Origin of the sequence: Vibrio splendidus 12E03 (assembly GCF_000272105.2) — a bacterium.
Lineage (GTDB): Bacteria > Pseudomonadota > Gammaproteobacteria > Enterobacterales > Vibrionaceae > Vibrio > Vibrio splendidus_I.
Map to the genome: position 1 here is coordinate 1 of NZ_AJZD02000319.1, position 47009 is coordinate 47009.

Genomic DNA, 47009 nt, shown 5'->3' on the forward strand with positions numbered 1-47009 from the left:
TCGAAGAGTGTATTTTACCTGCCACGTCATTGACCTTATATGGTGAAGCTGCGATCACTCAACTGACTCATTATATTGATGAAATGTTGAGTGTGAATCAGATAAAATCACAACAGTGCTATATTGTGGTTGGCGTTGCTGGCGTAGGAAACTTAGATTTAAAAGCCAAATTGCAATCGGCGTTAACCCATTGCCCGCACCTGTATGTAACGACTGATGCAGAAGCGTCAGTATTTGGTGCTAATTCAGGACAAGGGGTTAACTGTATTGCGATTGGGACGGGATCTGTTGCGATTCAATTGGACGTACAACAAAAGACTCAACAAGTTGGTGGCTGGGGTTTCCCAATTGGTGACCAAGGTGGTGGCGCTTGGCTTGGGTTTCAAGCTGTTCAACAAACTCTCGTTGAATTAGATAACAAGCGTACTTCTTTAACGAGTCAGCTTGTAATGCGAAAGACAGGCAACGAACGCAGCCAAATTCTACAGTGGATTGGCGAAGCTAACGCGACCGATTACGCCAAATTTGCACGAGAGCTCGTTGATATGAAACAGCACTGCTCAACGGCAAGTACCATATTAAAACAAGGTATTGAAGAAATAGAAAAGCTCACACGAACATGCTCAGACTATAACTCATTACCGATTATGTTCTTAGGCAGTTTAGGACAGTTCTATCGCCCTAGGCTTTCCAAAGAACTCCAAGTTCGTACCTTAAACATTCAAGGTAATGCTCTGGATGGCGCAGATGTCATCGCTAGCCAAAAGCTCCAGCTGCTTAATTTAGGAAGTGAATAATGAAATCAGAGTTATATATCGGTGTGATGTCAGGGACGAGCATGGACGGCGTTGATACAGCCTTAGTGTCGATTGAAGATACGCGCATCACATTGCTTGCTCATGATGAGTTTCCAATGCCCGATGACCTCAAAGCAGGTCTGCTTGAAGTTTGTATTGGTCAGAAAACCGATTTGATTGCCATTGGAGAACTCGACCACCAGCTTGGCCATCTGTTTGCTGATGCGGTTCTGCAACTTCTCGAAAAGTCAGGTACACCTGCATCTTCTGTGACTGCGATTGGTAATCATGGTCAAACGGTATTCCACCAGCCAAGCGGCGAATCTCCATTTACCATGCAGTTGGGTGATGCCAACATCATTGCCGCTAAAACACAGATTCAAACGGTTGCCGATTTCAGACGTAAAGACATGGCATTAGGCGGACAAGGTGCGCCACTCGTACCCGCTTTTCACCATACGATTTTTCACCCGCAAGACAGCTCAGTTGTAGTGTTGAATATTGGTGGTATCTCGAATATTTCAGTGCTGCGCCCTAATCAGCCAACGCTTGGTTATGATACAGGTCCGGGCAATATGTTGATGGACGCTTGGGTTGATAAACACACGGGTGAGAAGTTTGACCGTGATGCGCAATTTGCGCTTAAAGGTCAACTCAATCAAGCTTTACTCGAACAGTTGTTAAATGAATCTTATCTATCTCAAATGCCACCGAAAAGTACCGGTAGAGAACTATTCAACCTACCTTGGCTAGAGCAACAATTAACAGAATTTAAAGATCTTGCAGTAGAAGATGTTCAGCGCACGCTTTGTGAATACACCGCATTGACGATAGCCAATGAAGTGGAGACTTATCGCTTGGGTAACCAGCCTGCACTGTATGTGTGTGGCGGTGGTACACAAAATCCATTGTTGATGAAGAGACTATCTGTACTGCTTCCAAGTTGGGATGTTGATTCAACCACCAGTAAAGGCGTGGATGCCGATTACATGGAAGCGATGGCTTTTGCGTGGCTTGCTCAACGTCATATTCATCAACTGCCAAGCAATTTACCAGAAGTGACTGGCGCAAGCAGAGCGGCCTCTCTAGGCGTTCTCTATCGTGCTGACTGAACAACTTTAGAACCATCATTTTAGAATCACCATTTAAGGATCATTATGAGTAACGACGCTCTCATATCAGCGCTCTCGCACCTCGTTTCGGAGGGGAGAAACCCTGATACTATGGATATTGATCTGCTCACCTCTCTCGAAGTGGTTGAAAAGATTAACCAACAAGACAAACAAGTCCCACTGGCGATTGAAGCGGAACTGCCACAGATCGCGAAAGCGGTCGATAAAATTGCTCATGCCTTTCAAAACGGTGGTCGACTGATTTATATGGGCGCAGGCACCAGTGGTCGATTAGGTGTGTTAGACGCATCAGAATGCCCACCGACTTTCGGCGTCTCAGACAAGATGGTTATCGGCCTAATTGCTGGCGGACCAGAGGCGATTTTAAAAGCCAAAGAAGGTGCAGAAGACTCGCTGACTCTCGGTATTGAAGATCTGAAAGCGATTCATTTTTCAGAAAATGATGTCGTGGTGGGCATTGCTGCGAGTGGTCGTACGCCTTACGTGATTGGTGCACTCAACTATGCCAATCAGCTTGGCGCAGTAACGGTTGCATTGTCTTGTAACCCTGATTCTCCAATTGCTGAAATCGCTCAAATCCCAATTAGCCCGGTGGTTGGCCCAGAAGCATTAACAGGTTCAACACGACTCAAATCAGGTACGGCGCAAAAGTTGGTGCTTAATATGCTGACCACAGCCAGCATGATTCGTATCGGTAAGAGCTACCAAAATCTGATGGTCGACGTAAAAGCGACCAATGAAAAGTTGGTTGCCCGCGCTGCTCGTATCGTTATCCAAGCAACGGAGTGCGACAAAGCTCTGGCAGTTTCGACACTTAAAACGACTGATTACGATGTGAAGTTATCTATTTTGATGATTCTAACAGGGCTAGATTTAGAGTTAGCCAAGGCACAACTTGATAAGCAAAATGGCTTCTTGAGAAAAGCAGTCGAGAATAATCAGTAATCTTAATTTGGCTTGTAGCTTCTCATTTAGACAGCTACTTCAACGACATACAAAAAGACCAGCACACACGCGGTACTGGTCTTTTTTTAGTTTTAATTTTTTATGGCTAGCTTGGACTTAATAGTCGTTTGAGAACTCGTCCCAGCCGCGTTGCCATTCCATACGGAAACGTTGAGCGTCTTCCGTACCAGAACACACGCCTTCATACACCTGACCAGACAAACCAATCTGATAAGCATGGTTCGGATTACAATATTCAGTCACACCTAGGTGATAACCTTCTGTGTAACTCGCTTGATCGACTGCGCCAAGCTCAGTCATCTCTGAATACGAACGCTGAGTGTGACCTTTAATACCATCACGATAGCCAATCTCTTGCCAATTGCCTTCAGCTGCTAAATCTTGAACATTGGCGCTGCATCCTGCAAGGCTAAATGCCACGGCGAATAGTGCGATTATTTTTTTCATTTCAGTCCTTTATATTTACCTAGCCATTTCCTGACGAAGCGTTGCCTTTGTGGTGATTCTCCGCTGAACACTGGCTGATGTCCACTTATGTCTGTTATCTGCCACTGATATCTATTGGTTACCACTTAAAGCAGATAAGTCACCACTTATCAGAAGCAAGACACTTCTCAACACGAATAACCAACCGCTCTACAAACGTAGCAAACCACTCAATCAGTTATAACACCACTTAATTGACTATTCGACCACTCACTCTCATAGAGGAAGTTTCTTCTCATACTCTTCTTTAATATACACCCTGACTTAATTAATACATTCAGGGATAACAAATTATGATGTGGTTTCTTACCTGTGTTGCAGCACTCATTGGTGGCTACTTTATTTACGGTGCCTTTATCGAGAAGATTTTCGGTATCAATGAAAAGCGTCAAACACCCGCTCACACTAAGCAAGATGGCGTGGACTACGTTCCAATGTCGACACCAAAGGTTTACCTAGTTCAACTGCTTAACATTGCAGGTGTAGGTCCAATCTTCGGACCTATCATGGGTGCCCTTTACGGCCCAGCAGCGATGCTTTGGATCGTGCTAGGTTGTATCTTCGCAGGTGCAGTACACGACTACTTCTCAGGTATGTTATCTATCCGTAATGGTGGTGCTTCGGTTCCAACCATCACTGGACGTTACCTAGGCAATGGCGCAAAACACTTTATGAACATCTTTGCCATTGTTCTACTGCTTCTTGTTGGTGTGGTATTTGTTTCTGCTCCTGCAGGCATGATCACTAACCTAGTGAACGACCAAACTGATTTCGCGATGTCTGCAACAACCATGGTTGTTATCATCTTTGCTTACTACATCATCGCAACGATTGTCCCTGTCGATAAAATCATTGGTCGTTTCTACCCACTGTTCGGTGCACTACTTATCTTCATGTCTGTTGGCCTAATCACTGCGATTGGTCTATCTGACGAGCACCAAATCATGGGAGGCTTCGAGATGAAAGACATGTTCACCAACATGAACCCGAATGACCTACCACTTTGGCCTGCTCTATTCATCACTATCGCTTGTGGTGCAATCTCTGGCTTCCACGCAACTCAGTCACCACTGATGGCGCGTTGTATGGAAAACGAGAAGAACGGTCGCTTCGTATTCTATGGTGCAATGATTGGTGAAGGCATCATCGCTCTAATCTGGTGTGCACTTGCTCTTTCATTCTTCGGTTCAGTTGAGTCTCTATCAGACGCAATTGCAAACGGTGGCCCAGGTAACGTGGTATACAGCGCTTCATTTGGCCTACTAGGTGTATTTGGCGGTATCCTTGCTTTCCTTGGCGTGGTTATCCTACCTATCACTTCTGGTGACACAGCGTTCCGTTCGAGCCGTCTTATCCTTGCTGAATACTTCAACATGGAACAGAAAACACTGCGTAACCGCCTACTGATGGCTTTACCGCTATTCGTTCTTGGTGGCATCCTGACTCAAGTAGATTTTGGTATCATCTGGCGCTACTTCGGCTTTGCTAACCAATCAACAGCAGTAATGATGCTGTGGACGGCTTCAGCTTACCTACTTCGCCACAACAAACTGCACTGGGTAACAACGGTTCCAGCTATCTTCATGACGTCTGTGTGTATCACATTCATTCTGAACAACAGCCAACTAGGTTTTGGTCTACCTATGCAAATCTCAACAATCGTAGGTGTGGTTTCATCTCTACTGATTACTGCTTACGTTATCAAGATTTCAAAAGGCAAAGGCGATATCGACCTGGCTGACGACGAGCAAGATCAAGAGCCAAAACCAGTGACTAAAACAGCCTAGTTCTTTTAGGCTCTTTGGAAAAAGAGACCAATCTTCATAGAAAGAGACAAAAGAACTGCCAAGCACAACTTCGCTTGCTCCCGTAATCACCCAGTGATTAGTGGAAATTAAGACTAAAGCCCGTCCACTGTGATGGGCTTTGTTATTTCTAAATATTAGTTTCTCGACCTTGGGAAACCAAAGTCATTCAATATAAGCCATGAAAAGACAAGCAAAGCTACCGTTACCAAGCAATGAGCTTTACACTTAACAAGCGTCTCAATAGGTGAAAATATGGAACTCATTCTCTCTCTGCTGCAACAAACCTGTGTCTACTTAGTGATTGCTTACATGCTAAGTAAAACCCCATTGATTCTCCCTTTGTTGAGCATCTCTTCACGCTTAAGTCATAAAATCAGCTGCTACGTTCTGTTTTCCTTGTTCTGTATTATGGGCACCTATTTTGGATTACAGATCAATGATGCCATTGCCAACACCCGAGCGATGGGAGCGGTCATGGGTGGCCTGTTTGGTGGTCCGGTTGTCGGCTTTGCGGTCGGTTTTACTGGCGGTATCCATCGTTACTCTTTGGGTGGATTCACCGATCTAGCTTGCGCGATTTCCACCACAGCAGAAGGCTTGATTGGAGGCTTGCTGCACGTTTACCTAGTCAGAAAGAACAAAGCCAGTCAGCTGTTTAATCCGCTGGTGGTGTTCTCTGTGACGCTGTTTGCAGAGATCATTCAGATGCTGATTCTGCTCGCAGTCGCTAAACCGTTTGAGCAGTCCTACGCTCTGGTTTCTGATATTGCCGCGCCAATGATCATCGCAAACTCTGTGGGTGCAGCACTGTTCATGAGCATCATCCAAGACCGTAAAACCATCTTCGAAAAATATTCTGCAACCTTCTCTCGCCGCGCATTAACCATCGCCGAACGTTCGGTAGGTATTCTGCATGGTGGGTTTAATTCCGATAACGCACAAAAAATCGTACGTATCGTTTACGAAGAGACTAATGTTGGTGCAGTGGCGATTACCGACCGAGAAAAAATCCTCGCGTTCGTTGGCATTGGCGATGAACACCACATACCTAACACTCCGATTTCATCGCAAAGCACGCTTACCTCGATGGAACAGAACGACATCATCTACCTCGATGGCAAAGAGAACCCGTACCAATGTTCTCTATCGCAAGATTGCAAATTGGGCTCTGCGCTGATTATTCCACTGCGCGCGGGTAATGAAGTGGTCGGTACCATCAAACTGTATGAGCCAAAGCTAAAGCTGTTCTCGACCATCAACATGTCGATGGGTGAAGGCATCGCTCAGCTATTGTCGAGTCAGATCCTATTCAGTAACTATCAGCAACAGCAAACGCTACTGACTCAAGCAGAAATCAAACTGCTGCACGCTCAAGTTAACCCTCACTTCTTGTTTAATGCACTCAACACCATCAGTGCCGTAACACGTCGTGACCCTGATAAAGCACGAGAGCTTATTCAGCATCTGTCTCACTTCTTTAGAAGTAACCTGAAACAGAACATCAATACTGTGAAACTCAAAGACGAGCTGGCACACGTCAATGCGTACCTAACTATTGAGAAGGCGCGTTTTACTGACCGATTAGAAGTGGAATGGGATATCGCCCCACAGCTGTATGAGTCGCAACTGCCGAGCTTTACCTTGCAGCCACTGGTTGAAAACGCCATCAAGCATGGTATTTCAAACATGTTAGAAGGCGGCAAAGTGAAGATCTATAGCGAGGCTTTCGAGGGTGGATTCAAGCTGGTCGTGGAAGACAATGCTGGTAATTATCAGAAGCCATCTCAAGATCACGTTGGATTAGGCATGGAAATTGTTGATAAACGACTCACTAATTTCTTTGGACAAGATTCAGCACTAAAAATAGAATCTCAACCACAGCAATTTACTCGAATGAGCTTTATCATACCTATACTCAAATAATGGTATTTTCGGAGATGAATCGCTCCGAGTTGAAACATTTAGAAGCAGATATTTAAAAGATAAGCGTGAATCAAGCAGGGATAGAACCAAGATGAAGATTGTAGGATGTTAAAGGCATTAGTTGTCGATGATGAGCTTTTTGCTCGCGAAGAGCTGATTGAGCTACTGACTGAAACCGGTGAAGTAGAAATCATTGGCCAAGCGAGTAACGCGATCGAAGGACTGAAACAGATCAACCTACTCAAGCCGGATGTAGTGTATTTGGATATCCAGATGCCGCAGGTTACCGGGATTGAACTGTTAAGCATGCTTGACCCAGACACCATGCCTTACGTAGTGTTCGTCACCGCCTACGACCAATATGCGATTCAAGCTTTTGAAGACAATGCCTTTGATTACCTACTCAAACCGGTTGAACCTTGTCGATTAAACAAGAGTGTTTGTCGTCTGAATAAAGTCATCAAGCAGAACCAAAAAGCGCCAGAACAAAACATCTCTGCGATTGCTCCCTGTCACTTAGAACAAATACCATGTATTGGTCATAACCGCATTGTGATCATGGCAAGCCAAACGGTCGAGTGCGCTTATTCAGATATCAGCGGTGTGCATGTTCGTAGCTCATCACAAACCGCCACTTCACAGTTAACCCTGAAGATCCTAGAAGAAAAGACCGATTTGATCCGCTGTCATCGCCAATATTTGATCAACATAAAATCGATCCAAGAGATCAAACTGTTAGAAAATGGATTAGCCGAGATCATTACACTGACTGGCTTTGAAGTGCCTGTCAGTCGTCGTTATCTCAAGACATTGAAAGAGCAACTCGGTCTTCAGTAAACACATTTAAGGCCAAGATATAGCGCGTTCAAAAAAGCCAACGTATCAACGTTGGCTTTTTACTGTTTACAAATCGATAGTGTTTAAGAATCGCTAGTATCACAAATCGATGGTGTCACCAATCAATAGAGATTAGTCGACTTGCTTAATCTGCAGCTCTTTTGGTACTTCGAAGAACATGTTCTCTTCACGGCCTTGAATCTCTTCGACTTCAGTTGCGCCCAACTCACGAATACGATCTAAGATTTGATTTACTAGCTCTTCAGGCGCTGAAGCACCCGCTGTCACACCAATTTTCTTCTTGCCTTCAACCCATTCTGTTTGAATGTCTTCAGGACAATCGGTTAGGTAACCTGGCGTGCCTAGCTTCTCAGCCAGCTCTTTCAAACGTGTTGAATTCGATGAGTTCTTAGAGCCGACAACAATCACGACATCAACATCACCGGCCATCTCACGAATTGCGTCCTGACGATTTTGAGTCGCGTAGCAGATATCGTCTTTACGTGGGCCTTGGATCTCAGGGAACACGCGACGTAACTCTTCAATCACATCTGCGGTTTCATCAACTGACAACGTGGTTTGGCTAACGTAATGCAGGTTACTTGGATCATTCACCACTAGGTTCTGTACATCCTCTGGCTTCTCAACCAAGTACATACCACCAGTTTGGCTAGCGTACTGACCCATAGTGCCTTCCACTTCAGGGTGACCCGCGTGACCAATCAGTACCACTTCCATATGTTTGCGGCTCGCACGAGCAACCTCCATATGAACTTTAGTCACCAAAGGACACGTTGCATCAAATACAGTCAGTTCGCGCTCTTTTGCTTCTTTACGAACGGCTTGAGATACACCGTGAGCAGAGAAAATTACGATGTTGTCGTCTGGCACTTCACTTAGCTCTTCGACAAAAATAGCACCACGCTGCTTTAGCCTCTCAACAACAAAGCGGTTGTGTACCACTTCATGGCGAACATAGATCGGTGGCTGATACATTTCGAGTGCACGCTCTACGATGCTGATCGCACGATCGACACCGGCACAAAAGCCACGAGGGTTAGCTAACATTATTTTCATTTCATTGCTCATCATTTACCGCGGTACTAAGGTTGTTTCTATAGAGTTCGCCGTCAGCGAGGTTCGCATTCTACAGTGAAGCGTCTAGACAGTGAAGCTCTGGGTGAGATCACAGCTGTAAGGCTATCTTATTCTAGCGTGAAGACAGCTATTCTACCGTTAAGATATTGACGTCAAAGGTAACATCTTGACCAGCGAGTGGGTGATTAAAATCAACCGTCACTGAATCACCTGCGATCTCAGTAATAATACCTGGAATTTCCATACCGTCAGGACCAGAGAATGCCATGATAGTGCCCACTTCAACTTCAGAATCGCCAACAAACTTAGCACGATCCATATAGTGAATATGATCAGGGTTTGGCATACCAAACGCGTCTTCCGCTTTCAGTTCGATAGACTTTTCAGTACCGGCTTCAAGTCCAAGTAAGCACGCTTCAAAGTTCTCACTTAGGCTGCCATCGCCCATGACGAACTTTGCTGGTTTGCCCATGTTTTCCGTACTATCGGCAACTGAACCATCCTTCATTTTAATCGTAAAATGTAGAGTTACTGCTGAATCATTTTTAATTGCTGCCACGTTACTTTCCTTAGATTTCTTTATTATTTGAGGATGCGCTGTGCTTTGCTTCCTTGTTGACTGAAGCATAAAAAAAAGCGCCGTCGGAATCAACCGACAGCGCTTAGGGCTATTCTATTCTGTGAGTCATAGACTGACTTTGAGGCAAGCTATTTGCTTTCGTCTTTCTTACGGAAACCATCTAAGATGATCATCGCAGCACCGATACAGATTCCCATATCCGCTAAGTTAAATGCAGGCCAGTGGTAAGTGCCCCAGTAGAAGTCTAAGTAATCGACAACAAAGCCGTGTACGACTCGGTCAAACACATTACCTACCGCGCCACCAATGATGATCGCATAAGCAATGTTATTCCACTTCTCTGTTGCTGGTAGTTTGCTCATCCAGTACGTCAGCATAACTGTTACCGCAAATGCGATACCCGTAAATAACCAACGCTGCCAACCACTTTGATCACTCAAGAAGCTAAACGCTGCACCGTAGTTATGCACGTACAGAAAGTTAAAGAATGGCAGCACCTCAATACGGTTTGCCCAACCATAACCCATGTTGTCCATGACAAAGAGTTTAATGCCGATATCAGCCAAGAAGACCAATAGAGCCAGCCATAACCAACGTACACCAGATTGTTTTAACGAAACTTCACTCATTTCTATTCCTAGTATTTACGAAGTTGGTATTCATTGTTAGTCACTTTAAGTGACCTTGATTACCAACTTGGTTAAACACATTTCCTATAACTAAAAATAACCCCAGTAGATACTGGGGCTATGATTTTTACAAAAAGTTCAGTCTTTCTCTGAGTCGTTATGCGAACTTGCGCACTTCGCCTTCACCGTCGATGTTCGACACACAACGACCACAAACTTTCTCGTGACCTTCGATAGTGCCTACATCTGGAGTGTGGTGCCAGCAACGGTCACACTTCTCAGCTTCAGTAGCCGCAACTTCAACGAATAGACCAGCAACGTCTGTCGCTTGCGCTGCATCAGACTTCTCGCTCAGTGGCTTAACAACAGCTGCAGAAGTGATAAGTACGAAACGTAGCTCATCTTCTAGCTTATTGATTTTAGCCGCTAGTGCATCGTCAGCGTATAGAGTAACTTCAGCTTGCAGTGCACCACCGATCGTTTTCTCTTTACGAGCATCTTCAAGAAGCTTGTTCACTGCACCACGAACAGACTGGATCTCAGTCCAGAATTCGTTGCTTAGCTCTTCGCCTTCGGCAAGACCAAATAGACCTTCGAACCACTCACCTGTGAATACGAACGTGTCGCGCTCACCCGGCATTTCATTCCAGATTTCATCTGCAGTGAACGACATGATAGGTGCCATCCAACGAACTAGAGCTTCTACGATGTAGTAAAGCGCCGTTTGACAGCTACGTTGAGCATGGCTGCCCTGCTTCGCTGTGTACTGACGGTCTTTAATTACGTCTAGGTAGAAAGAACCCATTTCGATAGAACAGAACTGCATTAGACGTTGAGTCACACCGTGAGTGTTGTACTCGCCGTATGCTTTAACAATCTCTTCTTGTGCAGCTTGAGCACGGCCAACAGCCCAGCGATCAAGTGCAACCATCTCTTCAGCAGGAACTAGGTCAGTTTCAGGGTTGAAACCGTTCAAGTTCGCTAGGAAGAAACGCGCTGTGTTACGAATACGACGGTAAGCATCCGCTGAACGCTTCAGGATTTCATCAGAAACCGCAACTTCACCCGTGTAGTCTGTAGAAGCAACCCATAGACGCAGAATATCTGCACCTAGCTTGTTAGTTACGTCTTTAGGAGCAACAACGTTACCGATAGATTTAGACATCTTACGGCCGTTACCATCAACCACGAAACCGTGTGTTAGTACTTGCTTGTACGGTGCTTCGTCTTTCATCGCGATAGATGAAATTAGAGAAGACTGGAACCAGCCACGGTGTTGGTCTGAACCTTCAAGGTAAAGATCAGCACTGTGAGTACGCTCTTCGTTCGGGAAGTTGTACTCTTCACGAGAATCAACAACAGAGAAGTGCGTAACACCTGAGTCGAACCATACGTCTAGCGTATCCATTACTTTTTCGTACTTATCAGCGTCTTCTGCGCCCATAAGTTCAGCAGCGTCTACATCCCACCAAGCTTGAATGCCTTTCTCTTCAACTAGCTTCGCTACTTTTTCAATAAGTGCAGGGCTTTCTGGGTGAAGTTCTGCTGTTTCTTTATGAACGAACAGAGCAATTGGCACACCCCAAGTACGTTGACGAGAAATACACCACTCAGGGCGACCTTCAACCATGCCTTCAATACGGCTTTGACCCCATTCAGGCAACCACTCAACACTCTTGATTGACTCTAGTGCTTTAGCACGTAGGCCAGCTTGATCCATAGAGATGAACCATTGTGGTGTTGCGCGGAAGATGATTGGAGTTTTGTGTCTCCAACAGTGTGGGTAGCTGTGCTCGTAAGCGTGGTGATGTAGAAGTGCACCTTTCTCTTTTAGAACTTCTAAAACAGAGTCGTTCGCTTTGAATACGTGCTGACCGGCAAATAGCTCAGTATCTGGCAGGTAAACGCCGTTTGAACCAACTGGGTTAGCTATTTCTAGGTTGTACTTTTTACCAACCACGAAATCCTCTTGACCGTGGCCAGGCGCAGTGTGAACCACACCAGTACCTGAATCCGTTGTAACGTGGTCACCAAGAACAGCAGGAACAGTAAAGTCGTAGAACGGGTGGTTGAACTGAGAAAGCTCAAGATCAGCACCTGTAGCAAAACCAAGGTTGTGGAAGTGCTCGATACCTGCACGATCCATTACGTCTTTTGCTAGTTCAGAAGCAACAACGATACGTTGAGCAGGCTGGTCGCCATTCGCTTCAACTTGGATAAGCACGTATTCAAGATCATCACGTAGACATACTGCGCGGTTAGCTGGCAGAGTCCATGGTGTTGTCGTCCAGATAACGATAGAAATTTCGCCTTGACCCGCATGACCTTCAGCTAGAGTGAATTTCTCTAGAAGCGCCGCTTCGTCAGCTGCTGTAAATTTCACATCGATAGATGGAGAAACTTTATCTTTGTATTCAACTTCAGCTTCAGCCAGAGCAGAACCACAGTCAGTACACCAGTGAACTGGCTTGAAACCTTTAAGAAGGTGACCTTTATCTGCGATTTTGCCAAGAGAACGAATGATGTTCGCTTCAGTGCCGAAATCCATAGTGCGGTAAGGTTTGTCCCACTCGCCCATAATGCCAAGACGTTTGAAGCTCTCTTTCTGACCTTCAACTTGACCCGCAGCGTACTTACGACACTCTTCGCGGAATTCAGCAGCCGAAATCTTCTGACCAGGCTTACCTTTCTTCTTCTCAACCATTAGCTCGATTGGAAGACCGTGACAGTCCCAACCAGGGATGTACGGTGCATCAAAACCAGAAAGGGTCTTAGATTTGATAATAATGTCTTTAAGAATCTTATTCAGCGCGTGGCCAATGTGAATGTCGCCGTTCGCGTATGGAGGGCCATCATGCAGTACGAAAGATTTTTTACCTTTCTTTGCCTTACGGATTTCGCCGTAAAGATCTTCTTTGTACCAACGCTTCAGCATTTCTGGCTCACGATTTGCCAGATTGCCGCGCATTGGGAACCCTGTTTCTGGTAAGTTCAGGGTATCTTTATAATCACTCATCGATTCTTAATTCCGTTATATTGGGCGAAGTTAGACATTATGTTAATCGGTGGAATCATCCGATTAATTCTTTAGCTGAAGCAGCCACACCCTTGCGGCTTCAGCATCCAATTCTATTTGATTCTTTAGTGCGTCGAACGATTCAAATTTTATCTCGTCGCGCAGTTTGTGCAAAAGTCGTACTTCTAACTGTTTACCATATAAATTGGCTTTAAAGTCAAAAAAATGCACTTCTAATTGCTGCCTTACCCCATTAACTGTTGGTCGTTGTCCAATATTAGCAACGCCACCGACAGGAACACCGTCGATATCCAAAGCTTCAACAACATACACTCCCGATACAGGAGAAACACAACGCTTTAATGGAATATTAGCGGTAGGGAAACCGATAGTTCTCCCTAGTTTTCGACCATGGGACACTCGACCACTAATACTGTAATCACGTCCTAACATGGTAGCACTTGCAGCCAAGTCATCGACCGCTAATGCATTTCGTATCTCAGTACTGCTTACTCGTAATTGGTTTAAGCAATAGCTTTGGGTGCTTACCACCTCAAAACCGTACTTCTCGCCCGCCTCTTTGAGCATAGCGAAATTGCCAGTGCGACCTTTACCAAAGCAAAAATCGTCACCAACTACCAAGAACTTCACACCAAGCTTATCAACCAAAAGATCCTTAATGAATGCTTCCGCGGATAAACTTGCAAAATACTGATTAAAATTAACGCACAATAAGCGACTGATATCTAGCTTGCTCAGTTGCACGTATTTATCTCGTAAGCGAGTTAAACGTGCTGGCGCTTTATCTCGGGCAAACAGCTCCATAGGCTGCGGCTCAAACGTCATAACAACAGAAGGTAGTCCTAATGCTGCAGCTTGTTTAGAAACCTGACTCAGAACCTCTTGATGTCCTAAATGAACACCATCGAAGTTACCTATGGTTAATACACAGCCATGATGCTGCGCTTTAATATTGTGTATACCTCGGATCAGTTCCATTATGATCAGCTAAAACCTGTTATTTGCATCATTTATTGTGTGAAACCGACGGATTATATACTAATCAGTATTAATCTGTCGCTGCTTTTAAATGTTTTACTCGGATACCTAAAATCAGTACCGAAACAATATAAACAAAGCCACCAAGTCCAATCAAGCCTGTTAATGTCAGCGCTCTCTGGCTGAAGCTCCATTCAAGCCAATGTTGCATATTATCCAGCTGCCATAAAATAGCCGCTACCATCACCACACCTGAGATAATCAATTTGGCACTAAACAACAAGGTTGTCTTAGTTAGTTGATACACACCCGCAAGGTGTAATCCACGATATAACAATGCCATATTCACAAAGGCAGACAGTGCCGTCGCAATCGCCAAACCCACATAACCATAGAAATAAGCAAAGATCGCGTTAAACACCATATTGGTCACCATAGCGATAATGCCGTACTTAACCGGTGTTTTGGTATCTTGGCGAGAGTAATAGCCCGGAGCTAAAACTTTAATCAGCATGAAATTAAGCAAGCCTGATGCGTAAGCTACCAATGACATCGATGCTTGCTGTACATCGTGTGGAGAGAACTCACCACGCATAAATAGCACCATCAACATGGGTTTAGCTAAAACGATAAGACCTAACATCGCAGGAATACCAAGCAGCAACACCATGCGCACGCCCCAATCCATGGTATGCGCGAACCCTTCCCCTTGAGCATCTACGTGTTTACGAGACAAAGCAGGAAGAATCACAGTCGCAATCGCGATACCGAATAAACCGAGAGGAAATTCAAGCAGTCGGTCTGAGTAGTACAACCAACTGATAGAGCCTGTTGCGAGGAAGCTGGCAATAAAGGTATCAAACAATAAGTTGATTTGGCTGACCGATACACCGAACAGAGCAGGGATCATTAATGTGCGGATCTTAACCACACCCGGGTCTCTCCATCCCCACTTCGGCTTAACCAACACACCCGCTTTGATCAAGAAAGGCATTTGGAAAAGGAATTGGACTAAGCCACCAAGAAACACACCAATAGCCAAACCAATTTCTGGTTGTTCTAAATTAGGTGAGATAAACCATGCAGCGCCTATGATCATCACGTTCAAGAACACTGGAGTAAAAGAAGAGACCGCAAACTTACCTAATGTATTAAGAATGGCACCAGATAACGCAACAAAGGTGATAAACCACAAATAAGGAAAGGTAATCTTGAGCATAAAACTCGCTAGCTCAAATTTTGGCGCAGCTGGACCGTCATTTAACCAATCGATAAACCAACCGGCACCAAACATCGCAGTGATTACACCTGAGCCTAACACCCCGATAACGGTAACGATAGAGACTAACACCCCGAGCGTGCCCGACACCTTAGCAATTAAATCTCGAGTCTTATCTTTATCACCTGCGGCGTGATATTCCGTTAATACAGGAACAAACGCTTGAGAAAACGCACCTTCTGCAAAAAGTCGACGTAAGAAATTAGGAATTTTATTAGCGAAGAAGAATACGTCGGCACTCGCTCCAGCCCCCATCAAATTTGCTACTACTACATCACGTACTAGCCCCAATACACGGGAAACAAAAGTCATTGCACTGACAATCAGGCCTGACTTTAATAGTCGTTTACTCACAGAAACCTCTGACACTGGTTGATTACTTTCAAGCGAGGATAAATACTATCCTATCCTAAGAAGCATATTTATTAGCATTGGTCTAAAAATGCTGTTAGAATCCCCGCCATCTTAACCGCGATGACCTTTCCATACCAAAGTTTGTTTGGCTACGATTGGTTTTTGCACAAATCATTTGACAATTAAGCGCTAATGAGGGATAGTCCTCGCCCTTAAATTGTCACCGAACTAAGTTTTTGGGAGTTAGACCCTTGGCAAACAGTAAATCTGCTAAGAAGCGCGCTATCCAAGCTGAGAAACGTCGCCAGCACAATGCTAGCCGTCGTTCTATGATGCGCACTTACATGAAAAAGACTATCGCAGCTATCGCAGCTGGTGATAAAGAAGCTGCAACTGCTGCTCTTGTAGAAGTTACACCACTTCTTGACCGTATGGCGACTAAAGGCCTTATTCATAAGAATAAAGCTGCACGTCATAAGTCTCGTTTCGCTGCTGCAATCAAAGCTCTTTAATAGAAATTTGATTACAACGCAAAACGAAAAAAACCGGCCTAGGCCGGTTTTTTTATATCTAAATTTTGAGTAACGCTTTTATTTTACGTGCTAACAGCCGTTTTGCTTACCGATAGACTGTTAAGCCGATAGATAAAACAAACAATCAGGAAAATAAATAGAGAAGCAAATTAGTACGTAGATAGGTAGATAGGTAGATAGGTAGATAGGTAGATAAACATTAACGTTCAATGTGAAATACTAACACTTCCTTGTGTCATTCTATCGCTGATAAGAAATCCCCCTCCCACCAGCAATAAGCTACTTGCAGTAAATACCATGCAGTAGGTTAATCATCGCTTTTACTTCTTCACTACTCAATGTGTAATACACAGTTTGAGCTTCTTTGCGAGTTTCGACCAAACCATCTCTTCTCAACCAAGCAAGATGTTGAGATAAAGCAGACTGACTCAGTTCCAACTTGCCACACAGCTCCCCAACCGACAGTTCAGTACCATGTAATAGGCACAGAATCTGTAAGCGACGCTCGTTAGCCATGGCTTTAAGTAGAATCACAGCTTGTGCTGAGTTCTTCTCCATCTCTTTTAAGTTCATAGTTTGAATCCCTACAACCTTTACGCCAACTACGGGCTATCAGTATTTCCGGCATATGGTGAAGCTATGATAATCGATATCAATTCATTAACAAACTAACTCATTCGAACAATTTGCTAAAATCTGCGTCACATACGTTTTTTACTGCTGGATGTTGGATCATCCTCTCAGCAAATATGACGTAGTACTCCTCTTTTAACTCTTCAATACCACCTAATAGTTGCAGTGATGTGTCGTCTTCCACTTCAGACATATAAAGCGTCGGTGCTAAAAATATTGCGTCATGATGATAGCGAGCAAAAGCCTTCATCAATGCGGCATCATCAAACTCACCTAAAATATCAGGCTTAAGTCCTTGTCTATCAAACCATTGCAGCACTTTACGCCCCATTGAGGTTCGGCTGCCAGGGATCAAAAGCTTTCTTTGCTCCAATACAGCAGGGAAATTAACACCTTCAACCTGACCTGAACTGAAAAAGCTCATTCCACTCTCACCCAGCTTTTTACTGAACAGGCCCGGGCTTTGACTAGAGTCCACCGGACAGTCAGACAAAATCATATCGAGCTTATGTTGAGAGAGTTGCTCAAGTAGCATTTCATGGGTCGATTCAAAACAGCGTAAATGAATGCTGTTATCTGGGGGAATGGTCGACATCAGTATCTTACTGACGAGTCTTTTAGAGAGCGCATCCGCGACGCCAACATCAAACAGAATATTGGAGTGCTGGCTGTAATTCACGATATCCAGCATCTCGTAACTCAGGCCAAACATACGATCGGCATATTTGAAGACCAGCTGCCCAAGTTCTGTAGGCTCAACACTGCGGCCATTACGCTTGGTCAACTTGCCATCCATGCGCTCTTCTAAGGCTTTTATCTGCCCCGTTACCGTTTGTGGTGTTAGGAATAGGGCTTCTGCAGCTTTAGTAACAGAGCCTTGCTTGCAAACCATCCAGAAGTAATACAGATGGTTGTAGTTGAGATGCGACATAGATGTGCCGTAATAAAAGAGTAGATACCCTTTTATATCAAATATGACACCGCCACTCAATAAACTCGGAAAAACCTAACCAAAAATGACTTTATCGCTTATTTTTTCGAAGTGTCTAATTTCATAATGTAATATTTCAGCGATTATTTTCAATTTTTTTCTAACTTTTAAGATCTATATCACCAAGTCAAAATCAACAAAAACACCAATCAAAACAAAAGGTTAAATTAACAACATTTACTGTCAAAATATTTAAACAGCAAATCATCACAAAAAACTCCAACCTAAACCAAAATGTAATATTACTGAAATATTTGTTCTCTAACATCACGCTCAGATTAAACAAACAGACCAAACACAGACTTAAACGGTCCAATGGAGAAAACATTATGAACCAAGCTACTACTGCAGCAGCGCCTATCTCGAGCACTACTCGTTGGCTACGCTGGGCTAACTTGGCATTCATGCTTTACCTACTATTACTTTCAGTTTCAATGGTTGGTACAGGCTTCAAATGGGCAACAGGCGAGCAAGCAAAAGTTCTTTTCGAATTTGCTTCACACCCAGTTGCAGGCTTAATGATTGGTTTAGTAGCAACAGCGCTTATTCAATCATCAAGTACAGTTACTTCAATTATCGTTGGCCTTGTGGCAGGTGGTTTACCTGTTGAGCTAGCAATTCCTATGATCATGGGTGCTAACATTGGTACTACGGTAACCAATACGCTAGTTAGCCTTGGTCACGTTCGTTGTAAAGAAGAGTTCAAACGTGCATTCGCAAGTGCGACAATCCACGACTTCTTTAACCTATTAGCCGTTGCTATCTTCCTACCACTAGAGATGGCGTTTGGTATTCTAGAAAAGATTTCTCACTGGTTGGTATCACCAATGCTAGCAACAGGTGATATGAGCATGGGTGGTCTTAACTTCATCAAGCCAATCACTAAGCCAGTAGTTAGTGCGATTAAAGAGCCTCTATCAACATTTGGCGACACTGTTGGTGGCATCATGCTTATCGTTCTAGGTATTGCGACTATCTTCGTAGCTATCACGGTAATGGGTAAGCTAATGAAGAGCCTGATGGTTGGCCGTGCTCGTGAGATTCTAAAGAATGCAATTGGTCGTGGTCCTATCCACGGTATCGCTTCTGGCTCTATCGTTACTATCCTTGTTCAGTCTTCTTCTACGACAACAAGCTTGATGGTTCCACTAGTAGGCTCAGGTGTTCTTAAAGTACGTGACGTTTACCCATTCACTCTTGGCGCAAACATCGGTACATGTATTACGGCTCTACTTGCAGCTACAGCAGTATCTGGTGAGTTCGCAGTATTCGCACTACAAATTGCTCTAGTACACTTGGTGTTCAACATCATGGCAACGGTATTCATCTTCGGTATTCCGTTCCTACGTGAGCTACCAGTTAAAGCGGCAGACATGATTTCAGACATGGCTGTGAAGAACAAATCAGTAGTCGCTGGTTACCTTGTTGCGGTATTCCTTGTACTGCCTGGTAGCGTGTTAGCTTTGACTGCTTAATAGCAAAACAAACATCGCTTATAGCAAAGCCCGCAACCTCCTAGGTTGCGGGCTTTTTCTTTTTAGGAACAGATGCAGGAAACAAAAAGAAGATACGGGATTCGTGTAAACGAGTAACGAAAAGCGACTCTCTCTAATTATCTGCGTTTTAATATTTCGTATCTAACTGACTCAAATCTAAACACGCTCTTCGCATTTCGAATCCCGTTTACTCGCATCTAAAAATCCGTCATTCCCTAAAGCGAGGAACGAGCGGGATAGGGAATCTACGCAGCGCACAACACCCAAAGATCCCCTACTCCTTCCTTCGTCAGTCTAGGGAATGATGAATCGAAAAAAGATTCGAGATGCGTGTAAGCGAGTATCGAAGAGAAAGAGCCAATGCGCGTTGAGAGTATACGAGTAACATAAAGCATATGATTTCTCTGCTCTTCGCATCTCGAATCTCGATTACTCGTCACTGTAACTTAGATACAAAAAAGGCTGCACAGAGGCAGCCTTTCAATCAAACAAAGCGAGTGAGATTAAACCGAGAACGGGTACTTAATCGCTTCGTGGCATTCGTAACCTTCAACCCGGAAGTCATCCATCGTTACCCACGTTTCCAAATCTTCTAGAGACTTAATCTCAGGATTGATATGGAATGTTGGGCCAGCTAACGGCTCACGCTTTAACTGGATATCACGCATAGGTGCAAGTTGATCTTCGTAGATATGAGCATTCACAAGCTTATGGTAAGCCACGCCAGCTTTCTTGCCCGTGATTTGCGCCATGATCGCTAGGAAGACGTACACTTGAACCATGTTGAAGTTCAGGCCTAGTGGTACATCGCAAGAGCGCTGAGTGCTGTTTAGGTACAGAGTATCACCAAGTAGAGAGAAGTGATGGCTGTACATACACGGACGCAAACAACCCATGTGGAACTCACCTGGGTTATAGAAGTTTAAGATCTCGCCACGGTCATCAATACCGTTCGTAAGATCATCAACAATCTTCTTAAGTTGGTCGATATGACCGCCATCAGGTTTTGCCCATGCACGTCCTTGAACGCCATAAACACGGCCCATGTCATCTTCACCCTTGCGGTAAGGATTATTCAGCCATGCTTCGTTCAGGTTCGAATTCGCATCCCAAGTTTTAGTCCCTAGCTTACGAAAATCTTCAGCATTGTCGTAACCACGGATATAGCCAAGCAATTCAGCAACTGCGGCTTTCCAAAAGCTTTTACGCGTTGTTACCAGTGGGAATTGGTTATTACCAACATCATATTCAAGGTCAGCATTGATCACGGTTAGGCAGCGCTTGCCCGTGCGTTCATTTTCAATCCAAGTACCGTCATCAACGATACGCTGACAGAGATCTAAATACTGTTTCACACCAATTCCTTACTTCGTTTGTTGTGGTAATTCGTCTTTGTAGTGACCACGCTTGTATGCCCACACCATCATCAGCACACCGATGATAACCATTGGCAGTGACAAAATTTGTCCCATAGAGATAAACCCACCGAACAAACCTAGGTGAGCATCAGGTTCACGTACGTATTCAACTAAGAAGCGGAATGTACCATATCCAGCTAGGAATAACCCTGATACAGAACCAAGAGGACGCGGCTTTTTGATAAACCAGTTCAAGATGAAGAACAGCACAATACCTTCAAGCGCCATCTCGTAAAGTTGAGATGGGTGACGAGGAAGTGGGCCACCGTTAGGGAAGACAATAGCCCATGGCACATCAGTCACACGGCCCCAAAGCTCGCTGTTCATGAAGTTACCTAAGCGTCCCATGCCTAAACCAAATGGCACTAATGGTGCAATCATGTCTGCCACACCAAAGAAGGTTCGACCGTTCTTTTTGGCATACCAAAACATGGCAGTAATAACACCAAGCAAACCACCGTGAAAAGACATACCACCAGTCCATACCTTAAATAGATAAAGAGGATCTGCTAGGAAAAGGTCAAAGTTGTAGAAAAGTACGTAGCCAATACGACCACCCAGCACCACACCTAGAAAGCCAGCAAACAGTAAGTCTGATACTTGCTCTCGAGTCCAACCGCTACCCGGTTGATCAGCTCGACGATTTGCTAACCAAAGAGCAAACATAAAACCGACAAGGTACATTAAGCCGTACCAACGAACTGAGATTGGTCCTAGTTCAATAAGAACAGGATCGATATTTGGGAATTCGATAAAACCCTGAGACATACTTGGCTCTCTATCTAAATTGATTAACGGTTAGCTCAATGGCTAACAGAAAAGACACTACAGCAGCATTGTGGCTGCTATAAACATTAAAAATACCGCAAAGAATTTCTTCAGCACAGAGGTTGGCAATTGAGTGGCCAGTTTCGCCCCCACTCGAGTGGTCAAAACTGAGGTACAAGATATCGCGATCAAAGCCGGCAGATAAACGTAACCTAAGCTATACGCAGGAAGATCATCAACAGAAGATCCATGCCAAATGAAACCGAGCATTCCCGAAATCGCGATAACACAACCGCATACCGAAGATGAGCCCACAGCTTTGCGCATTTCCACACCATGATGGTTAAGGAAAGGCACCGATAAAGACCCACCGCCAATGCCCGCCAAGCTTGATACCAAACCAATACCGCCACCACACAATACGGTTTTAGCTGAACCCGGCATCGACTTTTGGCTCTTAGAGCGAATCGACAACAGCATTTGCAACGCCAATACCAAAACAATCACACCAAAGACTTTTGGTAAGTATTGAGCTGGAATGACATCGGCCACGAAAGAACCGAGGAAGCCGCCTATAACGACACCCGGCATCAACCACTTAACGACAAATATCTCTACGTTACCTAATTTTAAATGGTTAATCGCAGACGATCCCGACGTAACAATGATGGTTGATAGCGAAGTAGCCAATGCCATTTGCATCGCAAACTCTTGGGGGATACCCGCTTTAGGAAGCAAAAACAGTAAGGCAGGAACCACCAGCAAACCACCACCAATGCCTAGCAAGCCTGCTAAAACACCAACAATAGCACCAAGGCTTGCTAACAAGCCTATTAGTTCATATGACACGTTAAATCCTATTTTTTACCTGCTCGAATGAAGCCTGTAAATTCACGCTCTTCGAAATAGTTCAGCATCATACTATAGATGTCACTACCATACGGTTTTGAAAGTGCCTTATTTGCCAAATCCTGTAATTCAGCCAAGTTCGATTGACGAATCAAATATTTGGTTCTTGCGACATTCGAGGTATTCATACTTAGCGTCTCATACCCCAATCCAATCAATAGCAGCGCGCCCATCGGGTCACCGGCTAACTCGCCACAAATACACACAGGTAATTGATATTGCTTACAAGTATCATGAATTTGTTTTAATGCCATGATCACCGCAGGGTGCATTGATTCATAGACATCGGATACTCGTGAATTGTTCCGATCAACCGCTAATAAATATTGGGTTAAGTCGTTGGTACCGACTGAAACGAAGTCGACCTTATCCGCAATCAGCGGCAGTATGTACAGCATGGATGGCACTTCAATCATGATACCAACGCGAGGCATACGCACTCGGTTATCAAGCTCATGCACTTCGTCATACGCTTGTTCAATCAGTTGTAGCGCGTCATCCAATTCCTGAGCACCAGAGATCATTGGCAGCAAAATGCTCAAGTTATGGCTTTCACAACTCGCACGTAGCATGGCACGCAGTTGAATAATGAAGATATCCGGATGATCGAGCGTAAAACGAATACCACGCCAACCAAGGAATGGATTGTCCTCTTCGATAGGAAAATAAGGTAAGGCCTTATCACCACCGATATCGAGTGTACGCATCACCACTTGTTTCTCAGGGTAACTTGCCAGCACAGAACGATACTGCTTGAATTGTTCATCCTCTGACGGGAATCTTTGCTGTAACAAGAAAGAGATTTCAGTTCGATACAGCCCTACTCCATCAACACCTTGGTTGATGGCGATGTTAGTGTCTGCACTCAAACCCGCATTAAGTAGAATCTCTACTTGCTTGTCGTCTTGCGTTTTTGCCGGTAGGTACAGCTCGCGATTGACCATAGAGGAGAGCTCACTCTCTTCTAGAATCAGCCCTCGATACTCTTTAAGCAGGTTTTTAGTCGGCTCAATAAAGATCTCACCGCTATACCCATCCACAATCGCTCGCTTGCCATTAGCTTGAGCTAGATTGAGATTTACCCCCATGACTGAAGGTATGCCAAGCGCTCGAGACAAAATCGCTGCATGCGAGTTCGCCGCCCCTTCCAAGGAAATAACAGCTAATAGCTTTTCTTTTGGAATAGACGCTAATACCGAAGCGGTTAACTCACGAACCACTAGAATAATCGGCTTATCTAATGTGCGGAGTTCATGTTCAGAGTTGTGGAGGAAATAGAGCAACCTTTGTCCGAGCTCTCGGATGTCTTGTGCTCTCTCACGAAGGTACACATCAGACATACGAGCAAAGCGGTTCGAATAGCTCTCAACCACTTGTCTTAATGCCCAATCGGCTTTATCGCCTTTCTGAATTTGACTCTTTAGATCCTTACGCAACATAGGATCGTTGAGTAAGTGAGTAAACAGGTCAAAGATCGCTAATGCGTCTTTATTGATTTCGCTATCTAAGCGCTTTCGCATGCGCTTAAAGTCATTGAGGGCATTTTCAACCGCTACCGCCAACAACTCATGCTCTCTCTCTACATTGAGCGTCGAAGCAGGATAAACATCGGTAAGTTCAGGCTGGGTGTTGTCCCACCATAAATCACCAATCGCCACGCCCGATGAAGCTGCAATACCTTTAGTCGCAGGTAGCTTCTGTTGCTCTAACAGCCAATGGCCTTGAGTTTGGGCGTGCGCCACAATAACGGCAAGTTGTGCTGAGAGCGTGACAAGGAAAGATTCTTCCATCTCACTGAATAAACGCGGAGTCTTCTGTTGAATGACCAATACACCGAGTACTTGCTTGCGGTGGATAATCGGAGTACCGAGAAAAGAGTGATAGACGTTTTCTCCAAGCTCTGGAAAAAACTTATAAGCAGGGTGAGCAGATGCTTGTGCAAGGTTGATAGGTTCAGCACTTCTTTTAACAAGGCCAACCAGACCTTCGTCAAAACCAATGTGAATGCTATTGCCTTTGAAGATCAGGCCTTGAGTTGCCATCAACTCAAGGCGCTGCATATCATTATTTGCCAAATACACGGTGCAACATTCCGTCTGCATCGCACTGCATGTCTCTTTCACCAAAATATCAAGAGCCGTCGACACATCTTCAACTCTTGATACGTGTTCAACTATTTCCCTTAGTTGACTGAGCATGCTTAACCTCTACGCAATTTGCGCTTTCCTTTTATTTTTCGCTCTTTAAACGGCATTGCTAAAGATGCGAACTCTTTCATCGCTCGACGGTAAACATCTCGCTTGAAAGAAACAACTTGTCGAACTGGGTACCAGTAACTCACCCAACGCCAACCATCAAACTCAGGTGTACTTCCACGCTGCATATTGATATGCGATTCATCGCAATCTAAGCGCAAAAGAAACCACTTCTGTTTTTGTCCAATACAGACAGGTTTAGAATCCCACCGAACCAGTCGTTTGGGTAGCTTATAGCGTAACCAATGACGACTTGTCGCGACGATCTTTACATCCTTTTTAGTAAGGCCAACCTCTTCATACAACTCGCGGTACATTGCCTGTTCCGGAGTCTCACCTTCATCTATTCCCCCTTGAGGAAATTGCCATGAATGTTGCCCGTATCGTTTAGCCCAGAAGACCTGACCATGGTTGTTACAGATTACAATACCAACATTTAATCGGTAACCATCGCCATCTATCACTGGCCAACCTCTATCTAAATTTTTAATTACTCTGATTTTTCCACATATCCCCAATCGGAGCAAACTTAGTGACGTGATAAGCGCTATATTTATGAATAATAACTAAAGGTATGGATAAGTTTTGCTCAAATTCTAGTTACCCACACAATAGTGAGACATAGACCACATTTATTCACCTTTTCTGTGAATAACTATGTGAAGAATTACCCGCAATCGTTTTTTTTAATCCATAGATTCATCAACACAAAAAACGACAAATCAATAAAACTTAATTTATCTTCATATAAATCAATCAATTAAAATAATATCTTAGTTTTAAAAAACATTGGAAATGTAAAAGATCTTTCAGAAATTCGAAATGGTTAAAGATCAACCACTCCGATGTTTATCCACACTACCAAGTGAAAGATTCATTTTGAACCCCATTTGGCAAGCATTTTATCCACCATAAACCCCTGTTTATTTATCCACTAAATTAATATTTCAATTAATTACCTTTATGTCCTGTGGATAACCCTGAGTTTGATCCCTTTTCTCGCAAGGAGATCATTTCTTAACCAGTCGTCATTTGGTGATAACTTCTGATAAAATCGTTTTTTTGATCATACCTTTTATTATGAAACCAGAACCACAAACACAACAAGAGCTGTTAGAGCGCGCGTATGCCATCGCCGGAATGACCTTTAAAGAACTCGCCGACGAAGCCGAGATGCGGATGCCAAACGACCTTAAGCGTGATAAAGGCTGGGTTGGGCAGTTATTGGAATGGCACTTGGGTGCACCTGCAGGCAGCAAGCCAGAACAAGATTTTGCCAAGCTAGGGATCGAGCTAAAAAGCATTCCGATTGGCTATTCTGGCAAGCCACTCGAAACCACCTTTGTGTGTGTCGCGCCTTTGATGGGTGTGCAAGGCATAACTTGGGAAACCAGCCACGTTCGAAACAAGCTGTCTAAGGTGTTGTGGATCCCTGTCGAGGGAGAAAGAGAGATCCCGCTAGCGGAGAGGCATGTAGGATCCCCTTTATTATGGACACCTAGCCAAGCTGAAAACGAACTCTTGAAAAGAGATTGGGAAGAACTAATGGAATTGATCGTGTTAGGCAATGTTGAGCAAATAACTGCAAGACACGGTGAAGCACTGCATTTACGTCCAAAAGCTGCCAACAGTCGAGTGTTAACCGAAGCTTACGGTGCAAGTGGAAAACCTATCAAAACTAAACCACGTGGTTTCTATCTACGAACTCAATTCACCCACAAATTGCTGACAACACATTACGCATAGATCGTTTAATCAAGCCTCTGTAGCGAAAACTATCAATGCGTTACAAAAGAGCCTGCAATTAGAATCAATCTCTAGAAACAAACGCTCTCTTAATGAGGTTTAAGCGCCAGTTCAATGTCACAGTAGCTTTGGCTTGGCTCATTACCAAACTCATCATACGCGTTATGTAGGCGAAGATACGCCTTTTCAAAGCCGAGCCGGAGTAACTCCTCTTTCACTTGATCCAAGGATCCAAAGTGAAGCGGCTCGCCGTCTTGCTTTACCGGTTCTAGCTTGTGTTTGTACTCCACCGCCAGTAGATATTCTGAGATATCAGAACAGCCTATAACGTACACTTTTGGAGTTTGATAAGAGTCTTTATGCTCTCCATGTAACCACATGTCTAATTGATGCTTCTGCATAGCCAGCCTCCCTTGCTCTATAAAGCTTAGTAGAACTCTTTTCCTTTACTAGAGAACAACTTAAAAAAGCATAGATAACGGCTTAAAAAAGCAAAAAAGAGAAGCAAGAGCTTCTCTTATTTGACCAGTTCTAGTTCAAAAGTTTGCACTTTCGACGCCATAACTATCACTGTTACTTATCTTAGGGGTTGAACGGTGCTATCAACCCCGCAGATTACGTCGGTATTCGCGCACTTAGGACACGACGAAGGTGACGTACTCGACGTTCAATAGTGACAACTTCTGGTTCAGAAAAACCAATAGGTCGACCGTCAGCCTCAAGACCAATATCTCTTAATAAGTGAGTATTGTTCCATGGTAGATCATATGAACTACGACGAACTTTTCGTTGCCATTCACGCTCTTCACGACGAAGATCGGCACGGATAAGGACTGTTGCTAATTTTAAATATACTGAGTGACGCATAATAACTCTCCAGTTGTTGAATAAACTGAGGAAAAATAGCGTGTTAGATAGTATGAGGGCTTCTCACTTAGCTGCTATTTTTCCGCAGCCAAATAAGGGTACGGATCTATTAGTTAGGTTTATCTTGGGTGTTTCGATCGGCCATGGCTGATGTGAGTGACATATCAGTCACCATGTCAGTACACGGATCAAACGACGCGCAAATATGCTGTATAAAATCGAAATGTTTCATTTGCGCCTCCAAACTAACTAAAAAATCCAAAAAAAATGGGGAAGTAAAAGCAGACAAGTCTTTGTTAAATCGTTGCTTTCACGGTTAAAGTCTAACCAAGTGAGTATATTATTCAACCGCTAATTGGTTAACATTTTTAAAACAATGCATTCGCCTGAAATATCAGTTGCATATTCATTTGTATATAACATATTCACTATGATTATATAAAATCACAGCATATCTCTCTTAGGGTCGAACCAGAAAACAACGGACTATCCTTCAGAAACAAAAAAGCCACATAGATACGTGGCCTTTAATTTACGGTGACTGAATAAAGTCATGTAGAAAAGAGTCTAAACAACCCCTTCAGAGATTAGGCTGTGTTTATTGAGCAAGCGGTACATCGTCGCTCGTGATACACCGAGCTCCTTAGCTGCCAACGAAACCTGACCACCGTAAGATTCCAAAACAATTAACAGTGCATCGCGCTCTGAGCGTTCTCGAATACTCTTCAAGCTTCGGCGTTCATCATTCTGTTTCGGTAAATCCAGTTGGTGCTCCTCAATGATCACAGCATCAGACATCAACACAACACGCTTAATCTGATTCATCAGCTCACGCACATTTCCAGGCCAATGGTAGCGATTCATCGAACGGATAGCATCGCCTGAGAAGCTCTTCGCTTGAGCATTAAACTCTTTCGAGTACTCACGCAGAAAATGATTCGCCAGTACTGAAATATCGCTCACACGTTCTTTTAAACTCGGAACATGAATACGCAGAACATTGATGTAGTGATAGAGCTCTTCATTAAAATCGCCCTCGATCAACGCCTTCTCGATATCAGAGGAGTTCGCGGCCAGAATACGCACATCAACGGATTTAGGTCCATTAGCGGTTTCAATCTTGCCTTCTTGTAAAAAGCGCAACAGATTCAGTTGTTGATTGCGTGGCATCGCTAAAACATCATTAAGCAAGATGGTTCCGCCATCGGCTTCTTCCAACATACAAGGCGCTGTCGCTGGCTGTGCTGAGATACCAAAGACCTCGGCCTCTATTCTCATTTCAGACAAGGCACGGCAGTTAACCGTTAAAAATGGCTTCTGTGCTCGCGACGAGTTTTGATGAATCGAGCGTGCAATCGTCTCTTTACCAGCCCCACTCTCGCCATAAATCAAGATACTGACATCAGTCGGCCCAATACGCTTCACTTGGTCTCTCAAGCGCTTCACAGCCACAGAGTCGCCCAGCAGGCCCATATTGTTGTTAATGCCGTAGTTTGGCCATACTTTCTGCTCAAGCTTAAGCATACCCAGTTGGTGACCAATGGTACTCAGCAACTGAGCATCTGGGATTGGCGCCGTGAAAAAGTCGATACAGAAGTTAACGATAAACTGGCAGATAGTATCAGAGCTTAATTGAGACTCACGGATAAAGGCGAGCCATCTTACCTGCTTGTTATTGCTCACAAGGTTAGCAATACCGTTGAGACTGAACTCATCATGACTAAGATCGACAATACCAATACATGGGCCAATATCAGCAATCAAGGCATCGGCTTTTCGTAAATCTGCACACTGGGTACACTGCCAACCCACTTGTTCTAACACTGATAACCAGGGTTCGTACGCACCACCAACGACGATAAGAGAACCTGGTAAGGAATCCATCTTAAATTGAGTTCCCATCCTTCTTCCTTATTCTATTTTTATTTAAATCAGGCTAATACGAGTCACTGCTTCATCGTTCGACAAAATGCCGCGAGATCGTATTCAGCGCAGAGACGTATAGTAGTGAGACTATCTTAGATTTTATGTCTCAATAGTAAGACTATGTCAGAAATAACGATTTTTCGAATCAAGAGTGCGGTACAGACTAGGTTTTGAAGCCCAAAAACAGAAAAAGCCACCCGAAGGTGGCTTTTTAATTACATAGGCTGTTACGCCCTATAAGCGAGAATTACGCTTGTGGACGCATTGCCGGGAACAAGATCACGTCACGGATTGTGTGCGTGTTTGTGAATAGCATTGCAAGACGGTCGATACCGATACCTTGACCTGCTGTTGGCGGTAGGCCGTGCTCTAGTGCAGTAATGTAGTCTGCATCGTAGTACATAGCTTCATCATCACCCGCGTCTTTCGCGTTAACTTGCGCTTTAAAACGCTCGTCTTGGTCTTGTGCATCGTTAAGCTCAGAGAAACCATTCGCTACTTCACGGCCACCGATGAAGAACTCAAAACGGTCTGTGAAGAATGGGTTGTCATCGCTACGGCGTGCTAGAGGAGAGATGTCCGCTGGGTAGCCAGTGATGAATGTTGGTTGAATTAGCTGAGGCTCAGCCGTTTCACCAAAGATCTCTTCTAGAAGCTGACCACATGTCCAGAACGTTTCTACGTCTACGTGTACAGATTTTGCGATAGCAACCATCTTCTCACGGTCTTGTAGGTCTGCTTCTGTTAGCGCTTGAATCTCAGCGTGCTCAGGGTTGTAGTGCTTGATTGCATCGAACATGCTCATGCGAGCGTAAGTGCCACCGAACTCAACCGTTTCGTCACCGTAAGGCATAGAAGTAGAACCAAGAACGTCCATTGCTGCCGTGCTTAGCATCTCTTCAGTCAGATCCATAAGGTCTTTGTAGTCAGAGTACGCTTGGTAGAATTCCATCATTGTGAATTCTGGGTTGTGACGTGGAGATAGACCTTCGTTACGGAAGTTACGGTTGATCTCGAATACACGATCAAAACCACCAACCACTAGACGCTTAAGGTAAAGCTCTGGTGCAACACGTAGGTACATGTCGATGTCTAGTGCATTGTGATGAGTGATGAATGGACGTGCAGTTGCGCCACCCGGGATCACGTGCATCATTGGCGTTTCAACTTCTAGGTAGCCTTTCGCGCTCATGAAGTTACGGATTGAAGATACAAGCTTAGAACGCACGATGAATGCATTGCGAGAATCTTCGTTCACGATTAGGTCAACATAACGCTGACGGTAACGCATCTCTTGGTCAGTTAGACCGTGGAACTTCTCTGGTAGAGGACGAAGTGCTTTAGTCAGCAATTCAAACTCTTCCATGTTCACGTAAAGGTCACCTTTACCTGATTTGTGAAGCGCACCTTTAACACCGATGATGTCACCGATATCTAGGCCTTGATACTTCTCTTTCAGTACTTTTTGTACGTCTTTCGCTGCGTATGCTTGGATACGACCAGAAGTTTCTTGAATCGCAAGGAATGGACCACGCTTCGCCATAACACGACCAGCGATCGCAACGATGTGGTTAAGCTCTTCTAGCTCTTCCTTAGTCTTCTCACCGAACTCCGCTTGAAGATCGCCAGCTAGGTGCTCACGACGGAAGTCATTTGGGTGACCGTTAGCTTTACAGTTTTGGCGGATGTGATCCAGCTTGCTGCGGCGCTCAGCGATTAGTTTGTTCTCTTCAGGTGAAGAAGCTTCTTGTGCGTTTTCGTTTTGAACAGCATCAGTCATTAGAGATGTACCCTGCTTTTAAAATTTGGACCGCTATATTTTTGCAAATATAGGCATTTTTACCAATATTATTGGTAAAGCTTAATAGTTGATAAAGCTTACAGACCTGATTTCAGGCTAGCTTCAATAAACTTGTCTAAGTCACCGTCAAGAACCGCTTGAGTATTACGGTTTTCGATGCCAGTGCGTAAATCTTTGATACGAGAATCATCCAATACGTAAGAGCGGATCTGACTGCCCCAACCGATGTCTGATTTCGTTTCTTCGCTCGCTTGTTTTTCAGCATTTTGTTTTTGAATCTCAAGTTCAAAAAGCTTAGCACGTAGCTGCTTCATCGCTTGATCTTTGTTCTTGTGCTGCGAACGGTCATTCTGACACTGAACCACGGTGTTAGTTGGAACGTGAGTAATACGTACCGCTGATTCCGTGGTGTTTACGTGCTGACCACCTGCGCCAGAGGCTCGGTATACGTCAATACGTAAGTCAGAAGGATTAATGTCGATCGTAATGTTGTCATCAATCTCAGGATAGATAAACGCAGATGCAAATGAAGTATGACGACGACCACTTGAATCAAATGGTGACTTACGAACTAGACGGTGAACACCAGTCTCTGTGCGTAACCAACCGTAAGCATACTCACCGGAAATACGTACCGTTGCGCCTTTAAGGCCAGCAACATCACCATCAGACACTTCGATAACTTCAGTCTTGAAGCCTTTCGAATCTGCCCAACGTAAGTACATACGCAACATCATTGAAGTCCAGTCTTGAGCTTCTGTACCGCCCGAACCAGACTGCAGATCGATGTAGCAATCTGATGCATCGTGATCACCAGAGAACATACGACGGAATTCCAGTTTCTCTAGCTTAGCTTCAAGCTCGGCTAGTTCTGGTTCAATTTCATCGAATGTTTCTTGATCTTCTTCTTCAACCGCAAGCTCTAGCAGGCCATCAACATCCTCAACACCTTGGTCAAGTTGGTCGATCGTTTCTACTACCGCTTCCAATGCAGAACGTTCTTTACCTAGCGCTTGTGCACGCTCAGGTTCGTTCCATACATCCGGTTGTTCTAATTCTGCGTTTACTTCTTCTAGACGCTCTTGCTTAGCGTCATAGTCAAAGATACCCCCTCAGGATATTTGTGCGCTCAGACACATCCTGCAGACGGTTTTTTATAGGATTGATTTCAAACATTTTAGCTCATCATTTATGAGTAGAATTTAACCGGAGAATTGTACTCAAAAGTGTGACGGAGATACAGAATTTTTTAGAGTGGCGAACCAAGATTCAACAACTTAATGGGATATAAAATTGACAGGCAGAAAAAACACGTAAAATTTGTAAGGGCAGGAAGGAAAACAAGCCCTGTTTTTGAACAGAGCTTGTTGAATCTGGCGCTATAGGATGAGCATTATTGAGCCCAAAATAACTATTTGGCTTCGATATGATCAATCATCAGCTGCAACGATTGGTTGCCGCGAAATTCGTTGATATCGAGCTTAAATGCAAGGTGAACGGTTTTCACCGAGGCATCTGGCCAGCGACGCAAATCCACGTTAAAGGCAATACCGTCAATCATCACATTGGTTGGATGACCTTTGTATAGCGGCTCAAGCATCAGCTTAAGGTGCTTTTCACCCACCAACTTTTGGTGCAGCACTTTAAATTCACCGTCGAAGATTGGCTCAGGGAAAGCTTGTCCCCACGGGCCACCTGAACGCAGCGTTTCAGCAGTGTGCATCGAGAACTCTTCTGGTAACAGCTCTCCGTCAGACAAGATAATGCCCTTCAGTGCTGTTTCTCCAAGTTCATTCTTCACCACATCATTGAACAGCTTGCTGAAGCGTTCAAAATCCTTTTCCATGATCGTTAAGCCAGCAGCCATTGCGTGGCCACCAAACTTAAGAATCAAGCCTGGGTTTTGAGTGTCGATACGGTCTAGCGCATCGCGCATGTGCAAACCCGGAATCGAGCGACAAGAGCCCTTAATGCTTCCTTCGCCACCATCTGCAAACGCAATCACTGGGCGGTGGTATTTATCTTTGATACGTGAAGCCAATATACCAATCACACCTTGGTGCCAATCACGTTGGAATAGGGCTAAGCCAGACGGTAGGTCATCTTTACCAAATTCAAGGCGCTCACAAAAAGCCATCGCTTCTTGTTTCATGCCCTCTTCGATCTCTTTACGGGTTTGGTTCAAGCCATCTAATTCACTGGCCATTCGACGCGCGGCGTGAATGTTATTGCTCATCAACAACTCAACACCAAACGACATATCATCCAATCGGCCTGCCGCATTGATACGTGGGCCAAGTGCAAAACCAAAATCAGAAGCGACCAAACGCTTAGCGTCTCGCTTAGCAATTTCAATCAAGGCCTGAATACCCGGGCGCGCTTTGCCTGCACGGATACGCTGCAAACCTTGATGAACCAAAATACGGTTATTTTCATCGAGTGGTACCACATCCGCAACAGTACCCAGCGCCACAAGGTCAATCAGTTCCATCAACTTAGGTTCTGTCATGCCGCGCTCTGCAAACCAACCCAACTTACGCATGTGAACACACAATGCCATCATCAGATAAAAAGCGACACCAACACCCGCTAGGGCTTTCGAAGGAAAAGCACAGCTCTCAAGGTTTGGGTTAACCATCGCATCGACCATTGGCAGTTCATTGCCCGGCAAGTGATGGTCGGTAACCAGAACCTCTAGTCCTTTCTCTTTAGCGAAACGAACACCTTCAATAGAAGAGACACCGTTATCAACCGTCATGATCACTTCGGCGCCAAGCTCGATTGCCTGTTCGACAACCTCAGGGCTCAAGCCATAACCATCTTCAAAACGGTTTGGTACCAGATAATCGACGTTAGAACTGCCCAACATACGTAGAGCAAGTACGGACAACGCTGAACTGGTTGCGCCATCGGCATCAAAGTCACCAACAATGATGATGCGTTTTTGCTGCTGAATGGCCTTGAACAACAGTTCAACCGCAGCATCAATGCCACCCAGTTTTTGATAAGAGTGCAAGCCTTTCGCTGCTGTCTCTAGTTGGTCAGCACTGTCGATTCCACGACTCACATAAATACGCTTTAATAAGTCAGGTAAGTGAGCAGGTAAGACTGAAATGTCGACCTCTGGACGGCGTTGGATCTCTATCATATAAAAATGGGCCCGATATCAATCAGGCCACTCCTTAAATCAAAAACATGGGGGATAAATGGCAATACAGAAAACGAGATTATTGCTCTAAACGTTGAAGAAGTTGTGCTGGCGGCAAGTAACCACTCACCAACTCACCACTTGCTAGTACGATAGCCGGTGTACCATTGATACCAAGCTCACGACCCAATTGGTATTGTTTAGCAATGATCGGCTTCTGCTCTGCTAGGTCTTTACCAGACGCTGGCATTTGACGATTTACTTTAGCGTCATGCATAGCTGTTTTTGGATCATCTGACGCCCAGATTGCCGCCATTTGATCAGCCACTTGTCCTGTCGCGCCTTGACGCGGGTAAGCCATGTAACGAACGGTAATACCCAGATCGTTGTAGCCCTGCATTTGGCTGTGCAGACGAACACAGTAGCCACAGGTAATATCCGTAAATACCGTCACAACGTACTTTTCGTTATCAGCTTTATATTCGATAACCGTATCCGACATTGCTGCTACTTTTTCAGCATTCAACGGAGCTTGACGCTCAGCCAAAACATCACTGAACTTGCCGTTGTCATCCAAAGAGTAAAGTGTACCGGCTAGAAAATGGTCGCCCTTAGGAGAAGAAAAGATAATGCCGCTGTTGGTTTGAACTTCTAAAAGACCATCGATATCCGAAGGAACAATCTTATCGACCTTAATGCCGATCTTTTCAAAACGCTTAGTTAACGCTGCAGTATCAATAGCTTGAGCAGGAGCAGCTTCTACGGCTGTTGACGTTGTTTCTACTTTCGCTTCTGATGCATTACATGCAGTAATCATAAGAGGAAGCGCTAGTAGAGGAAGACGGCGTAATACGCTCATTAAGTTCACCTTAAAAATAAATGGATTTAAGCACGTGGGTGATGCTGCGCGTGAATTTGCTTCAGCCTTTCAGTCGCCACGTGAGTATAAATTTGGGTTGTCGATAAGTCACTATGCCCAAGTAACATCTGTACGACCCTGAGATCTGCGCCATAGTTCAGTAAATGCGTCGCAAAAGCGTGTCTCAATACGTGGGGTGACAACAATTCTGTGTCGATACCGGCGACGAGCGAGTAGTGCTTGATACGATACCAGAACGTCTGACGGGTCATTTGCTTGGCGCGTTTACTCGGAAAAACCACATCAGAACTGTTTTCACCGAGTAGATGTGGACGACCTTGTTCAATAAAAGTCTCTATCCAATCCACCGCATTTTCGCCCATGGGTACCAAGCGTTCTTTGCCACCCTTACCAATAACACGCACCACGCCCTGTCTTAGGCTGATGTTTTCCATCGTCAAGCTAACCAGCTCTGTCACACGCAAACCGGTTGCATAGAGTAACTCAAGCATCGCCTTATCGCGAAGCTCAATCGGATCGTTCGGATCTGGCGCATCGAGCAAAGCGTCCACCTGCTCTTCGCTCAAATCTTTCGGCAAGCGTTGTGGCAGCTTCGGGCTGATCAACAAGGCACTTGGATCATCACCTCTGATTTTCTCGCGGTGTAAGTATTGGAACAAGCGACGAATCGCCGACAACATACGGGCACGAGAAGTCTGCTTAAAATCAGCGTCAACTAACCAGCCTTGATAATCCTGTAACCCTGAAAGGCTGATGAAGTCGAGGCGGTAATTGTTCTTTTCCATCCACGCTAATAACTTGGACAAATCGGTACGGTACGAAACCAGCGTATTCTCCGATAATCCTCGCTCCATCCACATAGCATCTAAAAACTGCTCAACGAGACCGTGGTCTGCGCTCTGCCCTTGAGGCGACTGCATAGTGTTACTCACAATATTGGAAACTATTTTGAGAGTATGTCAGAGCAAATATGAATGCCATAAAAATTACGACTTGAGCGGATAATCGCTGCAATCGAAGTCGATTTATGGTTAGAATTCGCCATCTGAAATTAAAATCGAACGTTTGCTATGAAAATTGGATTATTTTACGGCTCAACCACCTGCTACACAGAAATGGCAGCAGAGAAAATTCGCGGCATTATTGGTGAAGACCTAGTTGATATCCATAACGTGAAAGAAACCCCTCTTTCATTGATGGCGGACTACGACCTTTTATTGCTGGGCATCTCGACTTGGGACTTCGGTGAAATCCAAGAAGATTGGAATGAACTGTGGGAAGACATCGCAACAACGCCAATGAAAGGCAAGGTTGTGGCTCTGTTTGGTTTAGGTGACCAAGAAGGCTACGGCGAATGGTTCCTTGATGCGATGGGTCTGTTGCATGATGAACTGAAAACCGCTGGAGCAGAGTTTGTTGGCTTCTGGCCAAACGACGACAGCTACGAGTTCGAAGCGTCTAAAGCGTTAACGGAAGACCAATCTCAATTCGTTGGTTTGGCGCTTGATGAAGATTCACAATACGAGCTTAGCGATGACCGTATCGCAAGCTGGGTTGAGCAAGTACTGGTTGAGTACAGCGAAAAGCTATAACCAAACAGAAGTACACCTAACTAAGTAGCTAAGTAGCTGAATATAAAAAGACCACAGAATACAAAAAGGCCTCATTGCTGCGAAGTAATGAGGCCTTTTCTATTTCATCTCGAAGGACAATCTAATCTCAACGGAAGATTAAACAGTCTCCTCAGCCATCTCTTGCTCTGTTGATTTACCAACGAAGAACATACAGATGATTGCAGCAGTCGTTGGAAGCAACCAACCCATACCGATCTCAAACAGTGGCAGCATCTTAAGTGCAGACACGTCTACACCCGCTACTTTAGCGCCATCAATAAGAGCAAACAGCAGTGACACTAATACTACTACGCGGTAAGCCGCTTTTGGATTAGGGAAACGGCTACGCAAGAATGTCAGAGCAACCAACGCGATAGCGACTGGGTACAATGCAAATAGTACTGGAACAGACAGAGAAATCAGTTGAGAAAGACCAACGTTCGCAACAGTTGCACAAGCGACACCGTTGATGATTACCCAAGTCTTGTAAGACAGAGGCGTTAGCGAGCTGAAGTAATCAGAACATGCTGACACAAGGCCAATCGCCGTAGTTAGACACGCTAACAGTACGATCACAGAAAGCACTAGCTGACCAGAAGGACCAAACAACGATTGAACGTATAGGCTTAAGATCGCGCCGCCATTGTCGGCACCGGCTGCGACTGTTGCACTTGTTGCGCCTAGGAAGAATAGAGAGATGTAAACAAACGCTAGACCCGCTGCGGCAATACAACCCGCGCTAATTAGGTACTTAGTCGTCGCTGCACGGTCAGTAATGCCCTTGCTACGAATCGCATCAACAATCAGCATACCAAACATCAATGAAGCAAAAGTATCCATGGTGTTGTAGCCTTCAAGGAAACCTTTGGTCAGAGGTTGAGTGATGTACTCACCGTGAGCCGCAAGAATATCGCCTTGAGGGTTAACGAATACAGCAATCGCCAGTACAACCAAACCAACAAACAGTGCTGGTGTTAGTACCTTGCCAATGACGTCAATAAGCTTACCTTGCGACCATGAGAAGAACATCGCTACTACAAAAAATGCAATCGAAAAGAGAGTTAGGTGAGCTTGAGAGGCATCGATGAAGAACGGTTTCACCGCCATCTCATAGGCAACAAGGCCGGTACGTGGTGCAGCAAATGCAGGACCGATAATGATAAAGATCAGTACAGCCATGATGGTTGCTGCTTTCTTAGGAAGATCTTTAGTTAAGTGACCCCAAGAGCCACCAGCCACTGCGACCGCGACGATAGTGATTAACGGCAGACCAACGGCAGTCAGCAGAAAACCAGACATCGCTGGAAGGAAGTGATCACCAGCTAATTGGCCAGCTAGAGGTGGGAAGATGATGTTACCCGCACCCAAGAAAAACGCAAAAAGCATAAAGCCCAATGCCATTATATCTGTTAGTTTTAGACTCTGTTTCACAGATAATCCTTAATTATATTTATGAATTTATGTTGTGCTTACATGAATGTTACAGCTCAAAGCTGCCAATCAATCTATAAAATAGTCGCGCATAATGACGAAACAACTGGCTAGCTGCAAGCCACCACACAAAAACACCATATAAATTTGCATATGAGAACAAAAAGCAGTGGATTCCACTAGCTATAGAAAAATAGCCACAATTATAAACTAACCATAATTCACAACAATAGTTTCTCAAGCAGAACATTGATCCATACAAGCGATTAACATTAGAGCTAATCACTTAAAATATCTCGATACTCAGAACATTAATGAAAGACAAAACCGTGCAAACTAAAAGCTTCAATTTTAAGCAATTCTCAATTTACGGCGGGAAAAGCGGTATGCCAGTCAGTACCGATGGCGTATTACTTGGCGCGTGGGTAAGCCTGCCACAAAGATCATGTGTACTCGATATTGGAACAGGGACAGGTCTGCTGGCCTTGATGGCTGCGCAGCGTTTTGAAGATGCTTCAATCTCTGCGATAGATATTGATCAACACGCCATTGATGCTGCCACAGTCAATATTGAGCAATCGCCTTGGCCAGATCGTATCTCCCTTCATCACGGCAGCGTGTTAACAGCCGACTTTCCACAAAGGTTTGATGCTATCATCTGTAACCCGCCCTACTTCAACTCTGGAGAACAGGCGCAACAAAGCCAAAGAGCCACCGCCAGACACACCGACAGCTTGGCTCACCTAGCGCTTGCACAGCGTTGTTTTGAGCTAACCACTGAATTCGCGACTGCCAGTTTCATCCTACCGACGCCTGAGGGGGAAGGTTTTATCAAGCTTGCCAAGCAATGTGGTTGGTATCTAGCAAAACGCCTTGATGTGAGAACAACAGACAAGAAACCGGCTAGCCGAATTCTATTTGAGTTATCTAAAGATCCTGCCTGCGAGCAAGATTTGCAGCGCGAATCGCTTACAATTCACCACCAAGGTGGTTATAGCGAAGCATTTATTGCGCTCACTAAAGATTTTTATCTCAAGATGTAGCAAATACCATGTGATCCTAATCACTAATGCTTCTATAATGTCCGACTACTCTTTTTTATCGTCTGCTTTTTGAGGCAGAAACATTTATTGCTTGTGGAGAAACAACAGTGATCAGAACCTTTGCAGAACTCGATCTAAACCAAGAGCTGCTTAAAGCAATTGACGAAATGGGCTACGAACGTCCAACACAGATACAAGCTGAAGCAATCCCACAAGCGTTAGATGGAAGAGACGTTTTGGCTTCTGCGCCAACAGGTACTGGTAAAACAGCATCATTTGTATTGCCAGCACTGCAATACCTACTGGATTTCCCACGTAAGAAATCTGGCCCTGCTCGTATGCTTATCCTGACGCCAACGCGTGAGCTAGCAATGCAGATCACCGAACAAGCACGTGAGCTTGCTAAATACACTAGCCTAAATATCTTCACTATCACGGGCGGTGTGATGTACCAAGAGCACGCAGATATCTTAAGCACAACTCAAGATATCGTAGTAGCAACACCTGGCCGCTTGATGGAATACATCGAAGGCGAGCGTTTTGATTGTCGTGCAATTGAATGGCTGGTTCTAGATGAAGCCGACCGTATGCTAGACATGGGCTTTGGCCCTGTTGTTGACCGTCTGTCTGCAGAGTGTCGCTGGCGTAAACAAACTTTACTGTTCTCAGCAACGCTAGAAGGTAAAGGCATTGAAGGCTTCACTGAAGATCTACTTAAAAACCCAGCGGAGATCGATGCGAAATCATCACTTCGTGAGCGTAAGAAGATCACTCAGTGGTACCACCGTGCAGACACAGCAGAGCACAAGCTGAACATCCTAAAGCACGTCATCACAGAGCAAGCTGAGCGCAGCATCGTGTTCTTGAAGACGCGTGATCGTCTAGGTGATCTACGAGCTCAACTTGAAAGCGCGCAAATCCCATGTGCATGGATCCAAGGTGAAATGCCTCAAGATCGTCGTAATAACGCGATTGCTCGTTTCCGTGACGGCTCTGTAAACGTACTACTAGCGACTGACGTTGCGGCGCGTGGTATCGACCTTCCAGACGTAAGCCACGTAATCAACTACGACATGCCACGTACGGCTGACGTATACCTACACCGTATTGGCCGTACGGCTCGTGCTGGTAAAAAAGGTAACGCGGTTTCTATCATTGAAGCGCACGATCAACTAATGATTGAGCGTGTGGCTCGTTACACAGACGAACCAATCAAAGAACGCTTCATCGAAGGCATGCGCCCTACGCATAAGAAAGCGGCCGTGACTAAGAAGAAGAAGCCGAAGAAAGAAGATAAGAAAGCGGTAGAGAAACAAAAAATCGCGAAGAAGAAAAAAATCGCGAAGAAAAAGAAAGCAGCAAAGAAGAAGTAATCTACCAGCTTCAACGATTCAATAAAAAAGCCCCATGCAGTTCGCTGCATGGGGCTTTTCTCTATCTGGTCTGTTATCAGGCTAAAACCGAGAGCTACTCGTTAGCCAAGGACTACTAGTTTTGCTCTTCGCGCTTAAAGACAAGCTCTTTCGCGTTCGACTCTTCTTCAACGAAGTAGTAGCCCGCCGTATCAAACTGGGTCAGCGCCTCAGCCGAGTCGATCTTGTTCTCGATGATGTAGCGAGCCATCATGCCACGCGCTTTCTTCGCGTAGAAACTGATCACCTTGTACTGACCGTTCTTGCAGTCTTTGAAGACAGGGGTAATCACTTGGCCATCCAAGTTCTTCGGCTTCACGGCTTTAAAGTATTCGTTCGACGCTAGATTGATCAACACATTATCGCCTTGAGCATTCAATGCTTCATTCAGCTTGTCTGTGATGATGTTGCCCCAGAACTGGTACAAGTTAGTACCACGAGCATTGGCTAAGCGTGTCCCCATCTCTAGGCGGTATGGCTGCATCAAATCCAACGGCTTAAGCAAGCCATATAACCCAGAAAGCATGCGCAGGTGGTCTTGTGCGTAGTCAAAATCTTCATCCGATAGCGTTTCAGCGTCTAGGCCAGTGTATACATCGCCCTTAAAGGCTAGGATTGCTTGGCGTGCGTTGTCTTGGGTAAAGGTCTCGCTCCACTGCTCAAAGCGCGCTACGTTCAACCCTGCGATCTTATCGCTGACTTTCATCAGTGCAGAAATATCTACTGGCGTCAGTTTGCGGCACTCTTCAATCAGCTCAGCAGAGTGTTCAACAAACTCTGGCTGACTAAAGCGTTCCGTCGCTAATGGTGATTCGTAATCAAGTGTTTTGGCTGGAGAAACGACAACTAACATAACTTTACCCTAATCGGTTATCTAACTGGATGCTGCTAGAGTATAGAAAAAACATCAACTTGTCTTTATGACTCTTCCTATTACTTCGATAGGGAGAATGAGCTTCGATAGACAGAATGAGACAAATGACAGGCAAAGAAAAAGGCTAAGGTCGAAACCTTAGCCTTTCTAATCACTTTAGGATGAGCTGTTTATCGCTCCAACAAGATTACTTCTTGTTGTTGTCCCAAATACCGTCTTCCAGCTGAGACTTAAGCTCTGGGAAGTCATTCGAATCGAATGTTGGTACTTTACCCGCGTCTAGTTGGCGGTTGTAGTCTTTCGCTAGCTTAATCACGATACCTGATAGCAGGATAATCGCCACCAAGTTAACAATCGCCATTAGGCCCATCGATACGTCAGCCAGAGCCCATACCGTTGGTAGAGTTGCTAGAGAACCGAACATAACCATACCCAGAACAACGATACGGAATAGCACTAGGCCTTTCTTGTTGTTGTGCTCAAGGAAGATAAGGTTCGTTTCAGCGTACGAGTAGTTTGCAATGATTGAAGTGAAAGCGAAGAAGAAAATCGCTACCGCGACAAAGATGCCACCCCATTCGCCAACTTGTGCTGTTAGTGCACGTTGCGTTAATTCGATACCCGTTACTTCACCGTGTGGTACATACTCACCAGACATCAGGATGATAGCTACTGTTGCTGAACAGATAACAATGGTGTCCATGAACACGCCTAGCATTTGCACGTAACCTTGTGATGCTGGGTGCGGTGGGTAAGGCGTAGCAGAAGCTGCTGCGTTTGGCGCAGAACCCATACCCGCTTCGTTCGAGAACAAACCACGTTTGATACCGTTAATCATCGCTTGTGCGATTGCGTAACCCAAGCCACCCGCTGCTGCTTCTTGCAGACCGAATGCACTCTTGAAGATAAGAGCCAGTACTTCAGGCACTTTCTCGATGTTCGCGAACATCACGTACATAGCGATCGCTAGGTAAGCCAATGCCATGATTGGAACGATGATTTCTGCTGTGCGTGCAATCTTACGGATACCACCGAAGATAACGAATGCAGAGATGATTACGATACCCACACCAACGTAGCTACGCTCAAGGTCGAATGCAGTGTTCATTGCGCTTGCAATCGCGTTCGCTTGAACCGCGTTGAATACAAGACCAAATGCAATGATTAGGAAGATAGAGAATAGAACCCCCATCCAACGCATGCCTAGGCCTTTCTCCATGTAGTATGCAGGGCCGCCGCGGTAGTTACCGTCGTTATCACGCGTTTTGTATAGCTGTGCCAGTGTGCTTTCTGCAAACGATGTTGCCATACCTAGCATTGCGATTAGCCACATCCAGAAGATAGCACCAGGGCCACCAGCGGTTAGTGCTACAGCAACACCTGCCATGTTACCCGTACCTACACGAGCAGCGAGACTAGTACAAAGAGCTTGGAAAGAAGAGATACCAGCACTGTCTGCTTTACGGCTGTTTCTAAGAACAGAGAACATGTGGCCGAAATGGCGGAATTGAATGAAGCCTAGTCGTACAGTGAAGTAGATACCCACACCAACCAGTAAGTAAACTAAGATAGATCCCCAAAGGAGATCGTTCATCAAATTGATTAAGTCTGTCACGTGAACCTCGTAATTGAGTTTAAGCACCGATCATGCTTCCTAGCCTTCCTCTTAATCGCCTATGCCTCTGTCAATGTTGTGTCGGCACTCTTGTTATATTCTTGCGGCGATTGAGACTGTAAATGTCGCTTCATGCATCCATTTTACGTATCAGTGTATTTTTTGACGGGCGGATAATGCAGCGAGACGGCCTAAAAATCAATATGCAAATGCACTTATATTAAAATGACATTTCACTAATAACACACCTTTTGTTAACACAACTTTCAACAATGCAGCCCAATAAAAGTCACATTATCGGGACATAATATCAACAACAGCCACGGCACTACCCCAACAAGAACATCATCCTATAAAAATGACGTCAGCCTAGGTTTTACAAGGTATAGTGAAGATCTTCGTTTTTTTCTAGGCCAATGAGATCCCTATACCGCACGGCTCCATATACACCTCAATGCATTGTAGTCAAAACGCTATTCCATTCGCACAATGAATTAACATTCAATAACCCCCAATTTAATCGTTTACTTAGGTTTGTTTGCTTGTTTTTTATACATAATAATTCTCACAATGTGTGAGCATGCATAAGAAAATAGAACAAAAGCTTCATAGATTTGAAACAAATGAGAAACAAATCAAAGTTATTGTGAACCTAAATATGATATTTATTGGTTCGCAAGAACTAGTCCCACGGAAGGAGATATGGCTTATGGATAGCTTTCAATTCGATGAAGTATCAGAACTAGAAATGCCTCGTGTAACTCAAAAATCACGCTCGAAACCACTCAAGCGTAAGTGGCGTGAAATCGAAGCCATCAACGATCGTAGGCAGCTTGAGAAAGAGCTGAGAGAGATGAACCTAGGTCTTGATTTTAGCCTTGACGATATAAAGCTTTAATCAGCACGATAAGAAATCAGATAGCAAAAGGCACCTATTTAGGTGCCTTTTTTATTGTTTGAGGTAGTTAATCCGCTCAAAGCGCCATTTGGAAACCAAACCTCTAATATAGAGGACACCTAAAAATAGGTGCGTTTCAACATTAAAACAGGCTAAACGCACTCTTGTTCATTTTGTCGAACCCGAGCCGCGAGTTGGCGATATTGATCGGCGATGGTCTCTCCAAAAACAGGGTCATCTTCCGGTTGAAGCCATTGAGACTCCACTTCTTGCCAATCCTTCACCGTGAACGCCTCAACAATCATGGGTAGCACATGCTTCTCTTCATATTCCATGTGCTTTCGCTGAGCTTTAACAAACGCTTCAAGCTGCTCAATAAAGACTTGCTGAGGAACCACCGCATCTTGAAGGATCATATCGACCAAACCTAAAAAGTCCGCCGTTTTCTCAGAAAGCAATTGATGCTCTAACTCCAAGTCTTCAATCGCTTGCTCGCTGCCATATTGCTTAAGATAGTAGCGATAAATGACGTCTTCTTTAGGGTGATGCACTTTGTCTGAATGGTTCATAAGGTAATGAACCACCTCTGCGATCAGGCTATAGTTTATTTCTCGCTCCTGTTTCAGAAACTCTAACTTACTGTTGAGTATCGCGAGTAAGCGAGCCATATAGCCATGCTCTCGTCTTATCCTTTCAATCATCATAGTATTGCACTCCGTTACACCTACTATTCATAAGTGTATACGAATATGCTGATTTATGATTTGACCCTGCTCAGAAAACCACCAACCTACACTTCTGTTGGTAAACGCCAGTCAATAGGTTGTTGATCCATAGAAGAAAGCAGCTTGTTGGTTGTGGAGAAGTGCTGACAACCGAAGAAGCCACGGCGTGCCGATAATGGCGATGGGTGAGGTGAAACCAACACATGATGCTTGTCGTCATCAATCGCTTGGCCTTTCTTCTGGGCGTGTGTGCCCCACAACAAAAAGATGATCGGTTCAGAGCGCTGATTGAGCTCAGCAATAATGGCATCAGTAAAGGTTTCCCAGCCACACTTAGCATGTGAGTGTGCTTTTGCCTCTTCGACTGTAAGGACAGTGTTCAACATCAACACCCCTTGCGATGCCCAAGAATCGAGATAACCATGACTAGGAATCTCAAAGCCCTCTATATCTTGTGCAAGCTCTTTGTACATATTGCGTAGAGAAGGTGGGATTTTCACACCAGGAAGCACTGAGAATGCTAAGCCGTGAGCTTGGTTAGCACCGTGATAAGGATCTTGCCCTAAGATAACCACTCGCACGGACTCGAAAGGCGTCATATCAAAGGCACTGAACACCTGTTCTTGTGGCGGGTAGACGGTTTTGCCACTATTACGTTGCTGTTCAACAAACGCGAGCACACTCTGAAAGTACTCTTTATCACGTTCATCATTATTAATGGATTCCCAAGTCTTTGGTGCGCTCATCGTTTTACTTCCCAATCATCAAGGTTTCTAGCGGCTTTCGCCAGACAAAAAAATAGCTGTATCGGCTAACTGTCCTAAATAGGGCTCTAGTTATACCTCATACAGCTATCAATAAACATGATGTGTAGGGTTCACTTGTTGATGAATCATAATAATCAGTTCAAGTTGTGTTTATCTCGATTAACCACTTTTCTGCTGTGTACGATGGTGTCCGTGGTTATGCACGTGACGGTTTGGTGTAGGTAAACGGCGTGCGACAGCAATAGTTGAAGTTTGGGTGATTGAATACATAAAGGCACCTCCTCTAAGACATCGTGAACTACATATTCACTTTAATACTATGAAAGAAAGGTGCCAGTTATTAGAAATAGACGGAAATAAATTTTCCCCTCTATTATTACGCTTCTTCGCTCGCTAGCGTTGCTGAGCGATGAAATATTCTAAGTTGTTGAATTTCCTCTTTCCATATGGTCGAATCAATGGTTTCCAAGATAAGAGGGATACCATTAAAGCGAGAATCAGAGGCAATATACTCAAAACAATCCCAGCCAATTTCGCCTTTTCCCAAAGAATGGTGTCGATCGACTCGGCTCGCGAACTCAGCTTTTGAATCATTGATGTGCATTGCTCTTAGATAGTGCATACCCACGATGCGGTCGAACTCAGCAAAAGTATGCTCACACGCCTCTTTTGTACGTAAGTCATAACCAGCAGTAAACGTATGGCAGGTGTCTAAGCACACACCCACACGTGACTTATCTTCTACCTGCTCGATAATCTCGGCTAGATGTTCAAACTTCCAACCCAGATTAGTGCCCTGCCCAGACGTATTCTCGATCACTGCGATTACGTCAGGTACCGCTTGATGAGCTAGGTTGATCGATTCAGCGATCTTCGCCAAACATTCGCTTTCTGAGATTTTCTTCAAATGACTCCCAGGATGAAAATTTAAAAGCGTTAATCCTAGTTGATTACAACGCTCCATTTCATCAATAAAAGCCGCGCGTGATTTCTCTAGCTTCTCTTCTTCTGGTGCTCCTAGGTTAATCAGGTAGGAGTCATGAGGAAGAATGTGTTCAGCACCGAAGCCCAACATTTTGCAATTGGCTTTAAAGGCACTAATGGTTTTCGCTTCTAGCGGTTTTGCCGCCCACTGTCTCTGGTTCTTGGTAAACAGTGCAAACGCATTGGCTCCTATTTCTCGTGCACGCATAGGCGCCTGATCAACACCACCAGCAGCCGAGACATGAGCGCCAATAAACTTAATATTTGTTTCCGGTTTTGAGGATGAATTATTGTTTGTCATTAAATCACTTTACACTTTCAGAATGCTTAATAAATAAAGGGTCGTATCGGTTGCAGTTCAATAAAAACAC

General features: G+C 44.6%; 41 protein-coding genes. 13 read left to right on the forward strand and 28 right to left on the reverse strand.

The features are described 5' to 3' along the window. From A142_RS20215 to murQ, 3 genes are all read left to right on the forward strand, one after another. The coding region (locus A142_RS20215; protein WP_019820534.1) for a BadF/BadG/BcrA/BcrD ATPase family protein at nucleotides 1-797 on the forward strand (797 nt) is incomplete at its 5' end. Further along, nucleotides 794-1909 (forward strand): anhydro-N-acetylmuramic acid kinase, encoded by a 1116-nt coding sequence (locus A142_RS20220; RefSeq protein WP_139137197.1) that lies wholly within the window; start codon nucleotides 794-796, stop codon nucleotides 1907-1909. The genes A142_RS20215 and A142_RS20220, both read left to right, overlap by 4 nt. A gap of 45 nt (nucleotides 1910-1954) precedes the next feature. Then, complete coding sequence (gene murQ, locus A142_RS20225; protein WP_019820537.1) at nucleotides 1955-2875, forward strand: N-acetylmuramic acid 6-phosphate etherase; 921 nt, start codon at nucleotides 1955-1957, stop codon at nucleotides 2873-2875. 117 nt (nucleotides 2876-2992) lie between these two features. Here the strand turns inward: murQ and A142_RS20230 are convergent, their stop codons facing one another. Then, complete coding sequence (locus A142_RS20230; RefSeq protein WP_017098352.1) at nucleotides 2993-3343, reverse strand: DUF2799 domain-containing protein; 351 nt, start codon at nucleotides 3341-3343, stop codon at nucleotides 2993-2995. Nucleotides 3344-3675: 332 nt separating this feature from the next. Between A142_RS20230 and A142_RS20235 the strand changes: the two genes are divergently transcribed. From A142_RS20235 to btsR, 3 genes are all read left to right on the forward strand, one after another. Next, complete coding sequence (locus A142_RS20235) at nucleotides 3676-5169, forward strand: carbon starvation CstA family protein (protein ID WP_019820541.1); 1494 nt, start codon at nucleotides 3676-3678, stop codon at nucleotides 5167-5169. Between the two features lie 273 nt (nucleotides 5170-5442). After that, the gene (locus tag A142_RS20240) at nucleotides 5443-7113 is read left to right on the forward strand and encodes a sensor histidine kinase (RefSeq protein WP_019820542.1); all 1671 of its coding nucleotides are present in this window, start codon (nucleotides 5443-5445) and stop codon (nucleotides 7111-7113) included. Nucleotides 7114-7218: 105 nt separating this feature from the next. Beyond that, nucleotides 7219-7950, forward strand: coding sequence for a two-component system response regulator BtsR (gene btsR / locus A142_RS20245; protein WP_017106772.1), 732 nt, complete (start codon nucleotides 7219-7221; stop codon nucleotides 7948-7950). Nucleotides 7951-8082: 132 nt separating this feature from the next. On the opposite strand, the gene ispH is transcribed toward btsR, so the two are convergent. The 6 genes from ispH to murJ all read right to left on the reverse strand — a co-directional run bounded on the left by ispH (nucleotide 8083) and on the right by murJ (nucleotide 15905). Continuing rightward, a complete protein-coding gene (gene ispH, locus A142_RS20250) occupies nucleotides 8083-9039 on the reverse strand; it encodes a 4-hydroxy-3-methylbut-2-enyl diphosphate reductase (RefSeq protein ID WP_029405307.1) in 957 nt (318 codons plus the stop codon). 136 nt (nucleotides 9040-9175) lie between these two features. Further along, on the reverse strand, nucleotides 9176-9607 hold the full coding sequence (fkpB, locus tag A142_RS20255) for an FKBP-type peptidyl-prolyl cis-trans isomerase (RefSeq protein WP_017062866.1): 432 nt from the start codon (nucleotides 9605-9607) through the stop codon (nucleotides 9176-9178). Nucleotides 9608-9756: 149 nt separating this feature from the next. Next, entirely contained in the window at nucleotides 9757-10257 is a 501-nt protein-coding gene (lspA, locus tag A142_RS20260; protein WP_019820546.1) for a signal peptidase II, read from the reverse strand. A 157-nt stretch (nucleotides 10258-10414) separates the two neighbouring features. Then, nucleotides 10415-13273 (reverse strand): isoleucine--tRNA ligase, encoded by a 2859-nt coding sequence (gene ileS / locus A142_RS20265; protein ID WP_019820547.1) that lies wholly within the window; start codon nucleotides 13271-13273, stop codon nucleotides 10415-10417. A 63-nt stretch (nucleotides 13274-13336) separates the two neighbouring features. Further along, entirely contained in the window at nucleotides 13337-14272 is a 936-nt protein-coding gene (gene ribF / locus A142_RS20270) for a bifunctional riboflavin kinase/FAD synthetase (RefSeq protein WP_017088634.1), read from the reverse strand. Nucleotides 14273-14342: 70 nt separating this feature from the next. Next, nucleotides 14343-15905, reverse strand: coding sequence for a murein biosynthesis integral membrane protein MurJ (murJ, locus tag A142_RS20275; RefSeq protein WP_032545310.1), 1563 nt, complete (start codon nucleotides 15903-15905; stop codon nucleotides 14343-14345). A gap of 251 nt (nucleotides 15906-16156) precedes the next feature. Between murJ and rpsT the strand changes: the two genes are divergently transcribed. Next, nucleotides 16157-16417: a 30S ribosomal protein S20 gene (rpsT, locus tag A142_RS20280; RefSeq protein WP_004739529.1), complete on the forward strand. Its 261-nt coding sequence runs from the start codon at nucleotides 16157-16159 to the stop codon at nucleotides 16415-16417. 300 nt (nucleotides 16418-16717) lie between these two features. On the opposite strand, the gene A142_RS20285 is transcribed toward rpsT, so the two are convergent. Together A142_RS20285 and nhaR are read right to left on the reverse strand one after the other, a co-directional pair. After that, nucleotides 16718-17011 (reverse strand): ArsR/SmtB family transcription factor, encoded by a 294-nt coding sequence (locus A142_RS20285; protein WP_004735028.1) that lies wholly within the window; start codon nucleotides 17009-17011, stop codon nucleotides 16718-16720. Nucleotides 17012-17111: 100 nt separating this feature from the next. Then, nucleotides 17112-18002 carry a transcriptional activator NhaR gene (gene nhaR, locus A142_RS20290; RefSeq protein WP_017062869.1) on the reverse strand — a complete coding sequence of 297 codons (891 nt, stop codon included), beginning with the start codon at nucleotides 18000-18002 and terminating at the stop codon, nucleotides 17112-17114. A gap of 389 nt (nucleotides 18003-18391) precedes the next feature. On the opposite strand from nhaR, the gene A142_RS20295 reads away from it, so the two are divergent. Further along, entirely contained in the window at nucleotides 18392-19537 is a 1146-nt protein-coding gene (locus tag A142_RS20295) for a Na/Pi symporter (protein WP_029405308.1), read from the forward strand. A gap of 524 nt (nucleotides 19538-20061) precedes the next feature. On the opposite strand, the gene A142_RS20300 is transcribed toward A142_RS20295, so the two are convergent. From A142_RS20300 to rppH, 5 genes are read right to left on the reverse strand one after another with little or no spacing between them, the layout of a single operon-like run. Continuing rightward, nucleotides 20062-20913 carry a thymidylate synthase gene (locus A142_RS20300; RefSeq protein ID WP_019820557.1) on the reverse strand — a complete coding sequence of 284 codons (852 nt, stop codon included), beginning with the start codon at nucleotides 20911-20913 and terminating at the stop codon, nucleotides 20062-20064. A gap of 9 nt (nucleotides 20914-20922) precedes the next feature. Continuing rightward, complete coding sequence (lgt, locus tag A142_RS20305; RefSeq protein WP_017059338.1) at nucleotides 20923-21744, reverse strand: prolipoprotein diacylglyceryl transferase; 822 nt, start codon at nucleotides 21742-21744, stop codon at nucleotides 20923-20925. A gap of 57 nt (nucleotides 21745-21801) precedes the next feature. Continuing rightward, nucleotides 21802-22593 carry a sulfite exporter TauE/SafE family protein gene (locus tag A142_RS20310; RefSeq protein WP_019820559.1) on the reverse strand — a complete coding sequence of 264 codons (792 nt, stop codon included), beginning with the start codon at nucleotides 22591-22593 and terminating at the stop codon, nucleotides 21802-21804. Between the two features lie 8 nt (nucleotides 22594-22601). After that, the gene (gene ptsP / locus A142_RS20315) at nucleotides 22602-24851 is read right to left on the reverse strand and encodes a phosphoenolpyruvate--protein phosphotransferase (protein ID WP_019820560.1); all 2250 of its coding nucleotides are present in this window, start codon (nucleotides 24849-24851) and stop codon (nucleotides 22602-22604) included. 2 nt (nucleotides 24852-24853) lie between these two features. Further along, a complete protein-coding gene (gene rppH, locus A142_RS20320) occupies nucleotides 24854-25372 on the reverse strand; it encodes an RNA pyrophosphohydrolase (protein WP_017059335.1) in 519 nt (172 codons plus the stop codon). Between the two features lie 616 nt (nucleotides 25373-25988). Here rppH and mutH point away from each other — a divergent pair. Then, entirely contained in the window at nucleotides 25989-26654 is a 666-nt protein-coding gene (gene mutH / locus A142_RS20325; protein ID WP_032545311.1) for a DNA mismatch repair endonuclease MutH, read from the forward strand. An 89-nt stretch (nucleotides 26655-26743) separates the two neighbouring features. On the opposite strand, the gene A142_RS20330 is transcribed toward mutH, so the two are convergent. From A142_RS20330 to xerD, 8 genes are all read right to left on the reverse strand, one after another. Further along, nucleotides 26744-27055, reverse strand: coding sequence for a DUF6482 family protein (locus A142_RS20330; protein ID WP_004735016.1), 312 nt, complete (start codon nucleotides 27053-27055; stop codon nucleotides 26744-26746). 214 nt (nucleotides 27056-27269) lie between these two features. Next, nucleotides 27270-27521: a hypothetical protein gene (locus tag A142_RS20335; RefSeq protein WP_004735015.1), complete on the reverse strand. Its 252-nt coding sequence runs from the start codon at nucleotides 27519-27521 to the stop codon at nucleotides 27270-27272. Nucleotides 27522-28088: 567 nt separating this feature from the next. Then, nucleotides 28089-29423, reverse strand: a complete 1335-nt coding sequence (gene vpsR / locus A142_RS20340; RefSeq protein WP_019820565.1) for a cyclic-di-GMP-binding transcriptional regulator VpsR — start codon at nucleotides 29421-29423, stop codon at nucleotides 28089-28091. Between the two features lie 271 nt (nucleotides 29424-29694). Continuing rightward, nucleotides 29695-31227 (reverse strand): lysine--tRNA ligase, encoded by a 1533-nt coding sequence (gene lysS / locus A142_RS20345; protein WP_017059330.1) that lies wholly within the window; start codon nucleotides 31225-31227, stop codon nucleotides 29695-29697. Nucleotides 31228-31325: 98 nt separating this feature from the next. Then, nucleotides 31326-32424, reverse strand: a protein-coding gene (gene prfB / locus A142_RS20350; RefSeq protein ID WP_102300662.1) for a peptide chain release factor 2 whose coding sequence is annotated in 2 segments (ribosomal slippage) — nucleotides 31326-32348 and nucleotides 32350-32424 — 1098 coding nt in all. Because the reading frame shifts where the segments join, the coding sequence is not laid out codon by codon here. Nucleotides 32425-32659: 235 nt separating this feature from the next. Then, complete coding sequence (gene recJ, locus A142_RS20355) at nucleotides 32660-34396, reverse strand: single-stranded-DNA-specific exonuclease RecJ (RefSeq protein ID WP_017059329.1); 1737 nt, start codon at nucleotides 34394-34396, stop codon at nucleotides 32660-32662. Between the two features lie 79 nt (nucleotides 34397-34475). Then, entirely contained in the window at nucleotides 34476-35255 is a 780-nt protein-coding gene (locus tag A142_RS20360; protein WP_019820569.1) for a thioredoxin fold domain-containing protein, read from the reverse strand. A gap of 26 nt (nucleotides 35256-35281) precedes the next feature. Then, nucleotides 35282-36196 (reverse strand): site-specific tyrosine recombinase XerD, encoded by a 915-nt coding sequence (gene xerD, locus A142_RS20365; RefSeq protein WP_029405309.1) that lies wholly within the window; start codon nucleotides 36194-36196, stop codon nucleotides 35282-35284. Nucleotides 36197-36346: 150 nt separating this feature from the next. Between xerD and fldB the strand changes: the two genes are divergently transcribed. After that, nucleotides 36347-36868, forward strand: a complete 522-nt coding sequence (fldB, locus tag A142_RS20370; protein ID WP_019820572.1) for a flavodoxin FldB — start codon at nucleotides 36347-36349, stop codon at nucleotides 36866-36868. A 138-nt stretch (nucleotides 36869-37006) separates the two neighbouring features. On the opposite strand, the gene brnQ is transcribed toward fldB, so the two are convergent. Further along, on the reverse strand, nucleotides 37007-38320 hold the full coding sequence (gene brnQ, locus A142_RS20375) for a branched-chain amino acid transport system II carrier protein (RefSeq protein WP_019820574.1): 1314 nt from the start codon (nucleotides 38318-38320) through the stop codon (nucleotides 37007-37009). A 314-nt stretch (nucleotides 38321-38634) separates the two neighbouring features. Here brnQ and A142_RS20380 point away from each other — a divergent pair, with 314 nt between their 5' ends. Next, nucleotides 38635-39363 (forward strand): tRNA1(Val) (adenine(37)-N6)-methyltransferase, encoded by a 729-nt coding sequence (locus A142_RS20380; protein WP_019820576.1) that lies wholly within the window; start codon nucleotides 38635-38637, stop codon nucleotides 39361-39363. Nucleotides 39364-39470: 107 nt separating this feature from the next. Then, nucleotides 39471-40736 carry an ATP-dependent RNA helicase SrmB gene (srmB, locus tag A142_RS20385; RefSeq protein ID WP_017059323.1) on the forward strand — a complete coding sequence of 422 codons (1266 nt, stop codon included), beginning with the start codon at nucleotides 39471-39473 and terminating at the stop codon, nucleotides 40734-40736. Nucleotides 40737-40851: 115 nt separating this feature from the next. On the opposite strand, the gene yaaA is transcribed toward srmB, so the two are convergent. Together yaaA and A142_RS20395 are read right to left on the reverse strand one after the other, a co-directional pair. Next, complete coding sequence (gene yaaA, locus A142_RS20390; protein ID WP_019820578.1) at nucleotides 40852-41628, reverse strand: peroxide stress protein YaaA; 777 nt, start codon at nucleotides 41626-41628, stop codon at nucleotides 40852-40854. A gap of 208 nt (nucleotides 41629-41836) precedes the next feature. After that, a complete protein-coding gene (locus A142_RS20395) occupies nucleotides 41837-43264 on the reverse strand; it encodes an alanine/glycine:cation symporter family protein (protein ID WP_032545312.1) in 1428 nt (475 codons plus the stop codon). 709 nt (nucleotides 43265-43973) lie between these two features. Here A142_RS20395 and A142_RS20400 point away from each other — a divergent pair. Then, nucleotides 43974-44162, forward strand: coding sequence for a DUF3545 family protein (locus A142_RS20400; RefSeq protein ID WP_017059319.1), 189 nt, complete (start codon nucleotides 43974-43976; stop codon nucleotides 44160-44162). A 152-nt stretch (nucleotides 44163-44314) separates the two neighbouring features. Here A142_RS20400 and A142_RS20405 read toward each other — a convergent pair whose 3' ends face one another. The 3 genes from A142_RS20405 to nfo form a co-directional block, all read right to left on the reverse strand. Beyond that, nucleotides 44315-44866, reverse strand: a complete 552-nt coding sequence (locus tag A142_RS20405) for a hemerythrin domain-containing protein (protein ID WP_017070073.1) — start codon at nucleotides 44864-44866, stop codon at nucleotides 44315-44317. Nucleotides 44867-44952: 86 nt separating this feature from the next. After that, entirely contained in the window at nucleotides 44953-45633 is a 681-nt protein-coding gene (gene ung, locus A142_RS20410) for a uracil-DNA glycosylase (RefSeq protein WP_019820584.1), read from the reverse strand. Nucleotides 45634-46030: 397 nt separating this feature from the next. After that, the gene (gene nfo, locus A142_RS20415) at nucleotides 46031-46939 is read right to left on the reverse strand and encodes a deoxyribonuclease IV (protein ID WP_019820585.1); all 909 of its coding nucleotides are present in this window, start codon (nucleotides 46937-46939) and stop codon (nucleotides 46031-46033) included. Nucleotides 46940-47009: the final 70 nt, after the last annotated feature.

Bases quoted from the DNA above. Each gene is read 5' to 3' on its own strand.
- murQ (WP_019820537.1), top strand. From the start codon at position 1,955: ATGAGTAACGACGCTCTCATATCAGCGCTCTCGCACCTCGTTTCGGAG.
- A142_RS20230 (WP_017098352.1), bottom strand. From the start codon at position 3,343: ATGAAAAAAATAATCGCACTATTCGCCGTGGCATTTAGCCTTGCAGGA.
- A142_RS20235 (WP_019820541.1), top strand. From the start codon at position 3,676: ATGATGTGGTTTCTTACCTGTGTTGCAGCACTCATTGGTGGCTACTTT.
- A142_RS20240 (WP_019820542.1), top strand. From the start codon at position 5,443: ATGGAACTCATTCTCTCTCTGCTGCAACAAACCTGTGTCTACTTAGTG.
- btsR (WP_017106772.1), top strand. From the start codon at position 7,219: ATGTTAAAGGCATTAGTTGTCGATGATGAGCTTTTTGCTCGCGAAGAG.
- ispH (WP_029405307.1), bottom strand. From the start codon at position 9,039: ATGAGCAATGAAATGAAAATAATGTTAGCTAACCCTCGTGGCTTTTGT.
- lspA (WP_019820546.1), bottom strand. From the start codon at position 10,257: ATGAGTGAAGTTTCGTTAAAACAATCTGGTGTACGTTGGTTATGGCTG.
- ileS (WP_019820547.1), bottom strand. From the start codon at position 13,273: ATGAGTGATTATAAAGATACCCTGAACTTACCAGAAACAGGGTTCCCA.
- ribF (WP_017088634.1), bottom strand. From the start codon at position 14,272: ATGGAACTGATCCGAGGTATACACAATATTAAAGCGCAGCATCATGGC.
- A142_RS20285 (WP_004735028.1), bottom strand. From the start codon at position 17,011: ATGAACTTAAAAGAGATGGAGAAGAACTCAGCACAAGCTGTGATTCTA.
- nhaR (WP_017062869.1), bottom strand. From the start codon at position 18,002: ATGTCGCATCTCAACTACAACCATCTGTATTACTTCTGGATGGTTTGC.
- A142_RS20295 (WP_029405308.1), top strand. From the start codon at position 18,392: ATGAACCAAGCTACTACTGCAGCAGCGCCTATCTCGAGCACTACTCGT.
- lgt (WP_017059338.1), bottom strand. From the start codon at position 21,744: ATGTCTCAGGGTTTTATCGAATTCCCAAATATCGATCCTGTTCTTATT.
- ptsP (WP_019820560.1), bottom strand. From the start codon at position 24,851: ATGCTCAGTCAACTAAGGGAAATAGTTGAACACGTATCAAGAGTTGAA.
- mutH (WP_032545311.1), top strand. From the start codon at position 25,989: ATGAAACCAGAACCACAAACACAACAAGAGCTGTTAGAGCGCGCGTAT.
- A142_RS20330 (WP_004735016.1), bottom strand. From the start codon at position 27,055: ATGCAGAAGCATCAATTAGACATGTGGTTACATGGAGAGCATAAAGAC.
- A142_RS20335 (WP_004735015.1), bottom strand. From the start codon at position 27,521: ATGCGTCACTCAGTATATTTAAAATTAGCAACAGTCCTTATCCGTGCC.
- vpsR (WP_019820565.1), bottom strand. From the start codon at position 29,423: ATGGGAACTCAATTTAAGATGGATTCCTTACCAGGTTCTCTTATCGTC.
- lysS (WP_017059330.1), bottom strand. From the start codon at position 31,227: ATGACTGATGCTGTTCAAAACGAAAACGCACAAGAAGCTTCTTCACCT.
- recJ (WP_017059329.1), bottom strand. From the start codon at position 34,396: ATGATAGAGATCCAACGCCGTCCAGAGGTCGACATTTCAGTCTTACCT.
- A142_RS20360 (WP_019820569.1), bottom strand. From the start codon at position 35,255: ATGAGCGTATTACGCCGTCTTCCTCTACTAGCGCTTCCTCTTATGATT.
- xerD (WP_029405309.1), bottom strand. From the start codon at position 36,196: ATGCAGTCGCCTCAAGGGCAGAGCGCAGACCACGGTCTCGTTGAGCAG.
- fldB (WP_019820572.1), top strand. From the start codon at position 36,347: ATGAAAATTGGATTATTTTACGGCTCAACCACCTGCTACACAGAAATG.
- A142_RS20380 (WP_019820576.1), top strand. From the start codon at position 38,635: ATGAAAGACAAAACCGTGCAAACTAAAAGCTTCAATTTTAAGCAATTC.
- yaaA (WP_019820578.1), bottom strand. From the start codon at position 41,628: ATGTTAGTTGTCGTTTCTCCAGCCAAAACACTTGATTACGAATCACCA.
- A142_RS20400 (WP_017059319.1), top strand. From the start codon at position 43,974: ATGGATAGCTTTCAATTCGATGAAGTATCAGAACTAGAAATGCCTCGT.
- A142_RS20405 (WP_017070073.1), bottom strand. From the start codon at position 44,866: ATGATGATTGAAAGGATAAGACGAGAGCATGGCTATATGGCTCGCTTA.
- ung (WP_019820584.1), bottom strand. From the start codon at position 45,633: ATGAGCGCACCAAAGACTTGGGAATCCATTAATAATGATGAACGTGAT.
- nfo (WP_019820585.1), bottom strand. From the start codon at position 46,939: ATGACAAACAATAATTCATCCTCAAAACCGGAAACAAATATTAAGTTT.